The sequence below is a fragment of the Kitasatospora xanthocidica genome (assembly GCF_014656195.1).
GTDB lineage: Bacteria > Actinomycetota > Actinomycetes > Streptomycetales > Streptomycetaceae > Kitasatospora > Kitasatospora xanthocidica.
In genome coordinates, this window is the sequence record NZ_BNBY01000017.1 from 1 (window position 1) to 56,099 (window position 56,099).

Genomic DNA, 56,099 nt, shown 5'->3' on the forward strand with positions numbered 1-56,099 from the left:
GGGGCCGGCCACCCAAGCGGGTGGCCGGCCCCGATGCCGGGCGCCGATGTCTTTGTGGGGCCCCGAGGGCCCGGCGGTGCCCGGTTTCAGACGCTCTGACGGGATCCGTACACGCTTTCGAAAGAAGGCGCCGCCCTTACGGCACAAGGCCCGGTATGGTCTGGGGGTAACCGTGGACGCGGGGTATCGGAGTCCCCCTGCGCGAGGAGCCCCCAACGTGCTGATCACCCATGACACCGAGTGCGCGCTGAGCATCCTCGTGGAACTGCTCAACACCGCGCCCGAGGTGTGCGGCGCCGAGCGGCTGCCGGACGTCGCCGCGCTCGACGCCTTCGTGGTCCGCCAGGAGATCAGCGAGATCGACTCGCTGACCGAGGACGACCTGCACCGGGTGCACGAGCTGCGCACCAAGCTGCGCGAGGTCTTCGCGATGGAGTCCACCGCGGCCGCCGCCGAGTTGGTCAACGCGATCGTCGCGGCCGCCGGCACGACACCCCGGCTCACCGACCACGACGGCCACGACTGGCACATCCACTACTTCGCGCCGCACGCCGCGCTCGGCGACCACCTGGCGGCCGAGCTGGGCATGGCGCTGGCCTTCATCCTGATGGCGGGCGAGCGGGAGCGGCTGCGCCGGTGCGAGGCACCGGACTGCGCGCGGGTCTTCGTCGACCTCTCCCGCAACCGCTCGCGGCGCTACTGCGACAGCCGTACCTGCGGCAACCGGCTGCACGTCGCCGCCTACCGGGCGCGGCAGCGCTCGGCGGAGTCCGTTCCCTCCGCCTGAGCGCCACGTCGGGCCGCTGGGCGCGGCCCTCGGTCAGATCCCGCGCTCGGCCCCCGGTCAGATGCCGCGCTTGCGGAGGATCTCCTCGATGTCGGCGAAGTCGCCCAGTCCGTCCTCGCGCTTGCCCCCGGCCTGCTTCTTCGGGGCCTTGGGCGCCGGGGCCACCGCCGGGCGCTCGGGCGCCGGGCCCGCGGCGGCGGGGCGCTCGGGCGCGCCCTCCACGGCGCTGCCGCGGCGGCCCACCCAGCGGGTGGTGACCAGCAGCGCGGCGGAGACGCCGAGCAGCACGACACCCACCCACACCCGGGGGTCGAAGACCAGCTTGGCCGCCCAGTCGGTGAAGGCCCGGCCGATCGTGCTCGCCAGCGGGAACAGGCCGGTCAGGTAGAGGCCGGCGGGCAGCAGGGCGACCGCGAACCAGCGGGTCGCCGAGAGGAAGCGCCGCTTGTAGGCCCGCAGGCCCGCGACGGCCACCCCGCCCGCCGTGAGGATGAAGCTGATCGCCGCGCTCAGCACGGGACCACCCCTTCGCGTCCGTTCGTCCCGGTCATCGGTGCCTCCCTGTCGGTCCGGCCTCGGACGCACCGCCGGCCGGAGCGGGCGCCCACTAGTGGAACACTGGGGGAATGATCGATGGTTCCCTCCCCCGCCTCGAGTTCTGGTGCGACCTCCAGTGCCCGGACTGCCGCACCGCGCTGGACGACGTCCGGGCGCTGCGCGCCCGGTACGGCGACGCCCTGTCCGTGGAGCTGCGGTACTTCCCGCTGGAGAAGCACAAGCACGCCTACGCCGCCGCCGAGGCCGCCGAGGAGGCGTTCGCCCAGGGCCTGGGCTGGCCGTTCGTCGAGGCGCTGCTGGCCAGGGTCGAGGAGCTGGACGCGCGCGGGCAGCAGGTGCTGCTGGACGTCGCCCGGGAGGTCGGGGCGGACGTCGAGGAGGTCGACACCGCGCTGATCGACGGCCGGCACATGCTGACCGTCGACGCCGACCAGGCCGAGGGGAAGGCGATCGGGGTCACCGGCACGCCGACGTACGTGATCGGCCGCGAGCGGCTGGACGGCGGGAAGAGCCAGGAGGGGCTCCGGGAGCGGATCGAGGCCGTCGTCGAGGCGGCCGTCGAGGCGGCGAAGACGTCCTGACGGCACGTCAGAGCGCCTTGCCGTAGAGGCGTTCGGTGACCCGGTAGCCGAGCGAGCCGTAGAGCCGGACGGCGACGGCGTTGTCGGCGAAGACGTTGAGGCCGAGGTTGCGCACCCCGGCGGCGAGGCACTCCCGCTCGGCGAGCAGCATCAGGGTGCGGCCGTGTCCCCGGCCCCGGTGGGCCGGGGACACCTCGACCACCATCACCCAGGCGAGCGGTTCGCCGTCCGGCAGGTCGCGCAGGTGCAGGGCCAGCCAGATCGAGCCGTACGGGCCGGGCCCGCCGTCGGCGCCGTACAGGCTGCTGAGGACGACGCCCGGGGCCTCGGCACCCTCCGGCAGCCGGTGCCGCCGTCCGCCGTCCACCTTGGCGCGGGCCTGCGCCTCGGTGAGGCCGGAGGCGACGAGCGCCCGGGTGAAGCGCTCCGCGCCCTCGTCGAGCCAGGCGCTGAGGGCTTCCGCGCCGATCGGGCGCACGGCAAGTCCGGTGGGCAGCGCCGGGGCGTCGGTCAGGCGCTTGCTCATGGTCCGCATCCGCTCGGTGTAGCCGAGGGTGGCGGCGAGGGAGCGGGCGATCGACGCCGGCTCGGGGATCCGGACGTCCACCCGGACGCAGCCCCAGCTGCGCAGCACCTCCTCCGCGGCGAGCGCGCCGAACGTCCCCCGGCCCCGGCCGCGCGCTTCGGAGACTTCCAACTCGGATATCTCACCCCAGAGTTGGCCGCCGTTCGGAGTGGCGGTGGTGCGCAGCGCGCCGACCGGGTGGCCGTTCGCCAGGATCCGCCAGCGTCTGGTGCGGCCGCCGGCCGCGATGGGTGTCTCCGGGCCCTCGGGGCGCAGCGTGGTGGTCATGTGCTGGTCCCTTCCCCTTGCTCGGACGGTTATCCACGGGGCCGTCCGCCGGGCCGTCCACCCGGCCGGTTCCGTCGCCCGGGGGCGGGGATCACGGGGTGGGGATCACGGGTCGAGGTCGTCGCCGGCGCGCTCGGTGAAGACGGCCATGGCCTTGGCGGTGACGGGGCCGATGCCCGGCAGTTCGCGGTCGTCGACGCGGGTGACGGCCTGGACGTCACGGGTGGTGGAGGTCAGGAAGACCTCTTCGGCGTCCTGGAGGGCGTCGAGCGGGAGGTCGGCCTCCTCGGCGCCGCACCAGTCGATGACGAGCCGGCGGGTGATGCCGGCCAGGCAGCCGGAGGCGAGCACGGGGGTGAGCAGGCGGCCGCCGATGACCACGAAGACGTTGGAGCCGGTGCCTTCGCAGAGCCGGCCGGCGGTGTTGGCGAACAGGGCCTCGGAGGCGCCGGCCCTGTGGGCGGCGGCCAGGGCGACGACGTTCTCGGCGTACGAGGTGGTCTTGAGGCCGGCGACGGCGCTGTGCTCGTTGCGGCGCCAGGGGACGACGGCGACGGCGGTCTCGTCGGGGCGGCGGCTGATGGCGCCGAGGGCGACCACGAGGGTGGGGCCGGTGGTGCCGCGCTCGGAGCCGAGCGGGGCCTGGCCGCCGGTGTAGGTCACCCGCAGGCGGCCGAGCGGTGCGGGGTTGGCGGCGAGGACCTGGGCGCAGGCCTCGCGGACCAGGTCGTGGTCGGGGTCCGGCAGGCCGAGGCCGCGGGCGGAACGGGTGAGCCGGTCGAGGTGCCGGGTGACCGCGAAGGCCCGGCCGTCGACGGTCTTCATGGTCTCGAAGACGCCGTCGCCGGTGGTGAGGCCGTGGTCGAGGACCGAGACGGCGGCGTCGGCGGAGTCGACGAGCCTGCCGTTGACCCAGCTCGTGGTGCGATTGTGCATGGAGGGGTGCTCCTCAGCGGTGGGCGGTGCTGCTCATACCCCGGTCGGGTCGGGTTCGCTGCCCGACGCTATCGCGACCAGGCGGGCGGCCTTCAGTTCGGTTTCCGCCCACTCGCGTTCGGGGTCGGAGCCCCAGGTGATGCCGGCGCCGGTGCCGAAGCGCAGCAGGGGTGCGCCGGGGTCGGTCCGGTCGAGCCAGAAGGTGCGGATGCCGACGGCGAGCTCGGCCTCGCCGCGGTCGGCGTCGACCCAGCCGACGGCGCCGCAGTACGGGCCGCGCGGGGCGGTCTCCAGGGCGTCGATGATCCGCAGGGCGCTGGACTTGGGGGCGCCGGTGACGGAGCCGGGCGGGAAGGTGGCGGCGAGGAGCTCGGGCCAGCCGGCGGCCTCGCGCAGGGTGCCCTCGACGGTGGAGACCAGGTGGACCAGGCCGGGGTGCTTCTCGACGGCGCAGAGGTCGGGGACGGTGACGGTGCCGGTGTCGCAGACGCGGCCGAGGTCGTTGCGGACCAGGTCCACGATCATCACGTTCTCGGCGTGGTCCTTGTCGAGGAGGTCGGCCTCGGTGCGGCCGGTGCCCTTGATCGGGCCGGAGGAGACGGTGCGACCGGTGCGGCGCAGGTAGAGCTCGGGCGAGGCGGTGGCGATCTCGACGCCGTGCTCGGGCAGCCGGATGGTGCCGGCGTAGGGGGCGGGGTTGCCGTGGGCGAGGAGGCCGGTGAGGGCGTCGATGTCGCTGAGGTCCGGGTCGGGCAGCGGTGCGGTCAGCACGCGGCAGAGGTTGGCCTGGTAGACCTCGCCGGCGGCTATGTGCTCGCGGATGCGGCGTACGCCCGCGGTGTAGGCGGCGCGGTCGAGGGAGCTGTGCCAGCTGCCGGCGTCCGGGCCGCGCCAGCCGGCGCCGGAGGGCGGGGCCGGGGCGGGGCGGACCCGGTCGAAGCGGGCGCAGGTCAGCCGGCCCTCGAAGTCGTAGGCGACGGCCCAGTGACCGGAGGAGTCGAGGGCGGCCGGGTCCGAGGTGACGTCGCGCAGCCCGGTGGCCAGGCGGCCGCCGAAGCGGGCGAGCGGGGTGCGGGGGTCGGGGTGGCCGGACACGGTTCTCCTGCGCGGTGCTTGGGCGGCGGTGCCTGAAGTGTAGGTCGGGGGCGCGGGCGCGGCCCTGGTGAGCGCCTGTGCGACGGGGCGTACGGGCCGGAGCGCGGCCGGGACGGGAGTCGGGGTGTGAGCGGTTCCGGGCGTCGTGCGGGTGTGCGTCGGGTGGCCTGCGGATGATCGTCCGGGAGCGCCGCAGGTGGCGGGCGGTGGCCGTCCGCGGTGGCTGACGGAACGGCACGCGGAGGACATCCCCGCGGCACGCTGCGGGAACGGATTTTTAGCTGGCCCGGGAATCCGCTAGAGTTCAACACGTCGCCAGGGAGCGCAGCCGGGAAAACCGGCCGGGGCCCTGGGAGACAGGCGGACGTAGCTCAGTTGGTAGAGCATCACCTTGCCAAGGTGAGGGTCGCGAGTTCGAATCTCGTCGTCCGCTCGATGGAGAACAGTGTAAGATCGTTCTTCATGCGTTGCCTGGTGGAGTGGCCGAGAGGCGAGGCAACGGCCTGCAAAGCCGTGTACACGGGTTCAAATCCCGTCTCCACCTCCAAGAGGGTCCCCCGGTTCAACCGGGGGCATCCCCCTGCGCGCGATTAGCTCAGCGGGAGAGCACTACCTTGACACGGTAGGGGTCACTGGTTCAATCCCAGTATCGCGCACGTCGGATCCTTCGGGGTCTGCTGCAAGACCGCCTCATCAGGCGCGATTAGCTCAGCGGGAGAGCACTACCTTGACACGGTAGGGGTCACTGGTTCAATCCCAGTATCGCGCACGTCGGGCCCTTCGGGGTCTGCTGCAAGACCGCCTCACCAGGCGCGATTAGCTCAGCGGGAGAGCACTACCTTGACACGGTAGGGGTCACTGGTTCAATCCCAGTATCGCGCACAGTAACGGCCGGGGCCGCGATCCGTCAGGGGCGCGGCCCCGGCCTTTTGCGTTCGCCGGCCGTGTCGGCCGTGTTGGCGGTTCTGTGGCGAAGCGCCGGACATCAGGGAAACCGAAGAGCCGCGTACGGACGCCCTCACCGACGTCCGTACGCGGCGTCTCCGCCTGCCGGGGCGCTCTGCGCACCGCTCTCGCCCGTCCGCGTGTCATCGCGGCCGCGGCCTCCCCGGCGGCACCGCTCCCCGTCCCCAGGGGATCGATGCCCGTCCTGTGGCCGCCCCCTGGGGGACGGCGGGTCCTACTCGGGTGCTCCCGGCATTCGGGTGCTCCCGGCTCTCAGTTGCTCCCTGCTCGCCCCGCCGTCCTCAGCGGCCGATCAGATCGGCGACGGCCTGGGCCTGGTTCGCCATCTGGTCCCACCCGCCGAAGAGCAGCATCAGGAGCACGGCGCACGGCAGGGCCATGGCCAGCGCCACCGCGGGGTGCCGGGTGGGCTGCTCGGTGGTGGACCGGGTCTGGACGAAGGCCGGCCGACGGCGGCGGGGGGTTCCCGTGAGCTGTGCCATGCCCTTGCTCCTGATCCGGTCGAGTTGGCGCGGTGGACGGCTTACCTCGGGGGACGAGCTCCCCGTCCACCGCTGGACACAACGCTATTGGTCGGGGGCCCCTGCGGACGTCATGCCGTCGTACTGTTCCTCGGACGTCCCGGAGGATGACGGACCGCCTCAGGGCCTACTACCGGAGGGGGAGGGAAGCCTCGGCCGACCCCCGGGGGAACCCTGAGGGGTAACCCCGAGAAACGATCCGGCACCCCTGTGACCTGCGGGTCAGCGCAAGATCAGACAATCGCACGGCGGCTTCAGGTGTTGCGTATCAGCACACCGCAGCAGGCAGTCCGTAAGCTGTGCCAGACAGGAACTGACGATGGCCCAACCGACGGGGCCTCAACCACGGGCTGACGGGGAACGGACATGGCGATGATGCGGCTGAGGCGTGAGGACCCCCGCATCGTCGGGCCGTACCGCCTGCACCGGCGACTGGGCGCCGGCGGCATGGGCGTGGTCTACCTCGGCTCCGACCGCCGCGGCCAGCGCGTCGCCCTCAAGCTGATCCGCGCCGAACTCGCCGAGGACACGGAGTTCCGCACCCGCTTCGCCCGCGAGATCGCCGCCGCCTCCCGGATCCGCGGCGGCTGCACCGCGCGCGTGGTCGGCTCCGACATCGAAGCCGACCGGCCCTGGCTGGCCACCGCGTACGTACCCGGGCCCTCGCTGTACAAGCGGGTCGGCGACGAAGGACCGATGAGCTGGCCCGAAGCCGCCCGGATCGGAGCCGCGCTCGCCGACGGACTGGTCAAGGTGCACGAGGCCGGGGTCGTCCACCGGGACCTCAAGCCGTCCAACATCCTGCTCTCCCCGCGCGGCCCGCGCATCATCGACTTCGGCATCGCGTGGTCGCGCGGCGCCAGCACGCTCACCCACGTCGGCACCGCCGTCGGCTCCCCCGGCTTCCTCGCCCCCGAGCAGGTCCGCGGCGCCGCCGTCACACCGGCCACCGACGTCTTCGCCTTCGGGGCCACCCTCGCGTACGCCCTCACCGGCGACACCCCCTTCGGATCCGGGGCGTCCTCCGAGGTGATGCTGTACCGGGTCGTCCACGAGGAACCCGACCTGTCCGCGGTACCGCCCCAACTCGCACCGCTCATCCGGGCCTGCCTCGCCAAGGAACCCGCCGAACGGCCCGGCGCGGCCGCCCTCCACGAACGCCTCAGCGAACTCGCCGCACGCGGCGCGGCCGCCGGAGCCGCCGGCCCCGGAACGCGCGCGCCCCGACCCGGGCGCGGCGCACCCGCCGCCCCGCAGGACGGTGCCCGGCAGGGTGTCCCGGCCCCCGGACGCTCCCCCGAGCCGCCCGGCGTGGCACGGGCCAGAGCCGGCGCCGGCCGCCCCGGCGCGCAGGCCGCGGGCACCGCCGGGCGGCGCCCGCTCCCCCGGCCCGAGCCCACCCCCGTCACCCGACCGCTGCGGAGCCGGCCCGAACGACCGCAGACACCTCCCCCCGGCCGCCCCGGCCCCCGCGACCGGGGCCGCCAGCACACCCCCGCCCCCGGCGTACGGCCCGGCACCTCGCGGCAGCGGCTGCTGCGGCAACGGCTGGTGGTCTTCGTCACCGTGACCATCGGCGTGGCCCTCGCCATCGCCGCGGCACAGGGCTGCGAGAACCGGGACAGCCAGGGACTGAAGCCGTCCACCGGGGCCGCCGTCGTGAGCACGGACACCGGTGCACGGGGCGGCGGCGAACTCGCCGTGCCGGGGACATCGGTGGACGTCGCCCCGCAGGCCTCGGCCACACCGCTCCCGGCCGCCGCGCGCGGCGGGGCCGCGGACGGCGCCCTGGCCGCCCCGCAAGGGCCGCTGCCCGCCGTCGACTGGCCGAACCGCAGCTACCCCGACGGGGCCGGCGGACCCGCCATCGCCCTGCGCGACGGACACTCCGCCGGCGCCGGGCCCCAGGTCGCGCTCAGCGCGGTGCTGCCGGCCCGGTACAAGGGCCAGCCGGCCGCGGTCGTCGTGCTGCGCCGGGCCGAGGGCTCCGCACCGGTCGACCTCGTCCAGCTCTACACCTTCGCCGGGGACACCCCGGTCGCCACCACCTCCCGCACCTCGGCCGCCGACCCACAGGCGACGGCCACCTGGCGGCTGGACGGCACCGCGGTCGTCCGCGAGGAACGCGTCGCCGCCACCGGCGCGACCACCTCCACCCGCTACACCGTCCGCGCCGACGGCACCCTCGACGAGTCCTGGCCCGGCGCCCCCGGCAGCACCACCCCACCCCCCGCCGCCGCCCCGGCCCCGCCCACCTCCCCAGCCAGCTGACCTACGGGGAACAGCCGCTGACCCCGGGCCCGAAGGGGAGCGGCACCCCATCCGCACGAGCGCACAGGAAGTCGAGCGGATCGACTTCTGGTGCCGCGGTGTGCCGGGCTGGTGGCTGGAGGGTCGACTTCTCCCGGCGTGCTGCGCCCAGTGGGTTGGCACGGATTCGGGCCGGCAAAGCGGCCACCCCGCCCGAGCGAGCGCGTGAGGAGTCGGGCAGGCCGACTTCTGGTGACGCGCTGGGCCGGGCTGGTGGCTCTCAGCACAGGGGTGGGGTGTCGGCGGACCGCAACGCAGGAAGTCGGGCGGGCCGACTTCTGATGGCACGCCGGGACGGGTCTCTGTCGGCGCGGGCGATGGGGGCGATGGCGAGTTACAGCCGCGCAGGAAGTCGGATGGGCCGACTTCTCCCGGCGTGCTGCGCCCAGTGGGTTGGCTCGGATTCGGGCAGGCAAAGCGGCCACCCCGCCCGAGCGAGCGCGCGGGAAGTCGAGCGGATCGACTTCTGGTGCCGCGTGGAGTTCTGTGGTCGGGGCGGGAAATGAGCCCGCCGGAGGCGCAGCGTGAGGAGTCGGGCAGGCCGACTTCTGGTGACGCGCTGGGCCGGGGCGGTGGCTCTGGGCGTAGGCATCGGGGGTACCGGCATGGCGATGTGCTGAGCCCCGGGGCCAGCAGCAGTACTGCCCCTCCTCGTGAGTGCGTAGGAAGTCAGGCAGGCCGACTTCCTACGCCCGCGGGCGGCGCGCGAAGGCGGGCAGGCTGGCCCGGCCGGGGCGGGTGCCAGTGGAGGGCTGCGTAGGAAGTCGGGTGGGCCGACTTCTGGTGCTGCGGTGTGCCCGGGCCAGCCAGGGAAGGCGGGTTTAGGGGCGGGCAAAGCGGCGCGGGTGGTCGGGCCGGGCGGCTTCTGGTGGTGGTGTCGGTGCTTTCAGGGGGTGGGGGTGGTGACGGCGTAGAAGGCCACGGCTGCGGCGGCGCCGACGTTGAGGGAGTCGATGCCGTGGGCCATGGGGATGCGGACGGGGTGGTGGGCGGCGGCGATGGCGTGGGGGGTGAGGCCGTCGCCTTCGGCGCCGAGCAGGAGGGCGGCCTTGGGGAGGCGGTGCGGGGTGAGGGTGGCGAGGTCGACGGCGTTGTCGGCGGGGGTGAGGGCGAGGAGGGTGAAGCCGGCGGCGCGGACGGTGTCCAGGGCGACGGGCCAGGGGTCGAGGCGGGCGTACGGGACCGCGAAGACCGCGCCCATGGAGACCTTGACGGCCCGCCGGTAGAGCGGGTCGGCGCAGTCGGGCGAGAGCAGGACGGCGTCCATGCCGAGGGCGGCGGCGCTGCGGAAGATTGCGCCGAGGTTGGTGTGGTCGACCAGGCCCTCCAGGACGGCGACCCGGCGGGCCCCGGCGAGCAGGTCGGCGGCGTCCGGGAGGGGCTTGCGCTCCATCGAGGCGAGGGCGCCGCGGTGGACGTGGTAGCCGGTGACGGCTTCGGCGAGCCCGGGTTCGACCACGTGGACCGGGGCGTCGGCCTCGGCGATGACGTCGGCCATCACGTCCAGCCACTTCGCGGTGAGCAGCATCGACCGCATCCGGTAGCCGGCGGCGAGGGCGCGGCGGATGACCTTCTCCCCTTCGGCGATGAACAGGCCCTCGGCGGGTTCGCGGCGGCGGCGCAGTTCGACGTCGGTGAGGCCGGTGTAGTCGGCGAGGCGGGAGTCGGCCGGGTCGGTGATGGTGCTGGGTTCGGACACCCTGCGATCTTGCCAAGCGGGGGCGGGGAAGGCCAAACGGCCGACCGGACGGGGTGGTCCCCGGCTAGCCGGAGTGCAAATATGACCGTATGGCCCGTTATCCGGGCCGATCCTGGGCACCGTCGGCCTCTGGCGCCTCTGACGCCACTGGCTCCGCCGGCTCCTCCGGTGGCCGCCCACACGGTCGGCCACAGCTGCCGCGCGCGAGGCGGGCGTGGCCGGTGTGGCACCGGTCGGTTGCCGGGCAGGTGTTCGCCCTGCAGATCCTGGTCGTGCTGCTGCTGGCGGCGGCCGCGGTGATCGCCCTGGTGGTGCAGTCGCGCAACGACGCCGACAACGAGGCGCGCAACCGGTCGGTGGCGGTCGCCCAGACCTTCGCCAACTCGCCGGGCATGGTGGACGCGCTCCGCTCCCCCGACCCGACCGCGATCCTGCAGCCGAAGGCGCAGTCCGCGCGGATCGGGTCCGGCGTGGACTTCATCGTCGTCCTGAACAACCAGGGCATCCGCTACACCCATCCGAACCCGGCCCGGATCGGCCAGAAGTTCATCGGCACCTACGAGCCCGCGCTGCACGGCCAGGTGGTGACCGAGCACGTCACGGGCACGCTCGGTCCGCTGGTGCAGGCGGTGGTCCCGGTGTACTCGCCGGACGGCCAGGTGGTCGGGCTGGTCTCGGCGGGCGTCACGCTGGCCAACGTCAGCACGGCGAGCGAGCGTCAGCTGCCCGTGGTGCTGGGCGCGACGGCGGGCGCGATCGGGCTGGCCACACTGGGGAGCGCGCTGATCAGCCGTCGGCTGCGGCGGCAGACGCACGGGCTGGGCCCGATCGAGATGACCAGGATGTACGAGCACCACGCGGCCGTGCTGCACGCGGTGCGCGAGGGCGTCATGATCGTCGGCGGGGACGGGCTGCTGCTGCTCTGCAACGACGAGGCGCGCCGGCTGCTGGACCTGCCGCCGGACGCCGAGGGCCGCCCGGTGGCCGAGCTGGGCCTGGAGCAGGCGCCGCTGGAGCTGCTGACCGCCAACCGCCAGGTGACCGACGAGGTGGTGCTGGCCGGGGAGCGGCTGCTGGCCGTGAACGTCCGGCTGACCGACCAGGCCGGCGGCCCGCCCGGCTGCGTCGCCACGCTGCGTGACTCCACCGAGCTGCTGGCGCTGTCCGGCCGGGCCGAGGGGGCGCAGCGGCGGCTGCGGCTGCTGTACGACGCCGGGGTGACGGTGGGCAGCACGCTGGACGTGACGCGGACGGCGGAGGAGCTGGCGCAGGTCGCGGTGCCGCGGTTCGCGGACTTCGTCACGGTGGACCTCGCGGAGCAGGTCCTGGTGGGCGAGGAGCCGCCGCCGGGCGTCGTCCTGGGGCGGATGCGGCGCGCGGCGGTGGCGGGCGTACGGGACGACGGGCCGTTCTACCCGGTCGGCACGGTGCTGGAGGTGGTGCCGTCGAGCCCGCTGGCCGGGGCGCTGCACAGCGGCGAGCCGGGCCTGGAGCCGGATCTGGCGGAGGCCCTGCGCTGGCGGGAGCAGGACCCGGAGGGGTCGGCGCGGGCGCTGGCGTACGGGGTGCACTCGCTGGTGCGGGTGCCGCTGCGGGCGCGCGGGGTGCTGCTGGGGGTGGCCCGGTTCTGGCGGGCGCAGCGGCCGGAGCCGTTCGAGCCGGACGACCTCGCGCTGGCGGAGGAGCTGGTCTCGCACGCGGCGGTGTGCATCGACAACGCCCGCCGCTACACCCGGGAGCACGCGATGGCGGTGACGCTGCAGCACAGCCTGTTGCCGCGCAGCCTGCCGGCGCAGAACGCGCTGGACGTGGCGCACCGCTACCTGCCGGCCCAGGCCGGGGTGGGCGGGGACTGGTTCGACGTGATCCCGCTGCCGGGCGCCCGGGTGGCGCTGGTGGTCGGGGACGTGGTGGGGCACGGGCTGCACGCGGCGGCGACGATGGGCCGGCTGCGGACGGCGATCCACAACTTCTCGACCCTGGACCTGCCGCCGGACGAGCTGCTGGGGCACCTGGACGAGCTGGTGAACCGGATAGACCAGGACGAGGCGGCGAGCGGCGAGAGCGCCGGGCTGACCGGGGCGACCTGCCTGTACGCGATCTACGACCCGGTGGCGCGCCGGTGCACGCTGGCCACCGCCGGGCACCCGCCGCCGGCCGTGGTGGACCCGGAGGGCCGGGTGGTGTTCCCGGAGCTGCCGACCGGGCCGCCGCTGGGGCTGGCGGTGCTGCCGTTCGAGACCGCCGAGCTGGAGCTGGCCGAGGGCAGCCGGCTGGTGCTGTACACGGACGGGCTGGTGGAGGACCGCGACCGGGACATCGACGAGGGGCTGGAGCTGCTGCGCTCGGCGCTCTCCGGCCCGCCGCGCACCCCCGAGCAGACCTGCGCGGACGTGCTCGGGGCGATGCTGCCGGCGCACCCGCAGGACGACATCGCGCTGCTGGTGGCGCAGACCCGGGTGCTGGCGCCGGACCAGGTGGCGCAGTGGGACGTGCCGTCGGACCCGGCGGCCGTGGGCACCGTCCGGGCGGACGTGGCGCGGCGGCTGGAGTCCTGGGGGCTGGAGGAGGCCGCGTTCGCCACCGAGCTGATCCTGAGCGAGCTGGTGACCAACGCGATCCGGTACGGCTCGGGGCCGATCCGGGTGCGGCTGCTGCGGGACCGGGCGCTGATCTGCGAGGTGTCGGACGGCAGCAGCACCTCGCCGCACCTGCGGTACGCGGCGACCGAGGACGAGGGCGGGCGCGGGCTGTTCCTGGTCGCGCAGTTCGCGGACCGCTGGGGGACGCGGTACACGGCGACCGGGAAGGTGATCTGGACGGAGCAGCCGCTGGAGTAGGAAGTCGGACGGGCCGACTTCCCACTCCCGACTCTCCCGCTCGGGGCGGCCCTACCGCTGGAAGGCGGCGGCCAGGACGTTGACGACGTCGCCGATGACGATGACCGCCGGCGGCTTGACCCCCTCGGCCTCGACCACCGCGGCGACGGTGCCCAGGGTGGCGTCCACCCGGCGCTGGGCGGCGGTGGTGCCCTCCTGGACGATCGCGACCGGGGTGTCCGCCGGGCGGCCGTGCTCGACCAGCCGGGCGGCGATCGCACCGATCTTGTCCACGGCCATCAGCAGCACCAGGGTGCCGCTCATCTTCGCGGCGGCCTCCCAGTTGGTCAGCGAGCGCTCGTCGTCCGGGCCGACGTGGCCGGAGATCACGGTGAACTCGTGCGTCATGCCCCGGTGGGTGACCGGGACACCGGCCGCCGCGGGGACGCTGATCGAGCTGGAGATGCCGGGCACGACCGTGACCGGCAGACCGGCCTCGGCGCAGGCCAGCAGCTCCTCGCCGCCGCGTCCGAAGACGTACGGGTCGCCGCCCTTGAGCCGGACCACGAACTTGCCGGCCTTGGCGTGCTCGATCAGCGTGCGGTTGATCGCCTCCTGGGCCATGAACCGGCCGTACGGGATCTTGGAGGCGTCGATCACCTCGACGTGCTCGGGCAGCTCGGCGAGCAGCTCGCGCGGGGCGAGGCGGTCGGTGACCACCACGTCGGCGTCGGCGAGCAGGCGGCGGCCGCGCACGGTGATCAGGTCCGGGTCGCCGGGGCCGCCGCCGACCAGGGCGACGCCGGCGCCGTGCGAGCGGTACTGGCGGGCGGCCAGCGAGCCGTCCCGCAGGCCCTCCACGATCGAGTCGCGCAGGGCGGCGGAGTGGCGCGGGTCGCCGGTGAGGACGGCCACGGTGGCGCCCGCGTCGCGGCCGCTGGCCGGGGTCCAGGCGGTGGCGGCGGAGGCGTCGTCGCTGCGGGAGCAGAACACCCGGGCCCGCTCGGCCTCGGCGCTGACGGCCGTGTTGACGGCCGGGTCGTCGGTGGCGACCAGCACGTACCAGGCCTCGGCCAGGTCGCCCTCCTCGTACGGACGGGCGTGCCAGGTGAGCTCCCCGGCGTCGGCCATCGCCTGGACGGCGGGGGTGGTGGCCGGGGATATCAGGTGCAGGTCGGCGCCGGTGGCGATCAGGGCGGGCAACCGACGCTGGGCGACCTGGCCGCCGCCGACCACGACGACGCGGCGGCCGGCCAGCAGCAGGCCGACCGGGTACGGGGTGCGGCCCTCGGTGCTCGGGTGCGGATTGGGCGCGGTCATCGGCGGTGCTCCTGGATCGGGGTGCGGATGTGGGGACGGTACGGCAAGACGCCGCTCCGCGGACCGGCGCGCCCTCGGGCCGGTCCGCGGAGCGGTGACGAGGTGCGCGTCAGGCCTTCTCGGTGACCCCGGCGGAGTCGAAGGTGGCTACATCGTGCATCGCCCGGGCCGCGCTCTGCACCAGCGGCAGGGCCAGCAGGGCACCGGTGCCCTCGCCGAGCCGCAGGTCCAGGTCGATCAGCGGACGCAGGCCGAGCTTCGCCAGCGCGGCCTGGTGGCCGGGCTCGGCGGAGCGGTGGCCGGCGATGCAGGCGGCCAGCACCTCGGGGGCGATCGCCTTGGCGGCCAGCGCGGCCGAACCGGCGATGACGCCGTCCAGGACCACCGGGGTGCGCAGCGAGGCGGCGCCCAGCAGGAAGCCGGCGATGGCCGCGTGCTCCAGGCCGCCGATGGCCGCGAGGACGCCGATCGGGTCGTTCGGGTCGGGCTGGTGCAGGGCCAGCGCGGCGCGGATGACCTCGATCTTGCGGGCGTGGGTCTCGTCGTCGATGCCGGTGCCGCGGCCGGTGACCTCGGCCGGGTCCAGGCCGGTGAACACCGAGATCAGGGCCGCCGAGGCGGTGGTGTTGGCGATCCCCATGTCGCCGGTGACCAGTGCCTTGTTGCCCGCCGCGACCAGGTCGCGGGCGGTCTCGATGCCGACCTCGATGGCCTTGAGGGCCTCCTCGCGGGTCATCGCCGGGCCCTGGGTCATGTCGGCGGTGCCGGGACGGACCTTGCGCGGCAGCAGACCGGTGGCACGGCCCTGCTGGACGGCGTCGGGCAGCTCGGCGGCCACGCCGACGTCGACCACGCAGACCTCGGTGCCGATCTGCTTGGCGAAGGAGTTGATCACCGCTCCCCCGGCCAGGAAGTTGCCGACCATCTGGGCGGTCACCTCCTGCGGCCACGGGCTGACGCCCTGGGCGTGCACGCCGTGGTCGCCGGCGAAGATCGCCACGCAGGCGGGCTCCGGGATCGGCGGCGGGCACTTGCGGGACAGGCCGCACAGCTGGGCGGAGATGATCTCCAGCATGCCGAGCGAACCGGCCGGCTTGGTCATCCGCTTCTGCCGGTCCCAGGCCTCGCCGAGCGCCTTGGCGTCCAGCGGGCGGATGCCGCGCAGCGTCTCGGCGAGCAGGTCCTGCGGCTCCTCGCCGGGCAGCGCGCGGTTGCCGTACTGCTCCTCGTGGACGACCCAGGCCAGCGGGCGCTTCTTCGCCCAGCCCTGCTGCTCCAGCTCCGGCTCGTCCGGGAAGGAGTCGACGTAGCCGACGCACAGGTAGGCGACGACCTCCAGGTGCTCCGGCAGGCCGAGCTCGCGGACCAGCTGCTCGTCGTCGAAGAAGCTCACCCAGCCGACGCCCAGGCCCTCGGCGCGGGCGGCCAGCCAGAGGTTCTCGACGGCCAGGGCGGCCGAGTACGGGGCCATCTGCGGCTGGGTGTGCCGGCCCAGGGTGTGCCGGCCGCCGCGGGTGCGGTCGGCGGTCACCACGATGTTGACCGGGGTCTCGAGGATGGCCTCGATCTTGATTTCCTTGAACTGCTTGGCCCGGCCCTTGGGCAGCGAGTCCGCGTACGCCTCGCGCTGGCGCTCGGCCAGGGCGTGCATCCGCCTGCGGGTCTTGCCGGAGCGGATCACCACGAAGTCCCAGGGCTGCGAGTAGCCGACGCTGGGCGCGGTGTGGGCGGCCTCCAGGACCCGGATCAGCACCTCGTGCGGGATCGGGTCCGGGCGGAAGCCGTTGCGGACGTCGCGGCGCTCACGGATCACCTGGTGGACGGCCTCGCGGCCGGCCTCGTCGTAACCGGGGGCGGCCGGGCCGCGCGGCTCGGCGGGCTCCTCGGGCTGCGGGTCCTCGGCCACCGGCTGCTCGGCGGCGGGCTGCTCGGCGACCGGCTGGTCGGCGAGCTGCTGCTCGGCCTGCGGCTCGGCCTGCGGCTCGGCCTGGGGCTCCCCGGCGGCGGGGGCCTCAGGGGCCTGCTCGACGGTCTCGACGGTCTCGACGGCCTCGGTGGCCTCGGCGGTGACGGGCTCCGCGGTCTCGGCGGCGGCGTCAGCCGTGCCCTCGGCCGGTGCCTGCTCGGCGGCGGCCTCGGCCGGGACCTCGACGGGCGCGGCCTCCTGCGGCTGCTCGCCCTCCGCGGTCTGCTCCACCACGGCCTGCTCGGCCGCGGCGTTCTCCGCCACGGCGTTCTCCGCGACGGCCTCGGCGGCGGGCTCGGCCTGCTCGGCGGCGGGCTGCGGCTCGCCCTCCGGCAGGACGGCGTCGGTCGGCTGCGCGGCCTCGGCCGCGGGTGCGGCGGCGGCCTCGGCACCCTGCTTGGCGGCTTCGGCCGGGACCTCGGCCTGGGCCTGCTCGGCGACCGGCTCGGCGGCGGCCTCGGCCGGGGTCTCGACGGGCGCGGCCTGCTGCGGCTGCTCGCCCTCGACGGCCTGCTCCACCACGGTGTTCTCCGCGACGGTGTTCTCCGCGACGGCCTGGCCGGACGGCATCTCGCCGGTGCCGGCGGCGGTCTCGGCGACCGGCTCGGCCACGGCCTCCGGCGCGCTCGCGACGGCCTCGGCGGTCTCCGCACCCTGGACGGGCTCGGCGGCGGCCGGAGCGGCCTCGGCGGTCTCGCCGCCCTCGACGGCCTGCGGCGCGTCGGCGGCCGCTATGGGCGCGGGCTGCTGCGGCGCGGCCTCGCCGGCTGCCGGGGCCTGCTCGACAGGCGCGACCTTGGGCAGGCCGTGCGGGGTGGGCGCGGCGAGGAAGGCGGAGATCCGGCGCGGCTGACCGGCCGGAGTGGCGGCCTCGGCCTGCTCGGCGGCACCGTCGGCGACGGCACCCTCGGCGACGGCCTCCTCGACCGCGACGGACTCGACGGCCACGGACTCGACGGCGACCGACTCGACGGCCACCGACTCCACCGCGACGGATCCGACCGCGACCGGCTCGACCGCACCGGGAGCGGCGTGGGCCTCGGCGCCCGGCTGGGCGGCCTCGGCCGGGACCGGCTCGGCGACGACGGCCTGCGCCGCGAAGGCCGAAGCCTCCGCGACGGCCTCGGCGGGCTGGGCGCCCTGGACGGTCTGGGCGGCGTCCGGGGTCTCGACGACCTCGATCACCTCGATCGCGCCGACCGTCTCGATGGCCATGACGGCCTCGACCGGCTGCGAGGCCAGCGGCACCTGCGCCACCTGCTGGACGTCCTGCGGCAGCACCTGCTGACCCTCCGCCACGGGAGCCCCCGGAGCCATCGGAGCCATGGGGCCCGCCGGAGCGGCCGGAGCCGCCGCGGCCTGCGCCATCGGAGCCCCCGCGACCAGCGGAACGACCGGCGCCGCCGGAGCGGCCTGCGGCACGGCAGCCGGAGCCGGGGCGACGGTCTCGGCCATCGGCGGCCGGCCGACGACCGGGATGCCGTGCGCGGGCGTGCCGCCCTGCGACGGCCCGCGGTCGGCCAGCGAGCGGACCGGGACCTGGCCGGTCATCAGCGACGGGTCCGGGATCGGCGGGCCGGCGTGCAGCGGGCGGCGCGGCGGCTGAGCCTGCGTCACCGGCTGCTGTGCCTGCGGCTGCGACGGGAAGGGCTGCTGCTGGAACTGCTCGGCGCCGAGCGCCGGCGGGTCCAGCGGCGGCCAGGAGGGCTCGACCGGCATGCCGTCCTGCTGCGGCGCGAGCGGCGTCTGCTCGACCGGGACGGCCGCCATCGGCTCGCCCCAGGAGCCCTGCGGACCGGGCATCAGCAGCACGTCGTCCTCGTCGTCCAGGCCGTCGGGCTGGTCGAGGAAGTGGAAGGCCGGGCGCTGGGCGCCCTGGTCGACGGCCCACCCCTCGCCGGGGACGGCATAGCCGGGCTGGCCCTGCGGCGGGATGGCGCCGGCGCCCGGGGGCATCCCGCCGGGCACGGCACCGACCGGGGCCGCCGGGTTCGGGATCATTCCGCCGTCCGTCGCGACGCCCTGCAGAGGTGCAACGCCCGCGACGCCCTCCGGTCCGCCGAGCGGGTCGGGCCCGGCGTTCAGGTGCTCCGGCAGTCCCTCGCCCGGGACGTGGCCGCCATCGGTCATTGTCAAAGCTCCTTCCAGGCCGCTGCCGCGCCCTTGGCGACGCGATCACCGATCGCAGCGCCCATCCGCACGGGCCGGGCCTGCACCGACCCGCCCCTCAACCACACGCGGCCGCCGCGCCGAAGCGCTGCGGCCCGAGTCCTTCCGGCGCACTGCGGCACCCCGGCCCGGCACACCGCCCACACGGGGGCGGCGCATCGTCTGAAACAACGACAACCCGGAGCGACCGGCACGACCGCACCGGACCCTACGGCATTCTCCAGGTCCGGCACGAGGCGCGTCGAATTGCCCACACTCCGAGCGGAACGGGGTTGCACCACGTCAAAAAGGTGACAAACCGACCGAATCGGGTGGGTCGCCGACAGCTGCAGCCGCCCAGGACGTCACACTACCGGCCCGGCGCGGTCACCTCTCGAATCATTGTCCGGATGCGACCTGGATCACCGTCGATCACCGTCCCGCCGCGCGCGGCCCCCCGGCCGCACCCGAGGCCTTCACACGATCTGCTCACCCCAGAGCACCAGCGCGCCGGTCCCGTCCGCCCCCAGCGCCAGTCCGCCGCCGTCCCCGGTGGAGCGCAGCGGGGTCGACTGGAGCAGCGCGCCGTCCGCCCGGTAGCCGGCCTCGCCGATCGCCCGGCGGATCTCCTCCGCCTCGGCGAGGGTCCGGGGCAGCGCGACGAACCGCTCCGGCTTGCGGGCCAGTACGGCGCGCACCACGTCCGGTCCGCCGGACTCCACGACCGCCGCGTCCGGCTCCGGCAGGCCGCCGAGCACTTCGGGGCCGCTGCCGTGGACGGCCTCCACCTCGACGCCGTACCGGCGGGCGTTGACGGTCAGCCGGGCGCAGGCCGAGCGGGAGCCCTCGACGGCGACCACGGCGGCGCCGAACCGGGCCGCCTCGACGGCGAGGGCTCCGCTGCCCGCGCCGACCGACCAGACCAGGTCCCCCGGACGTGCACCCAGACGGGCCAGCACCAGGGCGCGTACGTGCGCGGGGAGCGTGTCCGGCGCGCCCGTCTCACCCCCCGTGCGCCCGGCGCCCGCGTAGGCATCGCCGGGGAGCGCCCAGCCGCGCTCCGCGCCGGGGTAGCCGACCGGGCGCCCGGCCAGCCAGCCGGCCGCCTGGTCCACCGGGCCGGCCAGGGCGGAGCCGCCGATCACCAGCACCACGTTGGGGTCGCGCCAGACGTGGTCGGCGATCCGGTCGGAGGTGAGGACGGTGATGTCCTCCTCGGGGGTGCCGAGGGCCTCGCAGACCACGAAGGTCCGGTGCACCCCGCGCAGCATCAGGGCGAGTTCGGCGGGCCCGGCGCCCGGGGCGGTGAGCACCGCGACCTTGGGGTTGGCCCGGCAGATGTTCGCCGCGCGGCGCAGCCGGCCGCCGTGGGCGCTGACCACCTGGGCGTCCTCCCAGGGCATGCCGGCCCGGGCGAAGGCGGTGGCCACGGAGGAGACGGCGGGCAGGACTTCGAGTTCGAGGCCGTACTCGGGGCGGCGCAGGGTGCGCACCACGCCGAAGAAGCCCGGGTCGCCCTCGGCGACCACGACGGCGGCGCCGCGGTGTTCGGCGATCCGGCGGGCGGCCTGCCGGATGTCGCCGAGGGCGATCCGTTCGGCGTCGTCCGGCACCGGGAGGGCGCTCAGTTGGTAGGGGGCTCCGGCCACCAGGGTCGCCGCGGCGAGGGCCGCACCGGCGGCCTCGGTCAGCGGCGTGCCGTCCCACCCGATGACCGTGATCCGGTCAGCCATCTGCGGCCGTTCTCCCTCGACTCGGTGCGCCACGCGGTACGCCACTCAGCACGCCACTCACTTGCGGCGCGGTTCGGCGCGGTGCGGCGCCGGTCAGAGGCTACCGGGTGTGATCGTCCGGGGGTGGACATCTCGTACACATGTCCGTGACGGGCGGGTGGCGGCCCGCCGTCCGGTCGGGCGCCGCCGGGCCTGGCGGGTCAGTCGCGCAGCACGTAGCGGTGCTCGCCGTGCCAGCCGCCCCGGTGCGCTCCGGGCGACTCCAGGTCCTCCGGGAGCAGGCTCCACAGGATGAGGTCGCTGCGGCTCTCCTCCCCGGTCCGGCGGCCGGGAGCCCCCACGAAGGCCTCCCCGGGCTCGCCGCGCACTATCCAGGCGCTGCGCAGCACGCCCTCGCTGATCGCGCCGATCTTCCCGGCGACCTGCTGGGCGGCGGTGTTGCCGGCGGCGGTGCGCATCTCCAGGCGCAGGAAGCCGCGGTCCTCGAACAGCCACTGGGCGACGCCGAGGACGGCCTCCGGGGCGTAGCCCTCGCCGCGCGCCCAGGTGGCGGTGACGTAGGAGATCTCGGTGCTGCGCAGCCGCCAGTCGGTGTTGCGCAGCTCGACCAGGCCGACCAGGCGCTGGGTCAGGTGTTCGGTGACGGCGAAGACGATGCCGCGCCCGGCGGCCCGGTGGGCCGGGGCGTGGGTGCGGACGAGCTCGGCCGCGTAGGCCTCGGTGAAGGGGTGCGGGAGGTCCGTCCAGGCCAGTACGAGGTCATCCGCCATCATCGCGGCCAGGCCGGGGGCGTCGTCCTCCGCAAGGGGACGCAGCAGCAGCCGTTCGGTGCTGATGGCGGTCTCGGGGAAGCTCGCTGCCATGCCGTCTCTCCTCGCCGGGTCGTGAACACAACACCGTACGCCTCCGTCGCACTCCGGGTATCACGCGGTGCGCCGCGCGCACGACGGTACGTCAGAACGCCTTTGCCCGGGGCGTCCCTGGTGCATACTGCCCGACCGGGCCCCCGCCGAGGTGCGGCGGGGGCCCGGTCGGGCGTTGCGGGGGGACGGCGGTGCGACGGCGCCGCGACGGAGGTGCGTCGGATCAGAAGGCCGGGACGACCGAGCCCTGGAAGGTGTCGTTGATGTACTTCTTGACCTCGTCGGAGTGCAGCAGCTCGGCGAGCTTCTTGACCCGCGGGTCGTTCTCCTTGCCCTTCTTGACGGCGAGGATGTTGGCGTACGGGTTGCCCTCGGCCTTCTCCAGCACCAGGGCGTCGGTGGCCGGCTTCAGGCCGGAGTCGAGCGCGTAGTTGCCGTTGATGACGGCGGCGTCGACGTCCGTGATGGAGCGGGGCAGCTGGGCGGCCTCCAGCTCCTTCCACTTGAGGTTCTTCGGGTTGCCCGTCACGTCGGCCGGGGTGGCGGCGGTGCCGGCGCCGTCCTTGAGGGTGATGAGCTTGTTGTCCGCGAGCAGCTTGAGCGCGCGGCCCTCGTTGGTGGCGTCGTTCGGCAGGCCGATGGTGGCACCGTCCGGAAGGTCGGTGATCGACTTGACCTTCTTGGAGTAGACGCCGAGCGGCTCCAGGTGCACCGTCTCGACCGAGACGATGTCGGTGCCACGCTTCTTGTTGAAGTCCTCCAGGTACGGGACGTGCTGGAAGTAGTTGGCGTCGGCCGAACCGTCCTGCACCGCCGTGTTGGGGGTCACGTAGTCGGTGACCTCCTTGATGTCGAGCTTGAGGCCCGCCTTGTCCGCGAGGTTGTCCTTGACGAACTTGAGGATCTGCCCGTGCGGGGTGGGGCTGGCGACGACCTTCAGCGGCGCGTTCGGGTCCGAGGAGGACGAGCCCGAGCTGCTGCAGGCGGCCACGGAGAGGGCGAGGCCGGCGGTGGCGAGGATGCTGGTGAACTTCAGAACGTTGCGCACGAAAAGTGCCTTTCTGCGTGATGCGGGGAGCCGCGTCCAGGGTCGGACGGGGGAGGTCTAGGAGGCGACGGCGGATTCGTCGGCTTCGGGGGTGGCGGCGCGCGGGCGGAGCAGGCGGGTGCGTCCGCCGCCCTGGCCCCGGTTCGCCAGCCGGCGCACGGCGTAGTCGCCGGCCAGCTGGATGATCGTCACGATGATCGCGATCTCCGCCACGATGATCCACATGAAGGCGGTCTCGAAGCGCAGGTAGCCGTAGCGGTAGGCGAGGTCGCCCAGGCCGCCGCCGCCGACCGTGCCGGCCATCGCGGAGTAGCCGATCAGCGCGATGATCGTGGTGGTGACGGAGGCCACGATGCCGGGCAGGGCCTCGGGCACCAGCGTCTTGCGGACGAGCGTCCAGGTGCCGCCGCCCATCGACTGGACGGCCTCGATCAGGCCGCGGTCGACCTCGCGGACGGAGGTCTCGACCAGGCGGGCGAAGAACGGGATCGCGCCGACGGTCAGCGGCACGGTGGCGGCCTGCCAGCCGAGGGAGTTGCCGGTCAGCCACCGAGTGAAGGAGATCAGCGCGATCATCAGGATGATGAACGGCAGCGAGCGCGCGAGGTTCACGATCGCGCCGAGCACCTTGTTCACCGGCTGGTTCTGCAGCGCTCCGCCCTTGGAGGTGAGCACCAGCAGGACGCCGAGGGGCAGCCCGAGGATGACGGTGCAGACGGTCGCGACCCCGACCATCTGGAAGGTCTCCTGGGTGGCGGGCCACATCAGTTCCCACATCTGGTCCCAGGTCATGCCACCGCTCCGTTCGCCGCGCCGATCACGTCCACCTGCAGGCCCTGCTCGCGCAGGTAGCCGATCGGCACCACGTTGTCCTGGTGGCCGCCGGACAGTTCGACCCGCATCCGCCCGACCATCCGGCCGGCGATGGTCTCCACGGCGGCGCCGAGGATGTTGATGTCGATCTGGTAGGTGCGGGCCAGCTGGGAGACGAACGGCTGGGCCGAGGTGTCGCCCTGGAAGGTGATCTCCAGCACGGTGGAGCCGGGGTGTCCGGTGCCGAACTCGCTGAGCGGGAACAGCTCGCGGGCCAGCTCGGAGGCGGGCTCGGCCAGCAGGTCGGTGAGACTGCCGGACTCGACCACCCGCCCGCCGCGCATCAGGGCGGCCGAGTCGCAGACGGACTTGATGACGTCCATCTCGTGGGTGATCAGCAGGACGGTGAGGCCGAGCTGCTGGTTGAGGTCGCGCAGCAGCTTGAGGATCGAGCGGGTGGTCTCCGGGTCGAGCGCCGAGGTGGCCTCGTCGGAGAGCAGCACCTTGGGGTCGCCGGCCAGGGCGCGGGCGATGCCCACGCGCTGCTTCTGGCCACCGGAGAGCTGGTTGGGGTAGCTGCGGGCCTTGTCGCCGAGGCCGACCAGGTCGAGCAGTTCGGCGGCCTTGCGGCGGCGCTGGGTGCGGTCCAGGCCGATGATCTCCAGCGGGAGTTCGACGTTCTGCTGCACCGTCCGCGAGGCGAGCAGGTTGAAGTGCTGGAAGACCATGCCGATCCGCCGGCGGGCCTCGCGCAGCTCCCGTCCCGCGCGGTTCTCGCCACCGGACAGCGCGGTGAGTTCGAGCCCGTCCACGGTGACGGTGCCGGAGGTCGGGCGCTCCAGCATGTTCACGCAGCGGATGAGGGTGGACTTGCCGGCACCGCTGGTGCCGACGACTCCGTAGACCTCGCCCGGGCGGACGTGCAGGTCGACGCCGGCGAGGGCGGTCACCTCGCGGCCTCGGGAGCGGTAGACCTTCGTGAGGTCCGTGGTGGTGATCACAGCGGCTTCCGTGGGTCGGGGGCGGGCGGCGTGGGTCGACCGCCCGACCGGCGTGCGGTCGGCGGCGTCTTACGTCGCTTCGCCAGGGGGATCCGGACCTGCCACCCCTTGATCGTGGCCGCTGGACGGCCGGGCCGCGCGACGGCGTGGCCCTTACGAGTCACCGGTGCCCGCGGGTGGGCGGGCACGGCAGGGGGAGGGGTACGGGATGACGGACGCGCTCGCACGGGCGGGAGCGGCGCCGGAGTCTCGCTTCGGGGCGCGAGGGGAAGGGCACCCGCAGGGGGCGCCGGGGGCGGTGGCCCTCAGCAGTGACACATTCGACGACACATGGCACGCTCACCTGCCGGCATTGTGCCGGTGGGGGTGCAGTTCGTCGTCGCAGTCATGTGAGCCAGTAAAACAGATGGCTCCGGGTACGCCCAATTATTTGACGAGGCTGTCCGCAATGCGGACATGTTCGGCTCTGACCTGCGGAAACACGGCTCGGCGCCGCCACCGTACCGTCCGGATGGTGGCGGCGCCGAGGGGGCGCGGAGCGGCGGGGCTCAGGCCGTCGCGGCGAGCGGCGTGCTGACGGGCTTCTCCAGGTGGACGAAGCTCAGCCGGTTGTTGACCTGCTCGACCCGGGTCTGCCGGTAGCCCTGGCGGGCGTACAGGCGCAGGTTGCCGAGGCTGCGGTGGCCGGTGAACAGGCGGAAGGCGGACACCCGACCGTCCTCGACGAGGCGGCGCTCCAGCGCGTCCAGCAGACGGCCGCCGAGGCCGTGGCGCTGCATCCGCGGGTGGACGACCAGACGCCCTATCCGGCCGACACCGTCGGCGCCGACGTGGCCCCGGACGGTGCCGACCACCTCGTCGCCCAGCCGGGCGACCAGGAAGTGCTGCTCGGTCAGTTCGGCGCGCAGGCTCTCCAGGCTCTGCGTCAGGGGCTCGATCGCCCAGTCGCCGTACAGCTCGGCCTCGGGCTGGTAGCCGAGGTACTGGAGCTTGAGGATCTGCTCCGCGTCCTCGGCCGCCGCGGCCGAGATGATCACGCTCATGCCCATGTGGAGGGGCCTCCCCAGTCGTCGTGCCCGGCGCGCAGAGGGTGGCGCGCTCACGCTCAGTATCCGAGTGATCGCGGCACCGTCAAGAGCTGCGTTCGCCAGCGCTCTACCCGGGTGTCAGCTCCCCTCAACCTTCGCGGGGCCGGACGTGGCGAGGGTCACGCCCGTTCGGGGAGGGGCCGGGGCGCCCGGTCGGGCGGCGCGGACGGGCCCGGCGGGAGCCGCCCCCGGGCCTCACGGGTACCGCTCCGCGTGGAGCAGCGTACGCAGGCAGGCGAGGCAGCGGGAGCGGGTGGGGCCGATGGAGCCGCGGGGCATGCCGAGGCGCTCGGAGAGCTCGCGGTAGGTCGGCGGCGGGTCCTCGGCCAGGGCGGCGACCAGCTGCGGGCAGCGGCCGGGCAGCGCGGCGACGGTCTCGCGGACCACCCGGCGGCGGCGTTCGGCGAGGTAGACGTCCTCGGCGGAGGGGACGGGGGGAAGGGTTGTGCACACACCGTGCATGACGCCCGGGGGCGGGGCCGGTTACGCCCGGGCCGGGGCGCGGACGCCGGAGGGGCGCGCCGGTCGGACCGCCGCGCCCCTCCTCCCCCGGCCCCGGGTCAGGCCCGGATCCACTCCTGCTGTCGCGCCAGGTCCGCCTTCACCTCGGCGAGCTGGACCGCGACGGCGGACGGGGCGGTGCCGCCGCGCCCGTCACGGGAGGCGATGGCGCCGTGCACACTGAGCACCGAGCGCACCTCCGGCGTCAGGTGCTCGGAGATCGCGGCGAACTGCTCGTCCGTCAGGTCGGACAGCTCGATGCCCTCGGCCTCGCAGACCTTGACGCAGGCGCCGGCCACCTCGTGCGCGACCCGGAACGGCACGCCCTGCTTGACCAGCCACTCGGCGATGTCGGTCGCGAGCGAGAAGCCGGCCGGGGCGAGCTCCTCCAGCCGCTCCCGGTGCACGGTGAGGGTGGCCATCATCCCGGTGAACGCGGGCAGCAGCACCTCCAGCGTGTCGCAGGAGTCGAACACCGGCTCCTTGTCCTCCTGGAGGTCCCGGTTGTAGGCCAACGGCAGCGCCTTGAGGGTGGCCAGCAGGCCGGTCAGGTTGCCGATCAGGCGGCCGGACTTGCCGCGGGCGAGCTCGGCGATGTCCGGGTTCTTCTTCTGCGGCATGATCGAGGAGCCGGTGGAGAAGGCGTCGTGCAGCGTGATGAAGCCGAACTCCTTGGTGTTCCAGATGATCACCTCCTCCGCGATCCGGGAGAGGTTGATCCCGATCATCGCGGTCACGAAGGCGAACTCGGCGACGAAGTCGCGCGAGGCCGTGCCGTCGATGGAGTTGCCGACCGAGCCGCCCTCGAAGCCGAGGTCGGCGGCGACGGCCTGCGGGTCGAGGCCGAGCGAGGAGCCGGCCAGCGCCCCGGAGCCGTACGGCGAGACGGCGGTGCGGGCGTCCCACTGGCGCAGCCGCTCGGCGTCCCGGCCGAGGGCCTGCACGTGCGCGAGGACGTGGTGGGCGAAGAGCACGGGCTGGGCGTGCTGGAGGTGGGTGCGGCCCGGCATGGCGGTGTCCGGGTGCGCCTCGGCGAGGCCGACCAGGGCCTGCTGGAGGTCGAGCAGCAGGCCGCCGATGGTCTTCGCGTGGTCCCGCAGGTACATCCGGAACAGGGTGGCGATCTGGTCGTTGCGCGAGCGCCCGGCCCGCAGCTTGCCGCCGAGCTCGGCGCCGAGGCGCTCCAGCAGGCCGCGCTCCAGGGCGGTGTGGACGTCCTCGTCGGCGACGGTGCCGGTGAAGGTGCCCGCCTCGACGTCGGCGAGCAGCCGGTCGAGGCCGCCCAGCATGCCGGCCAGCTCCTCGTCGGAGAGCAGGCCGGCCTTGTGCAGGACCCGGGCGTGGGCCTTGGAGCCGGCGATGTCGTACGGCGCGAGGCGCCAGTCGAAGTGGACCGAGGCGGAGAGCCTGGCCAGCGCCTCGGACGGGCCGTCGGCGAAGCGGGCGCCCCAGAGGCGGACGTCGGAGGACTGCTGGGCGGTCATCGCGGGGCTCCTTCATGCCTGTACAGCGGACGGCATAAGTATGCACGATGGCGTATGAAACACAAAACCCCGGCCGACGGGGTCCGTCGGCCGGGGTCGTGGGTGTCCGGACGCTACTGCGCCTTCGCCTGGGCGAGTTGCATGAGGTGGTCGGCGAGCGCCTGGCCGCCGGCCGGGTCGCGGCTGATCAGCAGCACGGTGTCGTCACCGGCGATGGTGCCGATGATCTCGAACACCTCCGCCTGGTCGATCGCCGAGGCCAGGAACTGGGCGGCGCCCGGCGGGGTGCGCAGCACCACCAGGTTGCCGGAGGCCGTCGCGGAGACCATCAGCTCGCCGGCCAGCCGGGCCATCCGGCCCTCGCTGGCCGACTCCCCCATCGGCGCGCGCGGCGTGCGGTCGCCGCCCTCTGCGGGGACGGCGTAGATCAGCGCGCCGTCCCGGTTGCGGATCTTGACCGCGCCCAGCTCGTCCAGGTCCCGGGAGAGGGTGGCCTGGGTGACCACGAGTCCGTCGTCGGCGAGCAGCTTGGCGAGCTGGCTCTGCGAACGCACGGGCTGGCGGGTGAGCAGGTCCACGATCCGCCGGTGGCGCGCGGTGCGGGTCTGCGGGACCTGCGGCGTCGGGCCGGCGGCGGACGGGCCGGAGTGGGAAGCGGTCATGTGATTATTCTCCCGGACGACGGTCAACTCGCATCGGCCGGGGCGTTCTCCCGCACCGTCCGGAGGATGCCCGGCAGCGCCGCGAGGAAGGCGTCCGCCTCCTGCTCGGTCAGGACCAGCGGCGGGGCCAGCCGTACGGCGTCCGGGACGGCCGCGTTGACCAGGAAGCCGGCCTCCTGCGCGACGGCCTGGATCCGGGCCGCGACCGGCTCGGTGAGCACGATGCCGAGCAGCAGGCCGGCCCCGCGCACGTGCGAGACCAGCGGGTCGCCGATCGCCTCGACGCCGTGCCGCAGCCGCTCGCCCAGCTTGCGGACGTGCTCCAGCAGGCCCTCGGACTCGATGGTGTCCAGCACCGCGAGCCCGGCCGCGGCGGCCACCGGGTTGCCGCCGAAGGTGGTGCCGTGCTGGCCCGGGGTGAGCAGGTCGGCGGCCGGCCCGAAGGCGAGGGTCGCACCCATCGGCAGGCCGCCGCCGAGCGCCTTGGCCAGCGTGACGACGTCCGGCTCGACGCCCTCGAAGGCCTGGTGGGCGTACCAGTGGCCGGTGCGGCCGACACCGGTCTGGATCTCGTCCAGGACGAGCAGGGTGCCGGTGGCCCGGGTGATCTCGCGCGCCGCCCTGAGGTAGCCGTCCGGCAGCGGGATCGCGCCGTTCTCGCCCTGGATCGGCTCCAGGAAGACGGCGGCGGTCTCGGTGGTGACGGCCGCCCGCAGCGCCTCCACGTCACCGAAGGGGACGTGGGTGACGTCGCCCGGCAGCGGGCGGAACGGGTCCTGCTTGGCGGGCTGGCCGGTGAGCGCGAGGGCGCCCATGGTCCGGCCGTGGAAGGCGCCCTGGAGGGCGACCAGGTGGGTGCGGCCGGTCCGCCGGCTGATCTTGAAGGCGGCCTCGTTGGCCTCGGCGCCCGAGTTGCAGAAGAACACCCGGCCGCCCGGCCGGCCGTCCAGCTCCAGCAGCCGCTCGGCGAGCGCGACGGTCGGCTCGGCCATGAACAGGTTGGAGACGTGGCCGAGGGTGGCGATCTGCCGGCCGACCGCCTCGACGACGGCCGGGTGGGCCGTACCGAGGGCGTTCACGGCGATGCCGCCGAGCAGGTCGGTGTACTCCTTGCCGTCCGCGTCCCACAGCTTGCTGCCCGCACCGCGCACCAGCGGGATCCGGGGGGTGCCGTAGTTGTCGGTGAAGGTGTGCTGCCACCGCTCGGTGAGCTGCTCGTTGTGCGTCATGCCAGTCCCCCGGTCACGGTCGGCTCGTCGTCCGGCACGACCATCGTGCCGATGCCCTCGTCGGTGAAGATCTCCAGCAGCAGGCTGTGCGGCACCCGGCCGTCCAGGACGCGGGCGGTGCCCACCCCCGAGCGGACGGCGCGCAGGCAGCCCTCCATCTTGGGGAGCATGCCGCTGGCCAGGCCCGGCAGCAGCTCATCCAGCTCGCTCGCGTTGAGCTGGCTGATCACGTCGTCGGAGTTCGGCCAGTCCTTGTAGAGGCCCTCGACGTCGGTGAGGACGACGAGCATCTCGGCGCCGAGCGCGACCGCCAGGGCGGCGGCGGCCGTGTCGGCGTTGATGTTGTAGACGTGGCCGTCCGCGCCCCGGGCGATCGAGGAGATGACCGGGATCCGGCCGTCCCCGATCAGCGCCTTCACCGCGCCGGCCTCGATGTTGACGATGTCGCCGACCAGGCCGATGTCCACCTGCTCGCCGTCCACCACCGCGTAGCGCTTGACCGCCGTCATGGTGTGCGCGTCCTCGCCGGTCATGCCGACGGCGAACGGGCCGTGCGAGTTGAGCAGGCCGACCAGCTCGCGCTGCACCTGGCCGGCCAGCACCATCCGGACCACGTCCATGGTCTCGGGGGTGGTGACCCGCAGGCCGTTGGTGAAGCTGGACTCCAGGCCGAGCTTCTCCAGCTGGGCGCTGATCTGCGGGCCGCCGCCGTGCACCACGACGGGGTGCAGACCGGCGTACCGCAGGAACACGACGTCCTGGGCGAACGCCGCCTTCAGCTCCTCGTCCACCATGGCGTTGCCGCCGAACTTGATCACGACGGTCTTGCCGTGGAAGCGCTCCAGCCACGGCAGTGCCTCGATCAGCGTCATGGCCTTGGGCAACGCGGTGTTGTTGCGGGCCTGTTCGCCCTTGGGTGCGATCTGCACGGGTATCCCTCGTCGATGGGGGTCCCCCCGGCCGGAGGTTGGCGGAGGATGTCGCGGATCAGGTGGCGCCGGTCGCGTGTCGCTGGTCGCGGGTCGCCGGTCAGGCGTCGCGGCTCACGTGGAGTAGGCGCTGTTCTCGTGGACGTAGTCGGCGGTGAGGTCGTTGGTCCAGAGCGAGGCGCTCGCGCCGCCGGCGTTCAGGTCGGCGGTGACGACGACCTCGCGGCCCTTCATGTCCACCAGGTCGCGGTCCTCGCCGACGCCGCCGTCCTTGCAGACCCAGACGCCGTTGATGGCGACGTCCAGCCGGTCCGGGTCGAAGGCGGCGGAGGTGGTGCCGATCGCGGCCAGCACCCGGCCCCAGTTGGGGTCCTCGCCGTGGATGGCGCACTTGAGCAGGTTGTTGCGGCTGATCGTCCGGGCGACCTCGACCGCCTCGTCCTCGGTGGCGGCACCGGTGACGTCGATCCGGATGTCCTTGCTCGCGCCCTCGGCGTCGCCGATCAGCTGGCGGGCCAGGTCGGCGCTGACCGCGCGGACGGCCTCGGCGAACTCGGCCTCGTCCGGGGTCACTCCGGTGGCGCCGGAGGCGAGCAGCAGCACGGTGTCGTTGGTCGACATGCAGCCGTCGGAGTCGATCCGGTCGAAGGTGGTGCGGGTGGCGCCGCGCAGGGCGGCGTCCAGGCCGGCGCTGTCGACGGCGGCGTCGGTGGTGAGCACGACCAGCATGGTGGCGAGGCTCGGGGCGAGCATGCCCGCGCCCTTCGCCATGCCGCCGACCGTCCAGCCGGCCGGGCTGGTGACCTGAGCGGTCTTGTGCACGGTGTCGGTGGTCTTGATGGCGACCGCGGCGGCCTCGCCACCGGTCGCGCTGAGCTCCCCGGCGGCCAGGGTGACGCCGGGCAGCAGGATGTCCATCGGCAGCCGGACGCCGATCAGGCCGGTGGAGGCGACGGCGACCTCGCCCGCATTGAGCCCCAGGTCGGCGGCGACCTTCTCCGCGGTGGCGTGGGTGTCCTGGAAGCCGAGCGGGCCGGTGCAGGCGTTGGCGCCACCGGAGTTGAGGACGACGGCGGAGACCTGGCCGCCCTTGAGGACCTGCTCGGACCAGAGCACCGGCGCCGCCTTGACCCGGTTGGCGGTGAAGACGCCGGCCGCGGCGAGCGAGGGGCCGTCGTTGACCACCAGGGCGAGGTCCGGGGTGCCGGAGGCCTTGATGCCGGCCGTCACCCCGGCGGCGCGGAAGCCCTTGGCCGCCGTCACGCCCACGTTGCCAGCAGTACTCACGGTGCGACTCCGTTCACGGGGAGGCCGAGCTCCTCGGGCAGGCCGAGGGCGATGTTCATGCTCTGCACCGCGCCACCGGCGGTGCCCTTGACCAGGTTGTCGATCGCGCTGATCGCGATGATCCGCCCGGCGGTGGCGTCCAGGGCGACCTGGACCAGGGCGGTGTTGGCGCCGTAGACGCTGCTGGTCTGCGGCCACTGCCCCTCGGGCAGCAGGTGGACGAAGGCCTCGCCCGCGAACGCCTCGGCGTAGGCGGCGCGCAGGCCCTCGGCGGTCACGCCGGGCTTGGCCTTGGCCGAGCAGGTGGCGAGGATGCCGCGCGGCATCGGGACCAGGGTGGGGGTGAAGGAGACGGTGACCGGCTCACCGGCGAGCGGGCTGAGGTTCTGCGCCATCTCCGGGGTGTGCCGGTGGACGCCGCCGACGCCGTACGGGCTGACGCTGCCCATCACCTCGCTGCCCAGCAGGTGCGGCTTGGCGGCCTTGCCGGCCCCGGAGGTGCCGGAGGCGGCGACCACCACGGCCTCCGGCTCGGCGAGCCCGGCCGCGTACGCGGGGAACAGCGCCAGCGAGACGGCCGTCGGGTAGCAGCCGGGTACGGCGATCCGGTTGCTGCCCTTCAACGCGGCGCGGTGGCCGGGGAGTTCGGGTAGGCCGTAGGGCCAGGTGCCGGCGTGCGCGGAGCCGTAGAACTGCTCCCAGTCGGCGGCGGCCCTGAGCCGGAAGTCGGCGCCGCAGTCCACCACCAGGACGTTCGGGCCGAGGGCCTCGGCGACGGCGGCGGACTGGCCGTGCGGCAGCGCCAGGAACACCACGTCGTGGTCGGCCAGCACCTCGGGGGTGGTGGGTTCGAGCACGCGGTCGGCGAGCGGGATCAGGTGCGGCTGCAGCGCGCCCAGTCTGGTGCCCGCGTTCGAGCCGCCGGTCAGCGCCCCGATCTCCACCTCAGGGTGGCCGAGCAGCAGACGCAGCACCTCGCCGCCCGCGTACCCACTGGCGCCGGCGACGGCGACTCGCAATGCCATGGCGTTCCTCCTAGGTCTTGGCATGAATATACGCGTGGAGGAAAATCCATGCAAGGAGTCTCTGCCGGAGCACCGCCGGACGGCCACCCGCCGGCGGTGTCAGGGCCGCTCCCGGATCAGCGCTTGACCGCCCGCAGCACCACGAACTTGGGGTTGCCCGCGACGAGTTGGCAGTTGCCGAAGAGCCGGCGCAGCTTGACGTGGTAGCCGAGATGACGGTTGCCGACCACCCAGAGTTCACCGCCGGGCCTCAGCGCCCGCTTGGCGCCGGTGAACATCCGCCACGCGGTGGCGTCGGTGGTGGCCTGGTGGGAGTGGAACGGCGGGTTGTTGAGCACCAGGTCCACCGAGCCGGGGGCGACCACGTCCGCCGCGAGCGCGTCGGCGGTCAGGAACTCGGCCGGGGCCTCCGGGCCCAGATTGGTGCGGAAGGTCTCCTCCGCGGAGGCCACCGCCTGGTGCGACTCGTCCACGAAGACCAGCTCCGCGCCGGGCCCGGCCAGCGCCGCCGCCGTACCGACCACGCCGTTGCCGCAGCCGAGGTCCACCACCCGGGCCCCCAGGGCGGGGACGGGCAGGTGGGCGAGGAGGAAGCGGGTGCCGATGTCGAGCCGCTCGGCGCAGAAGGTGCCGGCGTGGTTGACCACCGTACGGCCGGCGGCGGGGCCGATGTCCGGGGGCAGCGCGTAGCGGTGCGGCCACGGGTTGGGGCCCGGATCGAGCGCCGGGTCGGGGGTGCAGAGGATCAGCCGGGCCTTGCGGACGGCGAGCGAGGTGCGGGTCGGGCCGAGGATCCGCTCGAAGAGCTGGAGGGTGGAGGTGTGGATCTCGGCGACCATGCCGGCGCCGACCACCACGGTGCCGGGGTGGATCGCGGGGGCGAGCCGGTGCAGCTGGTCCTCCAGCAGGGCCAGGCTCTTGGGGACGCGCACCAGCAGCACGTCGATCCGGTCCGGCGGGGTGTCCCGGGTGGTGAGCAGCAGGCCCTCGTCGACGGCGGCGCCGGCCCGGGCCAGGTTCGCGCGGGTGGCCTGCCGGCCGAGGTGCGAGTCGGAGATCTGGACCGGGCGGTGCTCGGCCAGCGCGGTGGTCAGCGCGCCCCAGCGGTCGCCGAGGACGGCGATCCGGCGGCCGGACAGCTCGGTCGCGGCACCGGCCGCGCTGTCCGCCTCGCCCGCCAGGTGGCGCAGCAGGTACTCGTCGGCGGCGTCCCAGGCCCGCAGCCGCTCGCGCGGGTCCTCGGGGAAGCGGGTGAGGTCGAGGGTGCCCCACGGGCTGGTCAGCGGGGTGGCCTGCGGGGTCGCGGCGGGCGTGGTCTGGGGATTCATCGTGTTCTCAGGCTATCGGACGGCCGGCGGGGAACAGTTTTGGATGAGTGCCGCCGGACGGATACTGGAAGAGCCCGACCGAGAGGGGTGAGGGCGATGGACTGGAAGCTCGAAGTCGTCGTGGTCCCGGTGTCCGACGTGGACCGCGCGAAGCTCTTCTACGAGGAGCAGGCAGGCTTCACGGTCGACCACGACACCCGCCTGCGGGACGGGGTCCGGGTGGTCCAGCTGACTCCCCCGGGCTCGCCCTGCTCGATCGTGGTGGGCCGGGGGATCATCGACTCCCCGCCCGGCTCGGTCAAGGGCCTCCAGCTGGTGGTGGCCGACATCGAGAAGGCGCACGCCGAACTGCTGGCGCGGGGCGTCCAGGTCAGCCCGGTCCAGCACTTCGTCGCCGGGTCCCGGGTGAACGGACACGGCGAGCCGTGGAACAACTTCGTGTTCTTCAACGACCCGGACGGCAACGGCTGGGCGGTCCAGGAGGCGCCGTCGGCCGCGTAGGGCTCCCGACGGAGGCTGCCTGGGTCGACCCGCTCGGGCAGACCGGCTCGGGCAGACCGCTTGGGTAGGCTCCGGGGATGGCTGAACACGAGGGAAGCGTGCGGGTGGACAGCTGGATCTGGTCGGTCCGGCTGGTCAAGACCCGGGCACTGGCGGCGGCCGCCTGCCGGGCCGGGCACGTCCGGGTGAACGGCGAACGGGCCAAGCCGGCCCAGGCGCTGAAGCCCGGGGACGAGGTACGGGTCCGCGAGGAGAACCACGAGCGGGTCGTGGTGGTGCGGAAGCTGATCCGCAAGCGCGTCGGCGCCGAGGCCGCGGCGGAGTGCCTGGTCGACAACAGCCCGCCGCGGCCGCCGCGCGAGTTCGTCGCGGCGGCCGGACAGCGGGAGCGCGGGGCCGGGCGCCCCACCAAGCGGGAGCGCCGCGAGTTCGACCAGCTGCGCGGCCACTGAGGGCACCGCGACGCCGCCGGGGCCCGGGACGCCCCGGACGCTAGGCGGCGGTGGCGGAGGTGTCGGTGAGCACCCGGCCGAGGAAGGCGTCCAGGTTGGCCCTCGTCCGGGCGATCTGGTCCTCCAGCGGCAACGACTCGTCGGGCCGGGTGACCAGGGTGGACTTCTTCAGCCCGCGGACGTAGAGCGAGCAGGCGAGGTCGGCGCAGATGTACGTCCCGACCGTGTTGCCCTCGCGCCCGGCCGCCCCGGCCCGGCGGGCGGCGAGCAGCGCGACGCCGGTGCCGGCGTGCGCGGTGATGCAGAGCGAGCAGACGTTGGTCTTGGTCAGGCTGCGCCGGACCGTCGGCACCCGCAGCGTGACGCCGACCGGCTCGCCGCCGTACGACGCCACCAGGTACGCCCGGTCGGGCGCGCCCTGGTCCCGCCAGCCGAGGAAGTCCAGGCTCTCCCAGGGCAGTTCGGCCAGACCCCGGGGCAGGTTGAGCCGACGGGCCTCGCCCTTGGAGCAGTTGACGAAGGACGCGCGGATCTCGTTCTCACTCAGGGGTTCCATGCGCCGGAAGCTAACACCGGCCCGCCCGCCCTGTCGCGTCAATTTCTCCCGGTTCGTACGGGGTACCCGGCCTGGACGCCGAGCCGCCGCGGGGCGTCCTCACCGATCCGGGTGAGCAGGTCGTCCAGGGCGAGGAAGGCCTCCCAGCGCTCCCGGCCGGTGGCGGCGGCGAGCCGGTCCACCACCCGGTCCTCCAGGTCCGGGACGCGCTTGTTCTTCCAGGCCTTGTCGGCCAGGCTGACCAGCAGTTCCTCGACGGTGACACCGGGTCCGGCCCAGCTCGCGTGGCTGCGGGCGAAGCGGGCGAGCCGCTCCGGGACCCCGTGGGCCAGCAGCAGGGCGTGGCCGGCGGCCTCGTGCGCGGAGCCGGGCGCCGAGAGCTCCTCGGTGTGGATCGTCTTGCCGATGTCATGGGTGGCGGCGCCGTACCGGACGGCCTCGCGGTCGAACTCCAGGCCCTCGCCGGCGCAGAAGTCGGCGATCAGCTCGGCGACCTCGTGCACCAGCGCGAGGTGGGCGACCAGTCGGGGCGGGGCGTCGACGGCGCGCAGCAGGTCGGCGACGCCGGGGGGCAGCGGCGGCAGGGTGGTGGTCACGCCGCAGGCTACCCCGGGCGGGTGAGGCGTTGTCAGTGGCGGTGCGTAGGTTGGGCTGACCCGGTCCCGGCGTAGGAGGGAGGCGCCGGGGCCGGGGTCGAGCGGGCCGCTAGGGCTCGTCTTCGAGCCCCCGTCGTCCGCCCGCCAGGGCGGGCGGGGCGGCGTTGGGGTGCGTGCATCGCAAGGCGGAGGAGGGAGTCCATGCGGAGCATCGGCGACCGACGACAACGCCGCGAGGCGCGTGCCCCGGCGTCGGCCCGCAGGCGGGGGTTCGAAGACAAGCCCTAGGGCTTGAACGCGACGCCCGCGTAGGCGGAGACGTCCTGCCAGCCCTCGGGGAGTTCGCTGGTGGGGACGTGACCCGCGGTGGGGCGCCAGAGCGGGAGCTGGACGAGCCCGGGGCCGACGAACTCGAAGTCGCCGAAGAAGGGTTCGACGCCGGCCCGCGGGCGCAGGACGAGCGGGGCGCTGGCGCTCCGGTAGATCCGGGTGCCCTCGGCGGCGCTCTCCCGGGAGGCGAAGTCGGGGCTGCCGTGGGAGAGGATCAGGGCGCTGCCGGGGGCGAGCGCGTCGCGCAGGGTGCTGACGATGCGCTGCGCGCCGTCCTCGTCCCGGATGAAGTGCAGGACGGCGACCAGCATCAGCGCGACGGGCTGGGAGAGGTCGACGGCGGCGGCCAGCGCCGGGTGGGCCAGGATCGAGGCCGGGTCGCGCAGGTCGGCCTCGATCACCGAGGTGTGCCCGGCGGGGTGGCTCGCCAGGAGGGCGCGGGCGTGGGTGGCGACGATCGGGTCGTTGTCCACGTACACCACGCGGGCGTCCGGGGCGACCCGCTGGGCGACCTCGCTGGTGGAGCCGACGGCCGGGATGCCGGTGCCGATGTCGACGAACTGGCGGATGCCCCGGCCGGCCACGGACTCCACGGCGCGGCCGAGGAACTGCCGGTTGGTGCGGGCCAGCAGCGGCAGTGCGGGGTAGGCGGCTATCGCGGCCTGCGCGGCCTTGCGGTCGACCTCGAAGTTGTCCTTGCCGCCCAGGTAGTAGTCGTACATCCGGGCCGTGTGCGGGACGCCGGTGTCCAGCTCGCTCGGCGGTCGCCAGTCGTCCGCTCTGGCCCAGTGCCAGTCGGTGCCGGTCGGCTGGCCGATCGCCGCGGTGTCCTCGTGCATCCTGTCCGCCCCCCATGCGCAATGCCGGAATTGTGCGACCGCCCGTCAACACGCGGTGCGCGGTGATCGTATCCAACGACACGCCGTGGAAACAGCGGGAGTTCAGGTTTACGCAACGCCCGTAGACCGAATGTGTGCACGTCAAAGGCGGGTCCCACCGGTCATGCCGGATCGCCCGCCGCAGCCGCCCTCTCTATGCTGGCTGCCGATGACTGCCGACCGCCGCACCGTACTGCGCACCGCCGCCCAGCTGGCCGCCCTCGCCGCCACCGGCGGCCTCCTCACCGCCTGCGGCACCGGCGCCCACCGCCGGGCCGACCCGGGGGCGCTGGCCGCGCACCCCGGCACCGTCGACCCGCAGCACACCACCGACCCGGCCTGGAACGGCGGCGAGGGCCCGGCCTCCCCCGCCCCGACCACCCCGGGCGAGCCCCTGCCCACCACCGAACCGGCCGGCGAACCGACCGCCGGGCCGACCGCGGCCGCCGCCCAGGCCTCCGCCCCGCCGACCCCGCCCCCGCTGCCGCCGCTCGCGCCCGGCACCCCGGTCGAGGTCGCGTACGGCGCGCGGACCGGCAAGAACGTGGCGCTCACCTTCCACGGCAGCGGCGACCCGAAGCTGGCCACCGCGCTGCTGGAGATCGCCGAGCAGCGCGGCGCCAAACTGACCGTGATGGTCGTCGGCAGCTGGCTCGACCAGCAGCCGCAGATGGCCCGGCGGATCCTGGACGGCGGCCACGAGCTGGGCAACCACACCCAGAACCACCTCAACATCTCCGCCATGACGCCGGACCAGGCACGTGCCGAGATCGCCCAGTGCGCCGACCGGCTGCAGCGGCTCACCGGCTCGATCGGCCGCTGGTTCCGCCCCTCCGCCGCCCAGTACGCCACCCCGATGGTGCGCGAGCAGGCCAGGGCCGTCGGCTACGAGCACGTGCTGTCCTTCGACGTCGACCCGCGCGACTACAACGACCCCCCGGCCGCCGAGCTCCAGCGCCGGGTGCTTAACGCGGTGCGCGGCGGCTCGGTGGTGGCCCTGCACATGGGCCACCAGTGCACGGTGGACGCGCTGCCCGCCATCCTGGACGGGCTCGCCAAGGCCGGGCTCAAGCCGGTGACCGCCAGCCAGCTCTGCGCGTAGGGCGGCGCGGGACGCGCGGGGCCCGCAGGACGCGCAGGGCCCGCAGAGGCGGGACCGGTCAGACCATCGGGTCGTCGTCCTTGTACGGGCGCAGCCGCAGCGTGCGGGCGTCCGAGGCCCGGATCGCGTCGGCCCGGTCGACCAGCTCCTGCAGGTCGTCCCGCCCGACGTGGATGAACCGCCCGTGCAGCCCGTCGAAGCGGCCGCGGGCGGCGTCCACGGTGACCGCGACCATGTACGGGATGGAGCCCCAGGCCTTCATGTCCCGGAACATCGGCATCCCGGCGGTCATGTCGGTGGCGACCGCGCCCGGGCTGATGTCGAGGACCACGACGTCGTGCCGGGCGAGCGAGTCCGCCATGTTGTCGGAGAGCTGGAGCAGCGCGCCCTTGGACGTGGCGTACGCGGTGTAGTGGCCGTCCGGGCGCAGCGCGAAGCCGGAGTTGAGGTTGAGCACCCGGCCGCGCCGCCGGGCGACCATGCCGGGCAGCACGCAGCGCAGCAGGTTGTAGGGGCCGCGCAGGTTGGTCTCGACGACCTGCCACCACTGGTTGGCGTCGGTCTCCCAGATCGGCACCTCGGCGCGGTCGACCAGGCCGGCGTTGTTGACCAGGAGGTCGATCGGGCCGAGGTCGCGCTCGACGAGCCGCACGGCCTCGCGCACCGAGCCGGGGCGGGTGACGTCCGCGGCGACGGCGACGCCCCGGGAGCCGTGCTTGACGCACTCCTTGAGGGTGTCGGTCAGCGTCCCGTGGGTGCGGCCGACCAGGCCGACGGCCATGCCCTCGGCGGCCAGGCCGATGGCGATCTCCCGGCCGATGCCCCGGCCTGCGCCGGTGATCAGGGCGACCTGTCCTGTGAGCGATCCCGTCGACACCGTGTGTGCTCCCTTCCGCCCCCCGGCCCCGTCTGCGGCATTCTGTCGGCCACCGGGCGGCGGTGCCCCCGGGCGCACGGGCCCGGGCCCCCGGCTCACCCGTTCGGGGGGTCCTCGGCGGTGGCACTCGGCCGGGGAGGGGGTGACCTACTGGCCGGTACGGAGTAGTAACGTCGTCGGGGCGGTGACCGGTGCACCCATTCCGGTTCACCGACCCGCTGACCAGCAGCTCGCTGGGCCACCAGTCGCTGGGCGACCCCCAGCACCACCGAAGGGCAACTGAGTGAGTGACATCGCGCGCGTCGGAGTAGTCGGCTGCGGTCTGATGGGGTCGGGCATCGCCGAGGTCTTCGCCCGGGCCGGGCTGGACGTCCTGGTGTCGGAGGCCACCGGTGAGGCGCTGGAGTTCGGCCGCACCCGGCTCACCAACTCCCTGGACACCGCCGTCAAGCGCGGCAAGCTGACCCCCGAGCAGCGGGACGAGGCGATGTCCCGGCTGTCCTTCACGATCGACCTGTCCGACTTCGCCGACCGCGACCTGGTGGTCGAGGCGGTCGCCGAGCGCGAGGACATCAAGGTCAAGATCTTCCAGACCCTGGACCAGGTCGTCGAGCGCCGCGACGCGATCCTCGCCTCCAACACCTCCTCGATCCCGATCGTGAAGCTGGCCGCCGCCACCTCGCGCCCGGAGCAGGTCATCGGCCTGCACTTCTTCAACCCGGCGCCGGTGCAGAAGCTGGTCGAGGTCATCCCGACCCTGACCACCTCGGCGGCCACCACCGAGCGGGTCGAGGCCTTCGCCTCCCAGGTGCTCGCCAAGGAGCCGATCCGCGCCCGCGACCGGGCCGGCTTCGTGGTCAACGCGCTGCTGGTGCCCTACCTGCTCTCCGCGGTCCGGATGTTCGAGTCGGGCGTGGCCACCGCCTCCGACATCGACAAGGGCATGGAGGCCGGCTGCGCCCACCCGATGGGCCCGCTGCGGCTGTGCGACCTGATCGGCCTGGACACCATCGTCTCGATCGCCGAGTCGATGTACGACGAGTACAAGGAGCCGCTGTACGCCGCTCCCCCGCTGCTCTCCCGGATGGTCGACGCGGGCCTGCTCGGCCGCAAGTCCGGCCGCGGCTTCTACGACTACACCGCCGGCGCCTGATCCCTTCCGGCGCAAACGCGACGGAAACGCGGCAGGAGCACGGCGAGAACGCGGCGGGGCCCGGCGACCGGATGACGGCCGCCGGGCCCCGCCGTTCGACCTTCGACCGGGCGTCAGCTGTTGATGGCGTAGCTGTCGCCGTAGACCTTCCACTTCAGCGGCGGGTTGAGGTCGAAGTTCCTGGCGTTGAGGAAGACCAGCTGCTCGGTGTCCACCCGGCTGGTGTCGGAGTGGGCCTCCTCCTTCTTCATGACGACCTTGCGGGCGTCCAGGAACGCCTTGAGGTAGGTGGCCTCGTCGCCGCCCTGGGCGGGCGTCTTCGCCTTCTTCATGGCGGCGGCGCGGATGCCGCCGAAGCTGTCCGAGCTGTTGCCCGGGCCGTGCATGACGATGGCGTCGTAGTAGGCGAACTGGCCGAGCGCGCGCAGGCCGTCGGCCTTGGCCTGCTGGACGGCGGGGTTGAAGTACACCCGGTCGCGCTCGTCGTTCTGGGCCTGCTGGAACACGGTGTCCTTGGCGGCGGTGGCCCAGTCCCGCTCGAACGCGGAGCCGAGGCCGGCGTGCGATTCGGTGCCGTTGACCTTCTTCAGCGCGGGCAGGTACTTGGCCAGGACGTTGCCGGGCTTGACGTCGGTGTAGTGCTGGACGAGCTCCAGCATGTCGCCGGTGCCGGAGCAGAAGCCGATGATGCCGGCGGTGTAGCCCCGCCCGTCCTTGATGTCCTCGATGTACTTGTACTGGGCCTTCCAGTCCAGCGACGAGTTCTCCGCGCTGGACACCAGCTGCATCGCGATGTCCTTCTTGTGCGGGTCGTCCAGGCCGGCGGCCTTGAGCTGGGCGGCCGAGGCCGGGGCGGGGGCGGCCTGGGCCGCCGTGGTGGCCGCGAGGGTGAGGGGCGCGGCCACCAGGGCCGCGGCGAGGGCTATGCGGAGGGCACGACGGGGCTGAGGGCGCATGGGACGCTCCGATTCCTCGTAGGGTTAGGAAACTTTCCTAACGAGAAGAAAGGAAAGCGGTCCCGCCCGCACTCCCGCAAGGGTTTTGACGGAAACTCTTCAAGCGATCATCGGACCCGCAGCTCAGACCGCCCGGCGCCGCACCCACCAGACCGCCGCCGCGCACAGGGCCACGGCGAGCAGGGCCGTCCAGCCGAACTCGACGAACTGGAAGGTCCAGTAGCGGCTGTCCGGCTGGTAGGACTCGTGCAGCGAGTAACCGCCTTCGCTCAGCAGCTTCTGGGCCCCGTAGTAGTCGCCGCCCAGGTCGTAGAGCCGGCCGAGGCCGAGCCGCTCCCCCGCCGGATCGGTGACCCAGAGGCCGCCCTCCCAGCGGTGGTCGAGCGAGGCCTGGGCGAGGGTGTGCAGCGTGTCCTCGAGCGGTGCGCGGTAGTGGAAGCGCAGCGACTCGGCGACCAGGGTGGTCACCACCGAGGCCGCCACCCCGACCCCGACCGCCACCAGTGTCCGGCGCAGCACGGCCCCCACGAGCGCGGACAGCGCGAAGACCAGCAGCACCCGGCCTACCAGCGCGGGCGGGGCACTGGTGAACGCCAGCGGGGTGAACCGGCCCCCGTGGACGGCCAGCGGCGCGATCCACCAGTCGAGCACCACCGCCGTCAGGGCCGTCGCCACGGCCAGCACGCTGCCGACGAGCACCAGCCCGCCGACCGTCCAGCGGGTGCGCCCGGCCCCCTGGGTCCAGGCGAAGCGGACCGTGCCGTGCTCGAACTCCCGGGCCAGCAGCGGAGCCCCGAGGAACGCCCCGAGGGCACCGCCCAGGAAGTAGACCAGGTTCCCGCCGAGCGCCAGCTCGGCGCCGTACTCGCGCAGGAAGTCCTTCCAGTGCTCGTTGCAGCTCCGCAGCGCCATGTCGCACCCCTGGGCGCCGGAGCGCTCGAGCCCCGCGTGGAGCCGGTACCCGGTGACGGCCAGTACCAGGAGCAGCCCGGCCAGGACGCCCGACAGGGTCCGTAGCGCGGGGCGGTGCCGCAGCCCGGCCGCCCGCAGGACGGCGGAGCGGGGCGGCGCGAGGGTCAGGGAGCTCACGGCAGCAGCACCTTCTCGTTCGGACGGACGGCCCCGCGCGGGCCGGGGAGGGCGGAGGCGGTCGGCTCGCGCAGGTAGGCGAGCACCAACTCCTCCAGGCCGACGCGCTGTTGGCGCCAGCCGTCGGAGACCGGGGCGTCCACCCCGCCGGTGCGCACCAGCAGGTGGGACTGGGCGCCGGCCCGGCGGTCGCGGACCACCGGCAGCCGATCGGCGACCCGGTCCGCCTCGGCGGTCGGGCCGGTCAGCATCCGGTGGCCGCCGAGCAGGTCGTCCACCTCCCCCGCCACCTGGACCCGGCCGCCGCCGAGCACCACCAGGTAGTCGCAGCTCTGCCGCAGCTCGTTGACGGCGTGCGAGGAGAACACCACGGACAGCCCGTCCTCGGCCACGGCGGTCAGCAGCACGGCCATGAAGTCGTGCCGGGCGAGCGGGTCGAGGGCGGCCAAGGGCTCGTCCAGCAGCAGGAGTTCGGGGCGCTTGGCGAGCGCGAGGGCGAGCGAGACCTGGGCCTGCTGGCCGCCGGAGAGGCGGCCGTACCGGCGGTCCCGCGGGATGCCGAGGCCGTCCAGGTGGGCCCTGGCCCTGGCGTCGTCCCAGCGGCGGTTGAGGTGGCGGCCCATCGCGAGCAGGTCCCGGACCCGCAGGCCCGGGTAGAGCGCGGCGTTCTGGGCGACGAAGCCGATCCGGTCCAGGGCCCTCGGCGAGCCCGGCACCTGGTCGCCGAGGACGGTGATCGCGCCCTCGGTGGGCAGGGTCAGCCCGGCGGCCAGGCCGAGCAGCGTGGACTTGCCGGCGCCGTTCGGGCCGACCAGGGCCACCACGTGCCCGGCGGGGACGGCCAGCCGGCAGTCCCGCAGCGCCCAGGTGCGGCGGTAGCGCCTGCCGAGCCCGGCGCAGTCGATCACTGTGTCCGCGGCCATCAGGCCACCACCCCGTCCCGGCCCTCGCGCAGGTCGCGCAGCGCGTCCTCGAACACGGCGACCATCCCCTCCTCGTCCAGCCCGGCGGTCCGCGCCGAGCGCATCCAGTCCAGCAACCCCCGCCGCAGCGCGGCCCGTTCGCGCAGCGGCACCACTCCGGCGGGCAGCCCCCGTACGAAGGTGCCCTGGCCCCGGCGGCCGACCGCGAGGCCGCGGTGCTCCAGCTCGCGGTACGCCTTGAGCACGGTGTTCGGGTTGATCGCCAGCCCGGCCACCGCCTCGCGCACCCGGGGCAGCCGGTCCCCCTCGGTCAGCCAGCCCATCCGCAGCGCCTGTTCGACCTGTTGCACGAGCTGCAGGTAGGTCGGGACGCCGGAGGCCGGGTCCAGGCGGAACTCGATGGGAGAGGGCTGGTCGTCGACTTTATCTACTTCCATAGGTAAAGAGATAAAGGACGGACTGAGGCACCGTCAAGTCAAGCCTCGGCAAAGCCGGGGGTCCGGGCCGGGCCCCGGGTACGCGAAAGGCCCCGGACACGCGAAAGGGCCCCGGGTACGCGAAAGGGCCCCGCCGCGGACCTCGTGGTCCGTGGCGGGGCCCCTCCGGGCTACCCGGTCAGGCGCCGCGCAGCACCGCGCCCGTACGGGCGACGGCCTCGGCGACGGCCGCCTCGCGGGCGGCGGTGGCCTCGTCGGCGGTCAGGGTGCGGTCGACGGCGCGGAAGCGCAGCGCGTACGCCAGCGACTTCTTGCCCTCGCCCACCTGCTCGCCGGTGAACACGTCGAACAGCCGGAGGGCCTCCAGCAGTTCGCCCGCGCCGGCGCGCAGCGCCGCCTCGACGTCGGCGGCCGGAACCGCCGTGTCGACGATCAGCGCGACGTCCTGGGTGGCCACCGGGAAGCCGGAGACGGTCGGGCCGCTGACCCGCTCGGCGCCGTCGGCGGTGAGCAGGTCGACGTCGATCTCCATCGCGGCGGACCGGGCCGGCAGCCCGAGCGCCTTGACCACCCGCGGGTGCAGCTCACCGGCGTGGCCGACCACCCGGTCGGTGCCGGCCACGACCAGCTCGGCGCAGCGGCCCGGGTGCCAGGGCGCCAGCTGGCCCTGGCGGACGGTCAGCTCGACGCCGGCCGCGCGGGCCACCGTGCGGGCCGCCTCGACGGCGTCCGCCCAGGAGGCCTCGGAGCCCTTGCCCCACCAGCCCGACGGCAGCCGCTCGCCCGCGAGGGCGACGGCGATCCGGCGCGGCTGGTCCGGCAGCGCGGCGTCCAGCTCGGCCAGCTCCTCGGCGCTGGGCCGGTGGTCGACGGCCGGGCGCGGGGCCACGGACAGCTCGTCCTTGGGCAGGAAGACGGTACCGGTCTCGTAGATCGCGAGGTCGGTGTTGCCCCGGCCGATGTTGCGGCGCAGCGCTCCGAGCAGGCCCGGCAGCAGCGTGGTGCGCAGCGCCGGCTCCTCGTCGTTGAGCGGGTTGACCAGCTTCACCGTCCGGCGGCGGCGGTCGTCCGCCTCCAGGCCGAGCGCGTCCCAGGCGGTCTCGCCGAGGAACGGGTAGTTGTTGACCTCGACGTAGCCGGCCGCGGCCAGGGCGACCCCGATCCGGCGGTTGATCCGCTGGCCCTCGGTCAGCCCCTTGCCCGGCGGCACGTTCGGCATCCGGGCGGGGACGTTGTCGTAGCCCTCCAGCCGGATGACCTCCTCCGCGAGGTCGTACGGGTCGGTGAGGTCGGGGCGCCAGGTCGGCGGGGTGACCTCCAGGACGTCGGCGCCGGCGACCGAGCAGCCGACCTCCTGCAGACGCCGGGTGACGGTCTCGCGGCCGTACGCCGTGCCGGCCACCCGGTCGGGCAGGTCGGCGGCGATGGTGATGGTGCGCACCGGGTGCGGGGCCGCGATGTCGGTGACCCCGGCCTCGTCGGTGCCGCCGGCGATCAGGACCAGCAGGTCGACGGCGCGCTGCGCGGCGGCGCGGGCGGCCTCCGGGTCGACGCCGCGCTCGAAGCGCTTGGACGCCTCGGAGGGCAGCTTGTGCCGCTTGGCGGTGCGGGCGATGGCGACCGGGTCGAAGTGCGCCGCCTCGATGATCACCTCGGTGGTGCCCGGGCCGGCGGCCGGGTCGAGGATCTCGGTGGAGGCGCCGCCCATGACGCCGGCCAGGCCGATCGGGCCGCTGTTGTCGCAGATCAGCAGGTCCTCGGCGGCGAGCTTGCGCTCGACCCCGTCGAGCGTGGTCAGGGTCTCGCCCTGCTCCGCCCGGCGGACCGTGATCGGGCCGTTCACGCGCTGCTTGTCGTAGGCGTGCAGCGGCTGGCCGACCTCCAGCATCACGTAGTTGGTGATGTCGACGGTCAGCGAGATCGGGCGGATGCCCGACTTCTGCAGCCGGCGCTGCAGCCACAGCGGGGACTTGGCGTTCGGGTCGACGCCGACGACCGTACGGGCCACGAAGCGGTCGCAGCCGGCCGGGTCGTTGACCTTGACCAGGTAGCCGAAGGAGTTGGCCGGCGGCACGTCGAGCAGCGCCGGGTCGGCCAGCGGCAGCCCGTACGCGGCGGCGGCCTCACGGGCCACGCCGCGCATGGACAGGCAGTAGCCGCGGTCCGGGGTGACGGCGATGTCGAGCACCTCGTCGACGAGCTGGAGCAGCTCGACGGCGTCGGTGCCGGGCTCGTACTCCGGCGGGAGCACGATGATGCCGTTGTGCTCGTCGCCCATGCCCAGCTCGCGGGCGGAGCAGATCATGCCGGCCGAGGTGTGGCCGTAGGTCTGGCGGGCCGCGATCGGGAACGGGCCGGGCAGCACGGCGCCGGGCAGCACGACGACGACCTTGTCGCCGACGGCGAAGTTGGTCGCGCCGCAGACGATCTCCTGCGGCTCGCCGGTGCCGTTGGCGGCGCCGACGTTGACGAAGCAGTGCCGGATCGGCTTCTTGAAGCCGGTCAGCTCCTCGATGGAGAGCACCTCGCCGACCACCAGCGGACCCTTGAGGTCGGCGCCGATCTGCTCGACGGTCTCGACCTCCAGGCCGGCCCGGACCAGGCGCTCCGCGACGTCACGGCCGGTCGCCCCGGCCGGCAGGTCGACGTACTCGCGCAGCCAGGAAAGCGGGACGCGCATCAGATCTCCATCCCGAACGGGAGGGTGAAGCGCACGTCACCCTCGACCATGTCGCGCATGTCGGCGACGTTGTGGCGATTCATCAGGATCCGCTCCAGGCCCAGGCCGAAGGCGAACCCGCTGTAGCGGTTCGGGTCGACACCGCAGGCGACGAGCACCCGCGGGTTGACCACGCCGCAGCCGCCGAGCTCGATCCAGCCCTCGGAGGAGCAGGTGCGGCACGGCCGGTCCGGGTTGCCGACGCTCGCACCGAGACACACGAAGCACTGCAGGTCGACCTCGGCCGACGGCTCGGTGAACGGGAAGTACGAGGGCCGCCAGCGCAGCTCCAGGTGGTCGCCGATCAGCTTCTCGACCAGGACCTCGATGGTGCCCTTGAGGTCGGCGAAGGTGATGCCCTCGTCCACCGCGAGGCCCTCGACCTGGCGGAAGACCGGCGTGTGGGTCGCGTCCAGCTCGTCGGTCCGGTAGACCCGGCCGGGGCAGATCACGTAGATGGGGGGCTCGCGGTCGAGCATGGTGCGGGCCTGGACCGGGGAGGTCTGGGTGCGCAGCACCACGCCGGAGTCGGCGGAGCCGTCCGGGGCCTGGACGAAGAACGTGTCCTGCATCGAGCGGGCCGGGTGGTCCGGGCCCAGGTTGAGGGCGTCGAAGTTGAGCCACTCGGCCTCGACCTCGGGGCCCTCGGCCACCTGGTAGCCCATCGCGACGAAGGTGTCCTCGATGCGCTCGGCCATGGTGGTCAGCGGGTGCCGGGCGCCGCGCGGGGCGCGGTCGAACGGCAGCGTGACGTCCACCGCCTCCTCGACCAGCACGCGGGCGTCCCGCTCCGCCTCCAGCTCGGCCTGCCGCTTGGCGAGGGCCTGGTTGACGGCCCCGCGGGCCTGGCCGATCAGCTTGCCCGCGGCGGCCTTGGCGTGCGGGGGCAGGGCGCCGATCTCGCGGTTGGCGAGCGAGAGCGGGGACCGGTCGCCGGTGTGGGCGACCTTGGCCTGCTTCAGCTCGTCCAGGGTGCCGGCGGCGGCGAAGGCGGCGATCGCCTCGTCCCGCGCCTGCTCCACCACCTCGGGCTTCAGGGCCTCGACCTCTACCGGGTCGTACGACTTGTTGGGTGCCGACATCTCTATCTTCCCGTGCTCCTGCTCGTCCGTGCTCAGGTGTGTGGGCTCGCCTTCACGTCACGCCCGGCGGGGCCGGGGCACGGGCAGCCGGTCACCGTTCACCGGAGGCTCACGGGAGTGGGTGTCCGCGGCTCAGCCGCGCAGGGCGTTGCGCGACGCCAAAGGTCGAGTGTAGTCGCAGCGCGTAGCGCCGCTGGCGCGAAGCCCGTCCGGCGGGACCTCAGAGCTCCTTCGGAGCATGCTCACAGCATGCTCTGCTCGTCGTTCATGCTCTTTCAGAGCATGAAGTCGGGCACGCCGGCGGGCAGGATAAATCGGAACCGGGCGCCGCCGCCGGGCGCGCGGTCGACGCGGATCGAGCCGCCGTGGGCCTCCACGATGCCCTTGACGATGTAGAGGCCGAGGCCCGTGCCGCCGCGCTTGGAGCCGCGCCAGAAGCGGGTGAAGACGCGCGGCATCGACTCCTCGGGGATGCCGCTGCCTTCGTCGCTCACGGTGACCGCTGTGCCTTCCACGATGCGGGGCGGGGTGCCGGAGCGCTCCCAGACGGGTGCCTCGACGACCTCCTTGGCCGGTGCCACCTCGATCGTGACAGTTCCCTCCCCGTGCCGCACCGCATTTTCCAGCAGGTTGCCGAGCACCTGGTCGACCTTGTCCGGGTCGGCCCACAGCACGGTCAGCGGCTCGGCGATCCGGACGTCGAAGCGCTCCTCGGGGATGCCGGTGGCCACCTTGCGCTCGACGTGCCGGCGCACCGCCGCGGCCAGGTCGACCACCTGCTTGCGCAGCTCCAGCCGGCCCGCGTCGATCCGGGAGATGTCCAGCAGCTCGGCGATCAGCCGGGTGACCCGGTCGGCGTCCGCGTCCACCGTCTCCAGCATCAGCCGCTTCTGCCCGTCGGTGAACCGCTCCCACTTGGCCAGCAGCGTCGCCGTGAAGCCCTTGACGCTGGTGAGCGGGGAGCGCAGCTCGTGCGCGACGGTGGCGATCAGCTCGGCGTGGCTGCGCTCGGTGCGGCGCCGGGCCTCGGTGCCCCGCAGGGCGATCACCAGGCGCTCCAGCGGCCCGCAGGGCACCGTACGGACGTACCGGGCGGACACCAGCACCTCCCGGCCCCCGGGCAGCAGCAGGTTGCGCTCCGGTTGGCGGGTCCGGGTGGCCAGGCCGCCGTACGGGTCGGTCAGCTGCCACCAGCGGCGGCCGTCCAGGTCCTCCAGCGGGAGGACGTCCTCCAGCCCGCAGCCGAGCGCGGCCTCCGGGAGCACGCCGGTGAGCCGGGCCGCGGCCCGGTTGAAGCAGACCACCCGGCCCAGCGCGTCGGCGACCACCAGGCCGTCCGGCAGGTCGTCCGGGTCGAGCTCGGGCCCGCTGCCGACCATGGGTTGCCTCCCCGATTACCCACCGTGCCGTTCCCCCCACCGAGGCAGACCCTAGCGCCTCGCAGGCCCCCGCAGTAGGGCTTGCAACGGGGTGATCCCGGCGCGCCCGGGGCGTGTCCCGCGGGTTCCGCCGGATCGGGCCGCGGCGGGCCCGGCGGGGACCCGTACGGCACGCCCGTCCGGTGCGTCAGGCGTTCGAGCGGCAGCCGCCGGGCGAACGCTGCGCCCGGGCCGAGGCGTACAGGCAGACGGCCGCGGCGGTGGCCAGGTTGAGGCTCTCGGCGTGGCCGTGGATCGGGACGCGCACGACCTCGTCGGTGAGCGCGCGGGTCTCCTCCGGAAGCCCCCACGCCTCGTTGCCGAACAGCCACGCGCCGGGCGCGCCCAGGGTGCCCTCGTCCAGCTCCTGGTCCAGGTCGCGCTCCCCCGCGCCGTCCGCGGCGAGCACCCGGATGCCGGCCTCGCGCAGCCTGGCGACGGCCTCCTCGACCGGTACGCCGACCGCCACCGGCAGGTGGAACAGGCTGCCCACGGAGGCCCGGACGGCCTTCGGGTTGTAGAGGTCGACCGAGGCGTCGGTGAGCACCACGGCGTCCGCGCCGGCCGCGTCGGCGGTGCGCAGCACGGTGCCGGCGTTCCCGGGGTCGCGCACGTGCGCGAGGATCGCGACCAGCTTCGGGCGGGCCTCCAGCACCTCGGCGAACGGGGTGTCGATGAAGCGGCAGAGCGCCACGATGCCCTGCGGGGTCACCGTGTCGCAGATGTCGGCGATCACCTCGTCCGTGGCGGTCAGCACGGGCAGCCCCTCGGCCAGCGCGGCCTCGACGATGTCCGCGTGCCGTTCGGCGGCCTCCAGGCCCACGTAGACCTCGACCACGGCGTGCTCGGACGTGCCCGGCAGCCTGCCGAAGGCCACGGCCTCCCGGACGGCCTGCGGGCCCTCCGCCAGGAAGCGCCGCTCCTTGGTGCGCTGGTTGCGCTTGGCCAGCCGGCGGGCGGCGACGACGCGCGGGGAGCGCAGGGAGGTCAGCAGGGGGGTCTCGGTGCTCGGCATGGTCTCGTTCTCTGGAGGCGCCGGCGTTCTCGGGGGCGCCGGCGGACGGAGGTCACTGAGGGGCGGAAAAGCAGAACCGGACCCGCAGGAGAGCCTGCGGGTCCGGTCAGAGCTCAACCGATCTCGGAAGATCAGGCGGCGTCCGCGGCGGCCTTCGGGGCGTTCACGTCGGCCGGCAGCGCCTTCTGGGCGACCTCGACCAGGGAGGCGAACGCACCCGGGTCGTTGACGGCCAGGTCGGCCAGCATCTTGCGGTCGATCTCGACGCTGGCGGCCTTCAGGCCCTGCACGAAGCGGTTGTAGGTGATGCCGTTGGCACGGGCCGCAGCGTTGATGCGCTGGATCCACAGCTGACGGAAGTCGCCCTTGCGCTTCTTGCGGTCGTTGAAGTTGTAGACCAGCGAGTGGGTGACCTGCTCCTTGGCCTTGCGGTACAGGCGCGAGCGCTGGCCACGGTAGCCGCTGGCGCGCTCCAGGATGACCCGGCGCTTCTTGTGGGCGTTGACTGCCCGCTTGACGCGTGCCACTTGATTACTCCTTGGGTTGGACCACGGACTACTTCACGTGGTCCGTCATTCGAATGGGTCGGGAAGGATCAGCTGCCCCGCGCACGGCTCGCACCGGGCGGGAAGGCGATCACTTGCCGAGAAGCTTCTTGATCTTCTTGGCGTCAGCGGGGGCCAGCTCGACGGTCCCGGCCAGCTTGCGGGTCAGCGTCGAGGGCTTGTGCTCCAGGAGGTGGCGGCGGCCGGCGCGCTCGCGCAGCACCTTGCCAGAGCCACTGATCTTGAAGCGCTTGCTGGCGCCACTGTGCGTCTTCTGCTTCGGCATTTCGCCGTATCTCCTCGTCGGTCCCGTCCACGCCCGCGCGGCTTCTGCCACACGGGCGTGAACTGGATGGATCTGCGGTGACCGGGCGGGACGCCCGTCACCCTTGGGGGCCGGTCTCCCGGGCCGTCCTGGCCGTGAGGCTCAGGCGCCCTGGGAGGCGGCCGGCTGCTCGACCGGAGCGTCGGCCTCGTCGGCCGCCGCCTCGGCCGGGGCGTCCTGCGCCTCGGCCACCTCGTCGTCGGCCTCGAGGTCCTCGGTCAGCAGGTCCTCGGTCACCAGGTCCTCGGCCAGCGCGTCGTCGTCCGCGGCGGCGTCGGAGCCGGCGACCCGGCCCTGACGCTCGGCCTTGCGGGCGTCCGCGAGGGCACGGGCCTCGGCCATCGCCTCGGTCTTCTTCTTGTGCGGGCCAAGAACCATGATCATGTTACGGCCGTCCTGCTTGGGCGAGGACTCCACGAAGCCCAGGTCCTGGACGTCGTCGGCGAGCCGCTGCAGCAGGCGGAAGCCCAGCTCGGGGCGGGACTGCTCGCGACCACGGAACATGATCGTGATCTTGACCTTGTCGCCCTGCTTGAGGAACCGGACGACGTGACCCTTCTTGGTGTCATAGTCGTGCGGGTCGATCTTCGGCCGGAGCTTCATCTCCTTGATGACCGTGTGCGCCTGGTTCTTGCGCGCCTCACGGGCCTTCATGGCCGACTCGTACTTGAACTTGCCGTAGTCCATGAGCTTGCACACCGGCGGCCGGGCGGTCGCCGCGACCTCGACCAGGTCGAGGTCGTACTCCTGCGCAAGCTCCAGCGCCTTGGCAAGCGGCACGATGCCGACCTGCTCGCCGCTGGGACCGACGAGTCGCACCTCCGGAACGCGGATCCGGTCGTTGATGCGGGGCTCGGTGCTGATGGGGCCTCCTCGGTTGCACCTTCTGCGATGCGGCCGTCGGACGGCGGTCGCACGTAGTGGACTCGACCACTGGGCGGGGCTTCATTCGTGCTGCGCTGCCCGGGTACCTCAGGCACCGTGTGCACCGCGACACGAAAAAAGCCCCGCTCGGTACAAGCGGGGCTCCACACAACCGGGGGCGGCACCCGGTGAGGGGTGCTGCGGCGACTCGGCGCCAGGCGCCCGTCGCGGACCGGGGACCCGTCGGCCCTCGGGCCGACCAGGTGGGAGACTTTCGCGGTTGCCCTCTCGGGCCTCCTCAGTGGAGCCTCCACTTGCTGGCCAGGCGCCCATGCGGGATCCCGGCCGGTCAGTCTCGAAGCTTACAGCGTCACGCTGTCGAACGCTATTCCGCCGCCGTTCCGCCCCCGCGCACTGCCCCGTCCACGTGCTCCGGGGCCCTTGTACGCTCCACCTGTACCCATCACGGCACGACGGAACGAGCCCCCCTTGAGCAGCGAGCCCACCCAGACCCCCGGCCCGGACGACGACGCGATCGGCTTCGACGACCTCACCCGCGACATCGCGGAGGTCCCGGCCGTCGAGGTGATCACCACCGTCGCCGTCCACCTGATGAGCGCGGCCGCCGTCAAGTGCGGTCTCGCCGAGGGCGGCGAGAAGGACAAGGACCTGGACGAGGCCCGCAAGCTGATCACCGCGCTGGCCGGGCTGGTCACCGCCGGAGCCCCGGAGATCAGCAACTTCCACGCCGCGCCGCTGCGGGACGGGCTGCGCTCGCTGCAGCTCGCCTTCCGCGAGGCCTCCCTCGTCCCGGACGCGCCGGGCGCGGGCCCGGGCGAGAAGTTCACCGGGCCGGTCTACGCCTGAGACCGCCGGAACGGGTCCGCCCGCATGCTCACGTGAGCATGCGGGCGGACCCGTTCGTGCCAGCGTTCGTCTCACCGCTCACCGCTTGTACAGCGGCTCCCACGGCAGCTCCGCGCCCGCCGGCAGTACCGCGAGCTCCAGCCCCCGGTCCAGCCGCACCCGCAGCAGCGGATCGGCCGCCACCGCCCGCCCGACCCGCTGCGCGGCCGCCTGCAGCCCCGGCTGGTCCAGCGCCGGGTCGAACACCACCGCGAGCACCGCGTCCGCGCTCCCGGACGCCCCCAGCAGCCCGGTGACCACCTGCGGCTCGGCTGCCAGCAGCGCCCGCACCGCCTCGCGCACCTCCGGGTCCCGGGCCGGCGGCAGGAACGGCCGGTTCTCCGCGAGCGCCCGCAGCCGGGCCCCGCTCAGCTGGAAGGGCACCGGCCCGGCCGGGTCGATCACCAGCGTGTCGGCGCGCTCCGCATAGGCCACCATCGCCGCCTGCGGGGCGGCCGTCGGCGCCGGACGGGCGTCGGCGCGCCAGCGGGCCAGCGACTCCAGCGACGTGAAGGCCGGCAGCGCGCGGCGCCCGTCCGGGGCCTCCAGCACCGGGACGGCCATGTCGCTGCTCTTGTCGTGCTTGTGCCCGTGCTCGTCCACCTCCACCTCGCCGAGGATCGCGACGATCGGGACCATCAGCCGGGTGGGGATCAGCGCCGCCAGCACCGCGGGCTCGGCCGCGCGGTCCTCCGACCAGCGGGCCAGGGCCTCGGCGAGCGCCGGATCGGCGGTGCCGTCGTCGTCGCCGAAGCCGGGGTTCGGGATGTTCTTGCCGACGAACGCCGGGTTGGAGAAGTCTTTGCGGTCCACCCCGCCGACCCTATGCCACCTCCCCCGACCGGCCCCATTTCCCCGCCCGCGCCCCGGAGGGACTGTCCTGCGGACCCTTGCCGGGCCCGGGGCGCCAAAATCCACGAGACAGGCCCTACCCACCGGTAGTCCGCTGTGGCACCCTGCGCCCATGGTGATCCTCGACGCGCCCGCGCCCGCCCCGGTCTCCGACCGCCTCCGGTACGACCGCGCCACCGCCCACCTCGACGGCCCGGTGGCGATCGTCGACCTCGCCGCGTTCGACGCCAACGCCGCCGACCTGGTGCGCCGGGCGGGCGGCAAGCCGGTCCGGGTCGCCAGCAAATCGGTGCGCTGCCGGGCCCTGCTGGAACGGACCCTGAACACGGACGGCTTCACCGGGGTGATGAGCTTCACCCTGGACGAGTCGCTCTGGCTGGCCCGCACCGGCGTCCGCGACATCCTGCTCGCCTACCCCTCCGCCGACCGGGACGGCTTCGCCCAGCTGACCGCCGACCCGGAAGCCGCCCGGGAGATCGCCGTCGTCCTCGACGACCCGGCCCAGCTCGACCTCATCGACAAGGCCCGGGGCGGCGACGCCGAAGTACGGGTCTGCCTGGAACTCGACACCGCGCTGCACCTGCTCGGCGGACGGGTCCGGGTCGGCGCCCGCCGCTCCCCGCTGCGCACCCCCGAGGACCTCGGCGCCTTCGCCGAACTCGTCCAGCAGCGCCGGGGCTTCCGGGTCGTCGGCCTGATGGCGTACGAGGGACACGTCGCCGGGGTGGGCGACCGGCTGCCCGGACGGCCGGTGCGCTCGCGGCTGATCCGGCTGATGCAGGACAGGTCCCGGACCGAACTGGCCGAGCGGCGCGCCGCCGTGGTCCGGCGGCTGCGGCGGGTGGCCGACCTGGAGTTCGTCAACGGCGGCGGCACCGGCAGCGTGGAGTCCACCGTCGCCGAACGCGCCGTCACCGAGGTGGCGGCCGGCTCCGGGCTCTACCAGCCCCGGCTGTTCGACAACTACCGCTCGTTCCGGGGCCGCCCGGCCGCCCTGTTCGGCCAGCCCGTGGTCCGGCGACCCGGCGTCGGCGTGGTCACGGTGCTCGGCGGCGGCTACCCCGCCTCCGGCGCGGCCGGCCCCGACCGCTCACCGCAGCCGTACCTGCCGGAGGGCCTGCGCTACGACCCGATGGAAGGCGCCGGGGAAGTGCAGACCCCCCTGCTCGGCTCCGCCGCGGACGACCTGCTGATCGGCGACCGGGTCTGGTTCCGGCACGCCAAGGCGGGCGAACTGTGCGAACGCTTCGCCGAACTGCACCTCGTCGAGGGCGACCGGATCGTACGGACCGTGCCGACGTACCGGGGCGAGGGGAAGACGTTCCTCTGACGCTTCGTCCGGCTTTGCCCTACGGTGGTGGCGACGAGTGGCAGTGACGAGGGGAGCGGCATGGAAGCCGAGATCACGGACCTTGCAACGAGGGGCGCGACGGCGCTGGTCGGCCTGATGGTCACCGAGGCCTGGGCGCGGGTCCGGCCACGCTTCGCGGCGCTGTTCGGGCGGGACCAGGAGGAGGACGTGTCGCTGGAGCTGGACGAGATCCAGGGCGAGATCTCCGAGGACCCGGGGCTCAGCGAGGGGGAGGCCACCCAGTGGAAGCGCCGGCTCCGGCGCGCACTGCAGAACAACCCGGAGGCGATCGCCGAACTCCGGTCGCTCCTCGACGAGTTCAGCCCCCAGCAGGCCGAGCAGCCGGCGAACGTGATCCACAATGAGCTCAAGGACATGACGGTCCACGGCAACGTCGTCCAGGTCGGCAAGTCCGTCCGGGCCGACACCATCAACGGCAATCTGAACTTCTGACCTTTCCCCAGCCTTAACCGGGCCCGATGGAACGGCTAACCACCGTCATCCATCGGGCCTTTGCGCTGCCCGGGGCCCTACAGTCCGTCAACAAGAGGTCCACGCGCGGCTATTGCGCTCTGGTCCAGACCAATCCTACGCTCTGGCCGGGGGTCGCGCGCCGGGCCGGCAGCCCCCGAACGGGCAGGCGTGCCCGTTCCCCCACACCCGCCCGGAACGACGGTCAAGGAGTCCCCACCCCATGTCCATCAAGCGAAGTGCCCTGTCCGTCGGTGTGGTCGGCGCCGCGGTCCTCGCGGTGGCCGCGACCACCGCCGGCACCGCCAGTGCCCACGGCACGATGACCAACCCCGTCAGCCGGGTCGCCGCCTGCTACGCGGAGGGCCCCGAGCACCCGGTGTCCCAGGTCTGCAAGGACCTCGTCGCGGCGAGCGGCACCCAGCCGCTGTACGACTGGAACGAGGTCAACATCGCCAACGCCGCCGGCAACCACCAGGCGCTGATCCCGGACGGCAAGCTCTGCTCGGCCAACCGCGACAAGTACAAGGCCCTGGACTGGCCGCGCACCGACTGGCCGGCCACCGCGGTCAAGCCCGGCGCGTTCACCTTCCAGTTCCGCACCACCGCGCCGCACGTCGGCACCCAGACCGTCTACATCACCAAGCCGACCTACGACCCGACCAAGCCGCTGAAGTGGTCGGACCTCGACCCGACGCCGGTGGCCCAGGTGCAGGTCACCCGGACCGCCACCGACGGGTACTACACCTACTCCGGCACGCTGCCGCAGCGCACCGGCCGCCAGCTGCTGTACATGGTCTGGCAGCGCAGCGACAGCCCGGAGGCGTTCTACAGCTGCTCCGACGTCGACTTCGGCAAGGCCGACGCGGCCGGTACGGCGCTCACCGCCAACGCCCCGGCCGCGCCCAGCGACGCCCAGATCGCGGCGGACGCCCCCAAGTCCACGGTCGCCCACCACGGGCACGGCGGGGACCCGAACGCCCCGGCCGGCCAGATCGTCCCGACCACCTCCGCCGCCGTGGCCGGTACCTCGGCCACCGGTCCGCTGCTGCTCGCCGGCGCCGCGGCGATCGGCGTCGGCTGGGCCGGCATGGTGCTCCGGCGCCGTCGCGTCGAGGCTGTTCGACGCGACTCCTGACGCCGGACGCGGG

Annotated in this window: 49 protein-coding genes, 5 tRNA genes and 1 pseudogene; 17 read left to right on the forward strand and 38 right to left on the reverse strand. The window is 73.9% G+C overall.

Features of this window, described 5'->3' with window-relative positions:
- Window positions 1-217: 217 nt before the first annotated feature.
- Complete coding sequence (locus IE332_RS25830; protein WP_189920765.1) at window positions 218-787, forward strand: CGNR zinc finger domain-containing protein; 570 nt, start codon at window positions 218-220, stop codon at window positions 785-787.
- A gap of 57 nt (window positions 788-844) precedes the next feature.
- On the opposite strand, the gene IE332_RS25835 is transcribed toward IE332_RS25830, so the two are convergent.
- Window positions 845-1,303: a hypothetical protein gene (locus IE332_RS25835; RefSeq protein ID WP_189920767.1), complete on the reverse strand. Its 459-nt coding sequence runs from the start codon at window positions 1,301-1,303 to the stop codon at window positions 845-847.
- Window positions 1,304-1,413: 110 nt separating this feature from the next.
- On the opposite strand from IE332_RS25835, the gene IE332_RS25840 reads away from it, so the two are divergent.
- Window positions 1,414-1,926: a DsbA family protein gene (locus IE332_RS25840; protein ID WP_189920770.1), complete on the forward strand. Its 513-nt coding sequence runs from the start codon at window positions 1,414-1,416 to the stop codon at window positions 1,924-1,926.
- Between the two features lie 7 nt (window positions 1,927-1,933).
- Here the strand turns inward: IE332_RS25840 and IE332_RS25845 are convergent, their stop codons facing one another.
- The 3 genes from IE332_RS25845 to IE332_RS25855 form a co-directional block, all read right to left on the reverse strand.
- A complete protein-coding gene (locus tag IE332_RS25845; protein ID WP_189920772.1) occupies window positions 1,934-2,779 on the reverse strand; it encodes a GNAT family N-acetyltransferase in 846 nt (281 codons plus the stop codon).
- Between the two features lie 105 nt (window positions 2,780-2,884).
- Window positions 2,885-3,715, reverse strand: a complete 831-nt coding sequence (locus IE332_RS25850; protein WP_189920774.1) for an aminotransferase class IV — start codon at window positions 3,713-3,715, stop codon at window positions 2,885-2,887.
- 33 nt (window positions 3,716-3,748) lie between these two features.
- Window positions 3,749-4,810, reverse strand: a complete 1,062-nt coding sequence (locus IE332_RS25855) for a chorismate-binding protein (RefSeq protein WP_189920776.1) — start codon at window positions 4,808-4,810, stop codon at window positions 3,749-3,751.
- 360 nt (window positions 4,811-5,170) lie between these two features.
- Between IE332_RS25855 and IE332_RS25860 the strand changes: the two genes are divergently transcribed.
- The 5 genes from IE332_RS25860 (at window position 5,171) to IE332_RS25880 (ending at window position 5,692) form a co-directional block, all read left to right on the forward strand.
- A tRNA-Gly gene (locus tag IE332_RS25860) sits at window positions 5,171-5,243 on the forward strand.
- A 40-nt stretch (window positions 5,244-5,283) separates the two neighbouring features.
- Window positions 5,284-5,357, forward strand: a tRNA-Cys gene (locus IE332_RS25865).
- A 37-nt stretch (window positions 5,358-5,394) separates the two neighbouring features.
- Window positions 5,395-5,466: transfer RNA gene (locus IE332_RS25870), tRNA-Val, on the forward strand.
- A gap of 41 nt (window positions 5,467-5,507) precedes the next feature.
- A tRNA-Val gene (locus IE332_RS25875) sits at window positions 5,508-5,579 on the forward strand.
- A 41-nt stretch (window positions 5,580-5,620) separates the two neighbouring features.
- A tRNA-Val gene (locus tag IE332_RS25880) sits at window positions 5,621-5,692 on the forward strand.
- A 365-nt stretch (window positions 5,693-6,057) separates the two neighbouring features.
- Here IE332_RS25880 and IE332_RS25885 read toward each other — a convergent pair.
- Window positions 6,058-6,258 (reverse strand): hypothetical protein, encoded by a 201-nt coding sequence (locus tag IE332_RS25885; protein WP_189920778.1) that lies wholly within the window; start codon window positions 6,256-6,258, stop codon window positions 6,058-6,060.
- 405 nt (window positions 6,259-6,663) lie between these two features.
- On the opposite strand from IE332_RS25885, the pseudogene IE332_RS25890 reads away from it, so the two are divergent.
- Window positions 6,664-7,911, forward strand: a pseudogene (locus IE332_RS25890) (serine/threonine-protein kinase); the annotation flags it as partial.
- Window positions 7,912-9,493: 1,582 nt separating this feature from the next.
- Here the strand turns inward: IE332_RS25890 and IE332_RS25895 are convergent.
- Window positions 9,494-10,306, reverse strand: a complete 813-nt coding sequence (locus IE332_RS25895) for a TrmH family RNA methyltransferase (protein ID WP_189920780.1) — start codon at window positions 10,304-10,306, stop codon at window positions 9,494-9,496.
- Between the two features lie 89 nt (window positions 10,307-10,395).
- On the opposite strand from IE332_RS25895, the gene IE332_RS25900 reads away from it, so the two are divergent.
- On the forward strand, window positions 10,396-13,146 hold the full coding sequence (locus IE332_RS25900; protein ID WP_189920782.1) for a SpoIIE family protein phosphatase: 2,751 nt from the start codon (window positions 10,396-10,398) through the stop codon (window positions 13,144-13,146).
- A 51-nt stretch (window positions 13,147-13,197) separates the two neighbouring features.
- On the opposite strand, the gene cobA is transcribed toward IE332_RS25900, so the two are convergent.
- The 16 genes from cobA to IE332_RS25980 all read right to left on the reverse strand — a co-directional run bounded on the left by cobA (window position 13,198) and on the right by IE332_RS25980 (window position 33,505).
- Window positions 13,198-14,445 carry a uroporphyrinogen-III C-methyltransferase gene (cobA, locus tag IE332_RS25905; RefSeq protein ID WP_189920784.1) on the reverse strand — a complete coding sequence of 416 codons (1,248 nt, stop codon included), beginning with the start codon at window positions 14,443-14,445 and terminating at the stop codon, window positions 13,198-13,200.
- 109 nt (window positions 14,446-14,554) lie between these two features.
- On the reverse strand, window positions 14,555-18,541 hold the full coding sequence (gene cobT / locus IE332_RS25910) for a nicotinate-nucleotide--dimethylbenzimidazole phosphoribosyltransferase (protein WP_189920786.1): 3,987 nt from the start codon (window positions 18,539-18,541) through the stop codon (window positions 14,555-14,557).
- Window positions 18,542-19,035: 494 nt separating this feature from the next.
- Complete coding sequence (gene cbiE / locus IE332_RS25915) at window positions 19,036-20,292, reverse strand: precorrin-6y C5,15-methyltransferase (decarboxylating) subunit CbiE (RefSeq protein ID WP_189920788.1); 1,257 nt, start codon at window positions 20,290-20,292, stop codon at window positions 19,036-19,038.
- A gap of 200 nt (window positions 20,293-20,492) precedes the next feature.
- Window positions 20,493-21,155: a GNAT family N-acetyltransferase gene (locus tag IE332_RS25920; protein WP_189920790.1), complete on the reverse strand. Its 663-nt coding sequence runs from the start codon at window positions 21,153-21,155 to the stop codon at window positions 20,493-20,495.
- 223 nt (window positions 21,156-21,378) lie between these two features.
- On the reverse strand, window positions 21,379-22,203 hold the full coding sequence (locus tag IE332_RS25925) for a MetQ/NlpA family ABC transporter substrate-binding protein (RefSeq protein WP_189920792.1): 825 nt from the start codon (window positions 22,201-22,203) through the stop codon (window positions 21,379-21,381).
- 57 nt (window positions 22,204-22,260) lie between these two features.
- Complete coding sequence (locus tag IE332_RS25930) at window positions 22,261-22,995, reverse strand: methionine ABC transporter permease (protein WP_189920794.1); 735 nt, start codon at window positions 22,993-22,995, stop codon at window positions 22,261-22,263.
- Window positions 22,992-24,017 (reverse strand): methionine ABC transporter ATP-binding protein, encoded by a 1,026-nt coding sequence (locus IE332_RS25935; protein WP_189920801.1) that lies wholly within the window; start codon window positions 24,015-24,017, stop codon window positions 22,992-22,994. Before IE332_RS25935 ends, IE332_RS25930 begins: the two co-directional genes overlap by 4 nt.
- Window positions 24,018-24,565: 548 nt before the next feature.
- On the reverse strand, window positions 24,566-25,066 hold the full coding sequence (locus IE332_RS25940; RefSeq protein ID WP_189920803.1) for a GNAT family N-acetyltransferase: 501 nt from the start codon (window positions 25,064-25,066) through the stop codon (window positions 24,566-24,568).
- A gap of 234 nt (window positions 25,067-25,300) precedes the next feature.
- Window positions 25,301-25,558 (reverse strand): RNA polymerase sigma factor, encoded by a 258-nt coding sequence (locus IE332_RS25945; RefSeq protein WP_189920805.1) that lies wholly within the window; start codon window positions 25,556-25,558, stop codon window positions 25,301-25,303.
- A 107-nt stretch (window positions 25,559-25,665) separates the two neighbouring features.
- Complete coding sequence (gene argH / locus IE332_RS25950; protein ID WP_189920807.1) at window positions 25,666-27,090, reverse strand: argininosuccinate lyase; 1,425 nt, start codon at window positions 27,088-27,090, stop codon at window positions 25,666-25,668.
- Between the two features lie 113 nt (window positions 27,091-27,203).
- Complete coding sequence (locus IE332_RS25955; protein WP_049652068.1) at window positions 27,204-27,752, reverse strand: arginine repressor; 549 nt, start codon at window positions 27,750-27,752, stop codon at window positions 27,204-27,206.
- A 23-nt stretch (window positions 27,753-27,775) separates the two neighbouring features.
- A complete protein-coding gene (locus tag IE332_RS25960) occupies window positions 27,776-28,981 on the reverse strand; it encodes an acetylornithine transaminase (RefSeq protein WP_189920809.1) in 1,206 nt (401 codons plus the stop codon).
- Window positions 28,978-29,853, reverse strand: coding sequence for an acetylglutamate kinase (gene argB, locus IE332_RS25965; RefSeq protein WP_189921070.1), 876 nt, complete (start codon window positions 29,851-29,853; stop codon window positions 28,978-28,980). The genes IE332_RS25960 and argB overlap by 4 nt, the downstream gene beginning before the upstream one ends.
- 171 nt (window positions 29,854-30,024) lie before the next feature.
- Complete coding sequence (gene argJ, locus IE332_RS25970) at window positions 30,025-31,179, reverse strand: bifunctional glutamate N-acetyltransferase/amino-acid acetyltransferase ArgJ (protein WP_189921072.1); 1,155 nt, start codon at window positions 31,177-31,179, stop codon at window positions 30,025-30,027.
- Between the two features lie 14 nt (window positions 31,180-31,193).
- Window positions 31,194-32,222 (reverse strand): N-acetyl-gamma-glutamyl-phosphate reductase, encoded by a 1,029-nt coding sequence (gene argC, locus IE332_RS25975; RefSeq protein ID WP_189920811.1) that lies wholly within the window; start codon window positions 32,220-32,222, stop codon window positions 31,194-31,196.
- Window positions 32,223-32,338: 116 nt separating this feature from the next.
- Window positions 32,339-33,505: a methyltransferase gene (locus tag IE332_RS25980; protein WP_189921074.1), complete on the reverse strand. Its 1,167-nt coding sequence runs from the start codon at window positions 33,503-33,505 to the stop codon at window positions 32,339-32,341.
- 141 nt (window positions 33,506-33,646) lie between these two features.
- On the opposite strand from IE332_RS25980, the gene IE332_RS25985 reads away from it, so the two are divergent.
- Both IE332_RS25985 and IE332_RS25990 read left to right on the forward strand, forming a co-directional pair.
- Window positions 33,647-34,051 (forward strand): VOC family protein, encoded by a 405-nt coding sequence (locus IE332_RS25985; protein WP_189920813.1) that lies wholly within the window; start codon window positions 33,647-33,649, stop codon window positions 34,049-34,051.
- Window positions 34,052-34,128: 77 nt separating this feature from the next.
- Window positions 34,129-34,503: an RNA-binding S4 domain-containing protein gene (locus IE332_RS25990; RefSeq protein ID WP_189920815.1), complete on the forward strand. Its 375-nt coding sequence runs from the start codon at window positions 34,129-34,131 to the stop codon at window positions 34,501-34,503.
- A 40-nt stretch (window positions 34,504-34,543) separates the two neighbouring features.
- Here the strand turns inward: IE332_RS25990 and IE332_RS25995 are convergent, their stop codons facing one another.
- From IE332_RS25995 to IE332_RS26005, 3 genes are all read right to left on the reverse strand, one after another.
- Window positions 34,544-35,059, reverse strand: coding sequence for an FBP domain-containing protein (locus IE332_RS25995; RefSeq protein WP_189920818.1), 516 nt, complete (start codon window positions 35,057-35,059; stop codon window positions 34,544-34,546).
- Between the two features lie 38 nt (window positions 35,060-35,097).
- Window positions 35,098-35,655, reverse strand: coding sequence for an HDIG domain-containing metalloprotein (locus tag IE332_RS26000; RefSeq protein WP_229928910.1), 558 nt, complete (start codon window positions 35,653-35,655; stop codon window positions 35,098-35,100).
- A 284-nt stretch (window positions 35,656-35,939) separates the two neighbouring features.
- Window positions 35,940-36,824, reverse strand: a complete 885-nt coding sequence (locus IE332_RS26005) for an SAM-dependent methyltransferase (RefSeq protein WP_189920819.1) — start codon at window positions 36,822-36,824, stop codon at window positions 35,940-35,942.
- Between the two features lie 208 nt (window positions 36,825-37,032).
- Between IE332_RS26005 and IE332_RS26010 the strand changes: the two genes are divergently transcribed.
- Window positions 37,033-37,965 (forward strand): polysaccharide deacetylase family protein, encoded by a 933-nt coding sequence (locus IE332_RS26010; RefSeq protein WP_189920821.1) that lies wholly within the window; start codon window positions 37,033-37,035, stop codon window positions 37,963-37,965.
- Window positions 37,966-38,023: 58 nt separating this feature from the next.
- On the opposite strand, the gene IE332_RS26015 is transcribed toward IE332_RS26010, so the two are convergent.
- Window positions 38,024-38,842 (reverse strand): SDR family NAD(P)-dependent oxidoreductase, encoded by an 819-nt coding sequence (locus IE332_RS26015; RefSeq protein ID WP_189920823.1) that lies wholly within the window; start codon window positions 38,840-38,842, stop codon window positions 38,024-38,026.
- Window positions 38,843-39,125: 283 nt separating this feature from the next.
- On the opposite strand from IE332_RS26015, the gene IE332_RS26020 reads away from it, so the two are divergent.
- Window positions 39,126-39,995 carry a 3-hydroxybutyryl-CoA dehydrogenase gene (locus IE332_RS26020; RefSeq protein ID WP_189920825.1) on the forward strand — a complete coding sequence of 290 codons (870 nt, stop codon included), beginning with the start codon at window positions 39,126-39,128 and terminating at the stop codon, window positions 39,993-39,995.
- Window positions 39,996-40,108: 113 nt separating this feature from the next.
- Here the strand turns inward: IE332_RS26020 and IE332_RS26025 are convergent, their stop codons facing one another.
- From IE332_RS26025 to infC, 11 genes are all read right to left on the reverse strand, one after another.
- Complete coding sequence (locus IE332_RS26025; RefSeq protein WP_189920827.1) at window positions 40,109-40,951, reverse strand: chitosanase; 843 nt, start codon at window positions 40,949-40,951, stop codon at window positions 40,109-40,111.
- Window positions 40,952-41,074: 123 nt separating this feature from the next.
- A complete protein-coding gene (locus IE332_RS26030; RefSeq protein ID WP_189920829.1) occupies window positions 41,075-42,040 on the reverse strand; it encodes an ABC-2 membrane transporter-related protein in 966 nt (321 codons plus the stop codon).
- Complete coding sequence (locus tag IE332_RS26035) at window positions 42,037-42,963, reverse strand: ATP-binding cassette domain-containing protein (RefSeq protein WP_189920831.1); 927 nt, start codon at window positions 42,961-42,963, stop codon at window positions 42,037-42,039. The genes IE332_RS26030 and IE332_RS26035 overlap by 4 nt, the downstream gene beginning before the upstream one ends.
- Window positions 42,963-43,400, reverse strand: coding sequence for a GntR family transcriptional regulator (locus tag IE332_RS26040; RefSeq protein ID WP_189920833.1), 438 nt, complete (start codon window positions 43,398-43,400; stop codon window positions 42,963-42,965). The genes IE332_RS26035 and IE332_RS26040 overlap by 1 nt, the downstream gene beginning before the upstream one ends.
- 178 nt (window positions 43,401-43,578) lie before the next feature.
- Window positions 43,579-46,080: a phenylalanine--tRNA ligase subunit beta gene (pheT, locus tag IE332_RS26045; RefSeq protein WP_189920835.1), complete on the reverse strand. Its 2,502-nt coding sequence runs from the start codon at window positions 46,078-46,080 to the stop codon at window positions 43,579-43,581.
- Complete coding sequence (gene pheS, locus IE332_RS26050; RefSeq protein WP_189920837.1) at window positions 46,080-47,201, reverse strand: phenylalanine--tRNA ligase subunit alpha; 1,122 nt, start codon at window positions 47,199-47,201, stop codon at window positions 46,080-46,082. The genes pheT and pheS overlap by 1 nt, the downstream gene beginning before the upstream one ends.
- A gap of 275 nt (window positions 47,202-47,476) precedes the next feature.
- Window positions 47,477-48,580 (reverse strand): sensor histidine kinase, encoded by a 1,104-nt coding sequence (locus IE332_RS26055; RefSeq protein ID WP_189920839.1) that lies wholly within the window; start codon window positions 48,578-48,580, stop codon window positions 47,477-47,479.
- Window positions 48,581-48,767: 187 nt separating this feature from the next.
- Window positions 48,768-49,634 carry a TrmH family RNA methyltransferase gene (locus tag IE332_RS26060; RefSeq protein ID WP_189920841.1) on the reverse strand — a complete coding sequence of 289 codons (867 nt, stop codon included), beginning with the start codon at window positions 49,632-49,634 and terminating at the stop codon, window positions 48,768-48,770.
- A gap of 131 nt (window positions 49,635-49,765) precedes the next feature.
- Window positions 49,766-50,161: a 50S ribosomal protein L20 gene (gene rplT, locus IE332_RS26065; protein ID WP_030055649.1), complete on the reverse strand. Its 396-nt coding sequence runs from the start codon at window positions 50,159-50,161 to the stop codon at window positions 49,766-49,768.
- 109 nt (window positions 50,162-50,270) lie between these two features.
- Window positions 50,271-50,465, reverse strand: coding sequence for a 50S ribosomal protein L35 (rpmI, locus tag IE332_RS26070; protein WP_030055648.1), 195 nt, complete (start codon window positions 50,463-50,465; stop codon window positions 50,271-50,273).
- A gap of 141 nt (window positions 50,466-50,606) precedes the next feature.
- Window positions 50,607-51,368, reverse strand: coding sequence for a translation initiation factor IF-3 (infC, locus tag IE332_RS26075; RefSeq protein ID WP_189921078.1), 762 nt, complete (start codon window positions 51,366-51,368; stop codon window positions 50,607-50,609).
- Window positions 51,369-51,857: 489 nt separating this feature from the next.
- Here infC and IE332_RS26080 point away from each other — a divergent pair, with 489 nt between their 5' ends.
- Window positions 51,858-52,235: a DUF1844 domain-containing protein gene (locus tag IE332_RS26080; RefSeq protein ID WP_229928911.1), complete on the forward strand. Its 378-nt coding sequence runs from the start codon at window positions 51,858-51,860 to the stop codon at window positions 52,233-52,235.
- 78 nt (window positions 52,236-52,313) lie between these two features.
- On the opposite strand, the gene IE332_RS26085 is transcribed toward IE332_RS26080, so the two are convergent.
- A complete protein-coding gene (locus IE332_RS26085) occupies window positions 52,314-53,087 on the reverse strand; it encodes an SseB family protein (RefSeq protein ID WP_229928912.1) in 774 nt (257 codons plus the stop codon).
- A gap of 151 nt (window positions 53,088-53,238) precedes the next feature.
- Here IE332_RS26085 and IE332_RS26090 point away from each other — a divergent pair, with 151 nt between their 5' ends.
- The 3 genes from IE332_RS26090 to IE332_RS26100 all read left to right on the forward strand — a co-directional run bounded on the left by IE332_RS26090 (window position 53,239) and on the right by IE332_RS26100 (window position 56,086).
- Complete coding sequence (locus tag IE332_RS26090; protein ID WP_189920845.1) at window positions 53,239-54,456, forward strand: alanine racemase; 1,218 nt, start codon at window positions 53,239-53,241, stop codon at window positions 54,454-54,456.
- 60 nt (window positions 54,457-54,516) lie between these two features.
- Window positions 54,517-54,930: a hypothetical protein gene (locus IE332_RS26095; protein WP_189920847.1), complete on the forward strand. Its 414-nt coding sequence runs from the start codon at window positions 54,517-54,519 to the stop codon at window positions 54,928-54,930.
- 241 nt (window positions 54,931-55,171) lie between these two features.
- Complete coding sequence (locus IE332_RS26100; protein ID WP_189920849.1) at window positions 55,172-56,086, forward strand: lytic polysaccharide monooxygenase auxiliary activity family 9 protein; 915 nt, start codon at window positions 55,172-55,174, stop codon at window positions 56,084-56,086.
- Window positions 56,087-56,099: the final 13 nt, after the last annotated feature.

What these genes read in the sequence shown, in the direction of transcription:
- IE332_RS25995 (WP_189920818.1), bottom strand. Translation starts at nt 35,059, where the DNA reads ATGGAACCCCTGAGTGAGAACGAGATCCGCGCGTCCTTCGTCAACTGC.
- IE332_RS26055 (WP_189920839.1), bottom strand. Translation starts at nt 48,580, where the DNA reads ATGGTCGGCAGCGGGCCCGAGCTCGACCCGGACGACCTGCCGGACGGC.
- argH (WP_189920807.1), bottom strand. Translation starts at nt 27,090, where the DNA reads ATGACCGCCCAGCAGTCCTCCGACGTCCGCCTCTGGGGCGCCCGCTTC.
- cobA (WP_189920784.1), bottom strand. Translation starts at nt 14,445, where the DNA reads ATGACCGCGCCCAATCCGCACCCGAGCACCGAGGGCCGCACCCCGTAC.
- IE332_RS26035 (WP_189920831.1), bottom strand. Translation starts at nt 42,963, where the DNA reads ATGGCCGCGGACACAGTGATCGACTGCGCCGGGCTCGGCAGGCGCTAC.
- IE332_RS25940 (WP_189920803.1), bottom strand. Translation starts at nt 25,066, where the DNA reads ATGGGCATGAGCGTGATCATCTCGGCCGCGGCGGCCGAGGACGCGGAG.
- IE332_RS25840 (WP_189920770.1), top strand. Translation starts at nt 1,414, where the DNA reads ATGATCGATGGTTCCCTCCCCCGCCTCGAGTTCTGGTGCGACCTCCAG.
- cbiE (WP_189920788.1), bottom strand. Translation starts at nt 20,292, where the DNA reads ATGGCTGACCGGATCACGGTCATCGGGTGGGACGGCACGCCGCTGACC.
- IE332_RS26025 (WP_189920827.1), bottom strand. Translation starts at nt 40,951, where the DNA reads ATGCGCCCTCAGCCCCGTCGTGCCCTCCGCATAGCCCTCGCCGCGGCC.
- IE332_RS26040 (WP_189920833.1), bottom strand. Translation starts at nt 43,400, where the DNA reads ATGGAAGTAGATAAAGTCGACGACCAGCCCTCTCCCATCGAGTTCCGC.
- IE332_RS25985 (WP_189920813.1), top strand. Translation starts at nt 33,647, where the DNA reads ATGGACTGGAAGCTCGAAGTCGTCGTGGTCCCGGTGTCCGACGTGGAC.
- IE332_RS26005 (WP_189920819.1), bottom strand. Translation starts at nt 36,824, where the DNA reads ATGCACGAGGACACCGCGGCGATCGGCCAGCCGACCGGCACCGACTGG.
- IE332_RS25955 (WP_049652068.1), bottom strand. Translation starts at nt 27,752, where the DNA reads ATGACCGCTTCCCACTCCGGCCCGTCCGCCGCCGGCCCGACGCCGCAG.
- IE332_RS25990 (WP_189920815.1), top strand. Translation starts at nt 34,129, where the DNA reads ATGGCTGAACACGAGGGAAGCGTGCGGGTGGACAGCTGGATCTGGTCG.
- IE332_RS25920 (WP_189920790.1), bottom strand. Translation starts at nt 21,155, where the DNA reads ATGGCAGCGAGCTTCCCCGAGACCGCCATCAGCACCGAACGGCTGCTG.
- IE332_RS26095 (WP_189920847.1), top strand. Translation starts at nt 54,517, where the DNA reads ATGGAAGCCGAGATCACGGACCTTGCAACGAGGGGCGCGACGGCGCTG.
- cobT (WP_189920786.1), bottom strand. Translation starts at nt 18,541, where the DNA reads ATGACCGATGGCGGCCACGTCCCGGGCGAGGGACTGCCGGAGCACCTG.
- IE332_RS25885 (WP_189920778.1), bottom strand. Translation starts at nt 6,258, where the DNA reads ATGGCACAGCTCACGGGAACCCCCCGCCGCCGTCGGCCGGCCTTCGTC.
- IE332_RS26100 (WP_189920849.1), top strand. Translation starts at nt 55,172, where the DNA reads ATGTCCATCAAGCGAAGTGCCCTGTCCGTCGGTGTGGTCGGCGCCGCG.
- argC (WP_189920811.1), bottom strand. Translation starts at nt 32,222, where the DNA reads ATGGCATTGCGAGTCGCCGTCGCCGGCGCCAGTGGGTACGCGGGCGGC.
- IE332_RS26090 (WP_189920845.1), top strand. Translation starts at nt 53,239, where the DNA reads ATGGTGATCCTCGACGCGCCCGCGCCCGCCCCGGTCTCCGACCGCCTC.
- IE332_RS25845 (WP_189920772.1), bottom strand. Translation starts at nt 2,779, where the DNA reads ATGACCACCACGCTGCGCCCCGAGGGCCCGGAGACACCCATCGCGGCC.
- IE332_RS26060 (WP_189920841.1), bottom strand. Translation starts at nt 49,634, where the DNA reads ATGCCGAGCACCGAGACCCCCCTGCTGACCTCCCTGCGCTCCCCGCGC.
- IE332_RS25850 (WP_189920774.1), bottom strand. Translation starts at nt 3,715, where the DNA reads ATGCACAATCGCACCACGAGCTGGGTCAACGGCAGGCTCGTCGACTCC.
- IE332_RS26010 (WP_189920821.1), top strand. Translation starts at nt 37,033, where the DNA reads ATGACTGCCGACCGCCGCACCGTACTGCGCACCGCCGCCCAGCTGGCC.
- pheS (WP_189920837.1), bottom strand. Translation starts at nt 47,201, where the DNA reads ATGTCGGCACCCAACAAGTCGTACGACCCGGTAGAGGTCGAGGCCCTG.
- pheT (WP_189920835.1), bottom strand. Translation starts at nt 46,080, where the DNA reads ATGCGCGTCCCGCTTTCCTGGCTGCGCGAGTACGTCGACCTGCCGGCC.
- IE332_RS25960 (WP_189920809.1), bottom strand. Translation starts at nt 28,981, where the DNA reads ATGACGCACAACGAGCAGCTCACCGAGCGGTGGCAGCACACCTTCACC.
- rpmI (WP_030055648.1), bottom strand. Translation starts at nt 50,465, where the DNA reads ATGCCGAAGCAGAAGACGCACAGTGGCGCCAGCAAGCGCTTCAAGATC.
- IE332_RS25930 (WP_189920794.1), bottom strand. Translation starts at nt 22,995, where the DNA reads ATGACCTGGGACCAGATGTGGGAACTGATGTGGCCCGCCACCCAGGAG.
- argB (WP_189921070.1), bottom strand. Translation starts at nt 29,853, where the DNA reads ATGACGCTGATCGAGGCACTGCCGTGGCTGGAGCGCTTCCACGGCAAG.
- IE332_RS25900 (WP_189920782.1), top strand. Translation starts at nt 10,396, where the DNA reads ATGGCCCGTTATCCGGGCCGATCCTGGGCACCGTCGGCCTCTGGCGCC.